Origin of the sequence: Frischella japonica (assembly GCF_014489845.1) — a bacterium.
GTDB lineage: Bacteria > Pseudomonadota > Gammaproteobacteria > Enterobacterales > Orbaceae > Frischella > Frischella japonica.
On sequence record NZ_JABURY010000010.1, the window covers coordinates 1 to 57,671 of the forward strand.

The 57,671-nt window shown below is 34.5% G+C and carries 42 protein-coding genes (1 of these 42 running past the window's edge); 23 read left to right on the forward strand and 19 right to left on the reverse strand.

Annotated elements, in window-relative coordinates:
- On the forward strand, positions 1-1,138 hold a 1,138-nt coding region (locus tag FcAc13_RS04100; protein WP_187754938.1), incomplete at its 5' end, for a hypothetical protein.
- 629 nt (positions 1,139-1,767) lie between these two features.
- The gene (locus FcAc13_RS04105; protein ID WP_255562861.1) at positions 1,768-2,292 is read left to right on the forward strand and encodes an endonuclease V; all 525 of its coding nucleotides are present in this window, start codon (positions 1,768-1,770) and stop codon (positions 2,290-2,292) included.
- A gap of 894 nt (positions 2,293-3,186) precedes the next feature.
- On the opposite strand, the gene fsa is transcribed toward FcAc13_RS04105, so the two are convergent.
- The 5 genes from fsa to FcAc13_RS04130 all read right to left on the reverse strand — a co-directional run bounded on the left by fsa (position 3,187) and on the right by FcAc13_RS04130 (position 7,433).
- Complete coding sequence (fsa, locus tag FcAc13_RS04110) at positions 3,187-3,849, reverse strand: fructose-6-phosphate aldolase (protein ID WP_187754940.1); 663 nt, start codon at positions 3,847-3,849, stop codon at positions 3,187-3,189.
- 411 nt (positions 3,850-4,260) lie between these two features.
- A complete protein-coding gene (locus tag FcAc13_RS04115) occupies positions 4,261-5,592 on the reverse strand; it encodes a PTS sugar transporter subunit IIC (protein ID WP_187754941.1) in 1,332 nt (443 codons plus the stop codon).
- The gene (locus FcAc13_RS04120) at positions 5,593-5,913 is read right to left on the reverse strand and encodes a PTS sugar transporter subunit IIB (protein WP_187754942.1); all 321 of its coding nucleotides are present in this window, start codon (positions 5,911-5,913) and stop codon (positions 5,593-5,595) included. It abuts the gene before it with no gap.
- Positions 5,914-5,940: 27 nt separating this feature from the next.
- A complete protein-coding gene (locus FcAc13_RS04125; RefSeq protein ID WP_187754943.1) occupies positions 5,941-6,267 on the reverse strand; it encodes a PTS lactose/cellobiose transporter subunit IIA in 327 nt (108 codons plus the stop codon).
- Between the two features lie 422 nt (positions 6,268-6,689).
- Entirely contained in the window at positions 6,690-7,433 is a 744-nt protein-coding gene (locus tag FcAc13_RS04130; protein ID WP_187754944.1) for a DeoR/GlpR family DNA-binding transcription regulator, read from the reverse strand.
- A 248-nt stretch (positions 7,434-7,681) separates the two neighbouring features.
- Here FcAc13_RS04130 and FcAc13_RS04135 point away from each other — a divergent pair, with 248 nt between their 5' ends.
- From FcAc13_RS04135 to FcAc13_RS04145, 3 genes are all read left to right on the forward strand, one after another.
- Positions 7,682-8,581: a glycyl-radical enzyme activating protein gene (locus FcAc13_RS04135; RefSeq protein WP_187754945.1), complete on the forward strand. Its 900-nt coding sequence runs from the start codon at positions 7,682-7,684 to the stop codon at positions 8,579-8,581.
- Positions 8,582-8,611: 30 nt separating this feature from the next.
- On the forward strand, positions 8,612-11,044 hold the full coding sequence (locus FcAc13_RS04140; RefSeq protein WP_187754946.1) for a formate C-acetyltransferase/glycerol dehydratase family glycyl radical enzyme: 2,433 nt from the start codon (positions 8,612-8,614) through the stop codon (positions 11,042-11,044).
- A gap of 379 nt (positions 11,045-11,423) precedes the next feature.
- Complete coding sequence (locus FcAc13_RS04145) at positions 11,424-12,170, forward strand: DeoR family transcriptional regulator (RefSeq protein WP_187755088.1); 747 nt, start codon at positions 11,424-11,426, stop codon at positions 12,168-12,170.
- Positions 12,171-12,381: 211 nt separating this feature from the next.
- Here the strand turns inward: FcAc13_RS04145 and arsC are convergent, their stop codons facing one another.
- Entirely contained in the window at positions 12,382-12,735 is a 354-nt protein-coding gene (arsC, locus tag FcAc13_RS04150; protein ID WP_187754947.1) for an arsenate reductase (glutaredoxin), read from the reverse strand.
- Positions 12,736-12,859: 124 nt separating this feature from the next.
- On the opposite strand from arsC, the gene FcAc13_RS04155 reads away from it, so the two are divergent.
- A complete protein-coding gene (locus FcAc13_RS04155; RefSeq protein ID WP_187754948.1) occupies positions 12,860-14,794 on the forward strand; it encodes a peptidase U32 family protein in 1,935 nt (644 codons plus the stop codon).
- A 290-nt stretch (positions 14,795-15,084) separates the two neighbouring features.
- Here FcAc13_RS04155 and htpG read toward each other — a convergent pair whose 3' ends face one another.
- Positions 15,085-16,959: a molecular chaperone HtpG gene (gene htpG / locus FcAc13_RS04160; protein ID WP_187754949.1), complete on the reverse strand. Its 1,875-nt coding sequence runs from the start codon at positions 16,957-16,959 to the stop codon at positions 15,085-15,087.
- Between the two features lie 932 nt (positions 16,960-17,891).
- The gene (gapA, locus tag FcAc13_RS04165) at positions 17,892-18,887 is read right to left on the reverse strand and encodes a glyceraldehyde-3-phosphate dehydrogenase (protein WP_187754950.1); all 996 of its coding nucleotides are present in this window, start codon (positions 18,885-18,887) and stop codon (positions 17,892-17,894) included.
- Positions 18,888-19,263: 376 nt separating this feature from the next.
- On the opposite strand from gapA, the gene rep reads away from it, so the two are divergent.
- Complete coding sequence (gene rep, locus FcAc13_RS04170; protein ID WP_187754951.1) at positions 19,264-21,291, forward strand: DNA helicase Rep; 2,028 nt, start codon at positions 19,264-19,266, stop codon at positions 21,289-21,291.
- A 144-nt stretch (positions 21,292-21,435) separates the two neighbouring features.
- Here the strand turns inward: rep and FcAc13_RS04175 are convergent, their stop codons facing one another.
- Positions 21,436-24,645 (reverse strand): efflux RND transporter permease subunit, encoded by a 3,210-nt coding sequence (locus FcAc13_RS04175; RefSeq protein WP_187754952.1) that lies wholly within the window; start codon positions 24,643-24,645, stop codon positions 21,436-21,438.
- Between the two features lie 20 nt (positions 24,646-24,665).
- On the reverse strand, positions 24,666-25,916 hold the full coding sequence (locus tag FcAc13_RS04180; RefSeq protein ID WP_187754953.1) for an efflux RND transporter periplasmic adaptor subunit: 1,251 nt from the start codon (positions 25,914-25,916) through the stop codon (positions 24,666-24,668).
- Positions 25,917-26,335: 419 nt separating this feature from the next.
- Between FcAc13_RS04180 and zipA the strand changes: the two genes are divergently transcribed.
- The 4 genes from zipA to FcAc13_RS04200 all read left to right on the forward strand — a co-directional run bounded on the left by zipA (position 26,336) and on the right by FcAc13_RS04200 (position 30,155).
- Entirely contained in the window at positions 26,336-27,304 is a 969-nt protein-coding gene (gene zipA / locus FcAc13_RS04185) for a cell division protein ZipA (RefSeq protein ID WP_187754954.1), read from the forward strand.
- A gap of 76 nt (positions 27,305-27,380) precedes the next feature.
- Positions 27,381-29,420 carry an NAD-dependent DNA ligase LigA gene (gene ligA, locus FcAc13_RS04190; protein ID WP_187754955.1) on the forward strand — a complete coding sequence of 680 codons (2,040 nt, stop codon included), beginning with the start codon at positions 27,381-27,383 and terminating at the stop codon, positions 29,418-29,420.
- A 13-nt stretch (positions 29,421-29,433) separates the two neighbouring features.
- Positions 29,434-29,955, forward strand: coding sequence for an S-ribosylhomocysteine lyase (luxS, locus tag FcAc13_RS04195; RefSeq protein ID WP_187754956.1), 522 nt, complete (start codon positions 29,434-29,436; stop codon positions 29,953-29,955).
- A gap of 11 nt (positions 29,956-29,966) precedes the next feature.
- A complete protein-coding gene (locus tag FcAc13_RS04200; protein WP_187754957.1) occupies positions 29,967-30,155 on the forward strand; it encodes a 2-hydroxymuconate tautomerase in 189 nt (62 codons plus the stop codon).
- Between the two features lie 86 nt (positions 30,156-30,241).
- Here FcAc13_RS04200 and FcAc13_RS04205 read toward each other — a convergent pair whose 3' ends face one another.
- From FcAc13_RS04205 to pntA, 5 genes are all read right to left on the reverse strand, one after another.
- On the reverse strand, positions 30,242-30,577 hold the full coding sequence (locus tag FcAc13_RS04205; RefSeq protein ID WP_187754958.1) for a YggL family protein: 336 nt from the start codon (positions 30,575-30,577) through the stop codon (positions 30,242-30,244).
- 183 nt (positions 30,578-30,760) lie between these two features.
- Complete coding sequence (locus FcAc13_RS04210; RefSeq protein WP_187754959.1) at positions 30,761-31,984, reverse strand: DEAD/DEAH box helicase; 1,224 nt, start codon at positions 31,982-31,984, stop codon at positions 30,761-30,763.
- A gap of 233 nt (positions 31,985-32,217) precedes the next feature.
- Positions 32,218-33,141 carry an L-lactate dehydrogenase gene (locus FcAc13_RS04215; RefSeq protein WP_187754960.1) on the reverse strand — a complete coding sequence of 308 codons (924 nt, stop codon included), beginning with the start codon at positions 33,139-33,141 and terminating at the stop codon, positions 32,218-32,220.
- A gap of 357 nt (positions 33,142-33,498) precedes the next feature.
- Positions 33,499-34,923 carry a Re/Si-specific NAD(P)(+) transhydrogenase subunit beta gene (gene pntB, locus FcAc13_RS04220; RefSeq protein WP_187754961.1) on the reverse strand — a complete coding sequence of 475 codons (1,425 nt, stop codon included), beginning with the start codon at positions 34,921-34,923 and terminating at the stop codon, positions 33,499-33,501.
- A gap of 2 nt (positions 34,924-34,925) precedes the next feature.
- Positions 34,926-36,482, reverse strand: a complete 1,557-nt coding sequence (pntA, locus tag FcAc13_RS04225; RefSeq protein WP_187754962.1) for a Re/Si-specific NAD(P)(+) transhydrogenase subunit alpha — start codon at positions 36,480-36,482, stop codon at positions 34,926-34,928.
- Positions 36,483-36,916: 434 nt separating this feature from the next.
- Here pntA and FcAc13_RS04230 point away from each other — a divergent pair, with 434 nt between their 5' ends.
- The 7 genes from FcAc13_RS04230 (at position 36,917) to cysZ (ending at position 43,691) form a co-directional block, all read left to right on the forward strand.
- Positions 36,917-37,666: a Nif3-like dinuclear metal center hexameric protein gene (locus tag FcAc13_RS04230; protein WP_187754963.1), complete on the forward strand. Its 750-nt coding sequence runs from the start codon at positions 36,917-36,919 to the stop codon at positions 37,664-37,666.
- Positions 37,667-37,876: 210 nt separating this feature from the next.
- A complete protein-coding gene (gene dapA, locus FcAc13_RS04235) occupies positions 37,877-38,755 on the forward strand; it encodes a 4-hydroxy-tetrahydrodipicolinate synthase (RefSeq protein ID WP_187754964.1) in 879 nt (292 codons plus the stop codon).
- A 28-nt stretch (positions 38,756-38,783) separates the two neighbouring features.
- Entirely contained in the window at positions 38,784-39,425 is a 642-nt protein-coding gene (gene bamC, locus FcAc13_RS04240) for an outer membrane protein assembly factor BamC (RefSeq protein WP_187754965.1), read from the forward strand.
- Positions 39,426-39,594: 169 nt separating this feature from the next.
- A complete protein-coding gene (gene purC, locus FcAc13_RS04245) occupies positions 39,595-40,305 on the forward strand; it encodes a phosphoribosylaminoimidazolesuccinocarboxamide synthase (protein WP_187754966.1) in 711 nt (236 codons plus the stop codon).
- A gap of 181 nt (positions 40,306-40,486) precedes the next feature.
- Positions 40,487-40,939, forward strand: coding sequence for a DUF441 family protein (locus FcAc13_RS04250; protein WP_187755089.1), 453 nt, complete (start codon positions 40,487-40,489; stop codon positions 40,937-40,939).
- A 9-nt stretch (positions 40,940-40,948) separates the two neighbouring features.
- Complete coding sequence (locus FcAc13_RS04255; protein ID WP_187754967.1) at positions 40,949-42,967, forward strand: tRNA(Met) cytidine acetyltransferase TmcA domain-containing protein; 2,019 nt, start codon at positions 40,949-40,951, stop codon at positions 42,965-42,967.
- On the forward strand, positions 42,960-43,691 hold the full coding sequence (cysZ, locus tag FcAc13_RS04260) for a sulfate transporter CysZ (protein ID WP_187754968.1): 732 nt from the start codon (positions 42,960-42,962) through the stop codon (positions 43,689-43,691). Before FcAc13_RS04255 ends, cysZ begins: the two co-directional genes overlap by 8 nt.
- A 306-nt stretch (positions 43,692-43,997) precedes the next feature.
- Here the strand turns inward: cysZ and mmuM are convergent, their stop codons facing one another.
- Positions 43,998-44,933, reverse strand: coding sequence for a homocysteine S-methyltransferase (mmuM, locus tag FcAc13_RS04265; protein WP_187754969.1), 936 nt, complete (start codon positions 44,931-44,933; stop codon positions 43,998-44,000).
- Complete coding sequence (gene mmuP, locus FcAc13_RS04270; protein WP_187754970.1) at positions 44,920-46,350, reverse strand: S-methylmethionine permease; 1,431 nt, start codon at positions 46,348-46,350, stop codon at positions 44,920-44,922. Before mmuP ends, mmuM begins: the two co-directional genes overlap by 14 nt.
- Positions 46,351-46,560: 210 nt before the next feature.
- On the opposite strand from mmuP, the gene FcAc13_RS04275 reads away from it, so the two are divergent.
- The 3 genes from FcAc13_RS04275 (at position 46,561) to FcAc13_RS04285 (ending at position 52,165) form a co-directional block, all read left to right on the forward strand.
- Positions 46,561-47,475 (forward strand): metallophosphoesterase, encoded by a 915-nt coding sequence (locus FcAc13_RS04275; protein ID WP_187754971.1) that lies wholly within the window; start codon positions 46,561-46,563, stop codon positions 47,473-47,475.
- Positions 47,476-47,692: 217 nt separating this feature from the next.
- Positions 47,693-51,145, forward strand: a complete 3,453-nt coding sequence (locus tag FcAc13_RS04280) for a pyruvate carboxylase (protein ID WP_187754972.1) — start codon at positions 47,693-47,695, stop codon at positions 51,143-51,145.
- 423 nt (positions 51,146-51,568) lie between these two features.
- Entirely contained in the window at positions 51,569-52,165 is a 597-nt protein-coding gene (locus tag FcAc13_RS04285; protein ID WP_187754973.1) for a cell division protein ZapC, read from the forward strand.
- Positions 52,166-52,241: 76 nt separating this feature from the next.
- Here FcAc13_RS04285 and FcAc13_RS04290 read toward each other — a convergent pair whose 3' ends face one another.
- Entirely contained in the window at positions 52,242-53,375 is a 1,134-nt protein-coding gene (locus FcAc13_RS04290) for a YcbX family protein (protein ID WP_187754974.1), read from the reverse strand.
- A gap of 284 nt (positions 53,376-53,659) precedes the next feature.
- Here FcAc13_RS04290 and FcAc13_RS04295 point away from each other — a divergent pair, with 284 nt between their 5' ends.
- Complete coding sequence (locus tag FcAc13_RS04295) at positions 53,660-56,107, forward strand: autotransporter family protein (RefSeq protein WP_187754975.1); 2,448 nt, start codon at positions 53,660-53,662, stop codon at positions 56,105-56,107.
- A gap of 105 nt (positions 56,108-56,212) precedes the next feature.
- On the opposite strand, the gene ygfZ is transcribed toward FcAc13_RS04295, so the two are convergent.
- The gene (gene ygfZ, locus FcAc13_RS04300; protein WP_187754976.1) at positions 56,213-57,142 is read right to left on the reverse strand and encodes a tRNA-modifying protein YgfZ; all 930 of its coding nucleotides are present in this window, start codon (positions 57,140-57,142) and stop codon (positions 56,213-56,215) included.
- 237 nt (positions 57,143-57,379) lie between these two features.
- Between ygfZ and FcAc13_RS12500 the strand changes: the two genes are divergently transcribed.
- Positions 57,380-57,671, forward strand: the 5' portion of a protein-coding gene (locus tag FcAc13_RS12500) for a protein YgfX (protein WP_187754977.1). It continues 113 nt past the right edge of the window; the window shows 292 of its 405 coding nt (coding positions 1-292); its start codon is at positions 57,380-57,382; its stop codon lies beyond the right edge, outside the window.

Sequence of the window (57,671 nt, forward strand, 5' to 3'; positions counted from 1 at the left end):
TGAAAAATATTGGGGTATTACGCCCGAAACTGCGGTTGCGATTGCTCTATTGCAATTAACTCAAGGTCAACATATGTATGAGTTATCCAGTCAATTTTATAAAATTCCGCAAAATTTAGCTAGTTTGACCGATTATTACAGTATGAACGAGCCAAAAAATCCATATTGTAAATTGAGTTATTTAGTAAAATATCTTTTTGGTGAACCTGGTGATAGTCTTAAAAAGTTAAAAAAATTATTTAATAATGCAACGGATCCGCAAGAAAAGTTGATATATGCAGATTTTCATGATTTAGTTTTAGAAGCTCTTAAGGATGAAGATGAAGTTAGCGGTCAACCAATTATTTATAACATCTCACCTAAGCCAGAAAGCGATTCCGAACCGTTAATCATCGATGAGCAAGATTTTATCGAAAATCCACCTTGTGTCATTACGCCATTGCAAGCTAAAAAGCGGGGGGTTGATCTCGATGAATTATATACTTATGACTCCTCATGGAGAGCAGTTATTTTTGCGCCATTAACGATAACTAATCCCTACATTTTCGACGCTATTATCCAATTTTATAAAGTGCAAAATAAAATAAATCCCAACTCCACTATTATTTGGGGTGGAGAACAGGCGTATTGCTTTGGAAAAAAAATAGTGATTGATTTCAGTGGCACCCCTTATCAAGTGGGTATGGGAATTTATGGTAAAAACCAAGCTCAACTAATTTATGGAGTAATGGATTTTGCCAAGATTGCTGTTGCAATGAATAGACAAGCCCCCGATACGGAAAAATTATTCGCACTGCGAAAACAACACTATTACTTCGATAGTCCCAAAGGAAGCCCAAACATTGATAAATCCAAGCCCGGTATAATGTATTTGGATGAAGCTTTAGTCGCCGGAATTTTTAATGATAATAATTATCGGGCAATCAAACAGCTTGAAAAAATCACACCGGATATGGGCGAAGTCTATGATGCCTCACTGCTGTTTATGGCATATATGCAGCAGAAAAAACTAGATTATGCCATGGAGAAACTACAAAGAAAACTCGATACTACTGAACTAAAACAGGTGTACCAAAGAGCACAAAAACGCCTGCCACAATATCAAGAATACTGGCAGGAAAAGTTAGCAAAATTATAAAAAGGGGCTAATGCCCCAAAACAATAGGATAAATTCAAAATAATCGATAAGTTTGCTTTTTTATCAACAAGCCTATCTGATTTTGGTAAGTTTTATAACATAAAATAGTCATACTTTGGTACTGACTAGTCAGTTCTTTTAAGTGATATCTAAGCTTGTTATCTAACTTTGCTTTGGGTTTGAGGCATTATATGCTTCGATTTACATTAGACAAATAGCACACTCTATGTTCGGTTAATTTTACATATAAATTAATAGGAATGTGCGAATTAAATCGTCATATGTAAAGAAAATATTATTTATTTCGCGTTATGATGATCTAAAACTAACCAATAACCGAGTAAATATTTGCTAATTTGAGTTAATATTATGGGGCATTGTTTTATCAGCAATTCATCTATTACTATCAATTATTGAGATTTAATATTATTGATTATTTAAATAAAAAAAGAGTGAGAGTATCTTTATCAATTTTAATGTTAATATTAAAATTGCCTTTTATTTAGCAAAACGACTCATAGCAGATTAAATGCTAAAGCAAAATGACCGTTTCAATATGAAGGGACTAGCGGATATCCGTTACTCACAATAAAAAAATCACTTTAATAATAAAAAAATGTTATCGAAGGTTGTTAAAAATGATTATTGCCATAGATGTATATTATATTGCCAATCGTGCCAAAACAGTGGGGATAACCTTTGAGCGTTGGACTGATAGCAAGAATGATATTATTGCTTTAGTTAGTGATTATCAAAACGATGTCGCACCTTACCAATCGGGGCAATTTTATCAACGTGAGTTACCTTGCATAATCTCATTGTTAACTAAGATTGATTTATCTAAAATCACCATGATTGTCATTGATGGTTATGTACATTTAGATCATGGTAAATTTGGTTTAGGCGGTCATCTATATAATGCATTAAATCAAACCATACCTATAATAGGTGTTGCTAAAAAGCCTTTTTTAGGTAATCGTGAGTATTTAATAGAAGTCATACGGGGTAAAAGTGCACATCCTTTATATGTGACAGCAATTGGCATTGCATTAGAAGATGCAGCTGAGAGCATTAAATCAATGGCTGGAAAATATCGAATGCCCGATCTGCTCAGTTATTTAGATCAACAAACAAAATTATTTAAATTTGAATGAATACCAAATATGTTTGGTATTATTAATCGTAATTTTGAGGAATTTTATTTAAAATTCCAATAATAATAACGGACTCATAATACAAAAATAATAAATTTTTAAAATTTTTCTTCCAAAAAATTTGGCAACAAGTGTTTAACTTTACGATCAGTATTAATTGTGCATTAAAACGAAATTTTTTCGATATTTCTACAAATTAGTAACTCAGCGATAACAAACTAAGTGCAGTAACAAAATTAACTTTGAATGGCTATGGGATAAATGGTAAAGATAATCCTAAAATATTAGTTGGTTTCTATTACCTTTCAGTAAGCGGTGGTTATTTTTCTAATATGGTAAATAGGCAATTATAAATAAACCCGTTATTTATTTTTTTATGTTAATTGACAGAATAAACTGCGATTTATGGCGATAGTATTTTTACCGAATCACTGAATGTAAGAAATATTTATCACCGATAAATTATACACAGCAAAACATCTAGTATTATCAACGTTCAATAATAAGATAATTTAATTATTAGTTGATAAAAAATGATGGTTTAAATGTGCCATTCACATCATTATTTTTGAAATGGTTTTGTCACAATTGAAAACATACCTCATTATCTGCTAAAGATATCAGTTTTGCCGCATAAACATCATGTTTATCTCCATGCTTTAATAAAAATAATAGGAATTTGCAATAAACGTATTGGTTCTGTTTAAATGATAGATAAGATTATAATTTTTAAAGGTGACAATTCATGCTTGACATAGTTTTTTAAAGGTAAGTTAATATTTATATAGATTATTTTGTCATCACAATAAGTAGAAACCTAAGTTCAAATTCCCACTTAGGTTTTTATAAAAATAACCATTAACTAAAATATGTAAGATTTGCAATTGTTAATCATTATAGCTTTAGATCGCCGAAAGCATTTATCCAATCATTATCAAACTGTTTAATCGCAGCGTCTACTGCAGGGTCAGCAATGAATAATTCCGCAATATCTGTTGGAATAGTAATTGATTTACAACCAGCTAATAAGCAATCAAGGACTTGTCGTGGTGTCCGAAAACTTGCCGCTAAAATCATTGATGAGGGGCAATGCATCTCAAGTAATGTTTGTAATTCAGCAACGACTTCAATTCCGCTACCACCTTGAGCATCGATACGATTAACATAAGGCGCGACATATTTAGCACCAGCTAAAGCTGAGAGAAATCCTTGTCCTGCACCATAAACGGCCGTACCTAGTGTAGTTATTTCTTGGGCTGACAACTCTTTAATTGCGATTAATCCTTCGCTAGTGACAGGAACTTTGATTACAATGGTTGGAAAATACAGTCTTAATTTTTCTGCCTCTTTAATCATATCTTTAGCATTATTTGCGATAACTTGTGCAAATAATTGACTTTTAGCACCAACTGCTGCTTGTAATTCATTCAATACATCAAAAATAGGTTTTTTCTCTTTTGCCACAATACTTGGATTAGTTGTTACCCCTTGTATCGGTAATATTTTTGCTAATCTTTTAACCGATTTTACATCAGCAGTATCTAAATAAAGTTCCATATTCATCCTTTTAGTAGTTAAATTTACGTTCGAAAGTAATTTTAATGCAAAAAGAAAGTTGAATCTTTTATTTATTTAAAAATTTGTGAGTTACATCACATAAATTTTTGTTAAAAAACTATTGAGGTATTGAGCTACTTTTTATTATATTGATGAGATACCATTGTCGCAACATATTAAAATAATTAATATTTAATGTGATTTTGATGTTTAATAACGAGCAAAATTATGCAACATAACACATTAATATTTATGCAGCTGTGGCTATAGATATTATTTTCATCGTATTATCGCCAAAATTTAATATGATACGAACAATACGATTTAAAAATTGGCAATAATAAACATTACATTATTCACAAATGAGTCCTAACCATCATGCTGAATAATAACATGATGGTTTGAATTTTATTAATGAGATTGTAGCATCGTAGTCGATTGCTCTTGTTGTTCTTTGGCGTAGGCAATAGCATCCATTTTTCTAAAGAAGGGATAATAGCCAATGACTGAGATAATGAGAATAACTAATTGAATCAGTGCGCCTTGCCAACCGGCTACCAAAAATCCTGATAAAATGCCAGGTGTACTCCAAGGCAACATGACACCCGAAAATGGAGCCATAAATCCTATTGCAATAGAGGTATAAACTAAAATTCCACTTATAATAGGCACCAAAATAAATGGGATAAACATAATTGGATTAAGAACTATGCCGAAACCAAATGTAATTGGTTCATTAATATTAAATAAAGTTGGAAATATAGTTGCTTTACCTAAAAATTTATATTGTTTTGATTTTGCTGAGAAAATCATAGCAAACACAATTCCAAATGTAATTCCTGAACCAGTAAATAAAATAAAAGTATCCAAAAACTGTTGTGTTACAATATGAGCGCCATCACCAATATTTAAAGAGCCATTTTGAGCAAGCAAACGTGTATTATCGATGGCATTAGCTGTTAATATCGATGTTACGATACCATTTACGATTGATTGACCGTGTACACCAAACCACCATAAAAATGATATAAAAAATGCGATGGCAATAACACCACCAAATGAATCGGTTAAACCTTGTAAAGGCACTTGAATTAAACTATAAATTGCTTCTAATAGTGTGGTTTTACCATAGGTTTTAAACATGGCATAGGTTATTAATGAAAGTAAAAATATACAGCATGCAGGGATGAAGGCAGTAAATTGTACAGCAACAGTTTTTGGGACTGCTTTAGGCATTTTGATAACAATATTACGCCGTAAAAAAAGCGTATAAATAAAACCAACGGTAAGTCCAATGATAATCGCAGAAATCATGCCTTGACCACCAATCCATGCCTTGGCGACGGTATTATTCACTACTTCACCAGAAATAGGTGCCACAACATAAGAATTCGATGTTATAAAAAAAGCGGAAACCGCTAACACGCCAGCGGGCAATGGCTCAAAACCTTCATTTTTCACATATGCATAAGCAATCGCAAAACAAGAAATTAGCCCCATTATTGCAAAGGTTCCACCATAAACCTGCATAAATGGCTCAGTCCAATCATTACCTAAAATACTGGCAATCCAATCATTTACCGTTTTAGATGGTATTTGCCCGACAACTAAAAAAAAACTACCTACAACGGTTAATGGCAAAATACTTAGCATTCCATCTTTTACCGCAGTAATTCCTTTAGAGTTAACAAATGTTAAAACTTTCGGAAGAATTTTAGTATTAATATATTCAACGATACTCATCTATTGTTCCGCCTTAGTTTGATATAGATTTAATGCAAAATTTAATACGTTTTCCCCGTTCATTGTGCCATAGTCAATCATTGGTATCACTTCAATTGGCACATTAGCTGGGGCACAAACTTCTTTCGCTTTTTTTAAAGCATATCCCACTTGCGGTCCTAATAAAGCCACGTCCATATCATTAACATAATCTCTAAGTTTGGCATGTGAATGAGCTTGAATATCTACATCAATACCTTGTTGTTGAGCGGTTTCTAACATTTTTTCAACTAACATACTCGTTGAGAATCCAGCAGCACAGAATAATTTAATCTTAATCATGATATTTTCCTTATTTTTATAAATTGCTTATTGTTTTTCGATTAACGTGTTTAAGATTTTGCGTAATTCGATAATTTGTTCAATTAATGTGATTTCAGATATCGCATTCATCAAATGATCTTGAGCGTGTACAAAAAGAGCATTTACATTTAATGATTCTCCATTCGCTTCCAATGTTAGTAATGTAGTCTGTTCGTTATGCGCTAATAACAAATATTCATTCGCTTGTTTAAAATTTTCTTCTGCTAAACTATAGTTTTTTTCATTTACGTTTGATAACGCATTATAAGCATAGGATTTCGCTGCTCCAGAATTAACAATTAAGTTCATGATCGCTTGTTCAATATTGTCCATTACTTGTTCCTTATATTAATTTCCAATAATTTGTAAAAAGATTAGCTTAAAAAAAAGAAAAATAAATTTTTTTACTTCGAAAGTATGATTTAAATCACAATAAAAGAAAAATATCAGCTTTCTATAGAAAGTTTAAAAAGAAAATAAAAAAGTGATAAATATCAAATAACGGTTTTTTATTATTGAAAATATCGATTAACTAGGTGCTATTGCAAATAGATTTGCCGATGTTAGATTAATTATAATTTTTGATTAAAAGAAAATTCAATTTTGTTAGTAATGATAAAAAGAGGAAATAGTTAATTGGCTATTTAAGTGGCTATCTACTCAATCAGAAAGACCACTAGCGTAATATATAGTAGTCTTGACTAATCTTTAATGGGATTTAAAAGTGTTTGTTGGCGTGTGAATGGGTAAAACGATTAAGGTAATTTATAAACATTTATAGACTTTTTCATTATGTCGTTTTCAAAATTTATATCAAGATTATTGTCAGTAATGATGTGTTTAATTTTATCGATCGCTATTGTATAGGCAAACACCGAACCAAATTTAGAAGAATCAGTAATAACATAGTTTTGAGCACCTTTATCAAGCACACAATTAATGACTTCTGCTCGCATCATATCCCGCCCAGTAAATCCCATTTCAGGATGATAACCATCGATACCCAAAAAGGCTTTATTAAAATGAGTTTGTGTTATGCACATACGAGTTAATGGTCCTATTACACTGTCGCTTTTGGCTTGCAGTAATCCACCTAATAAAATCACATCAAATTTTGCTTCTTTTAACAGCTGAGCAATATAAGTACAAACTGTAATAACAACAATTTCACCTTCAAAATTTAGTAATTCTCGAGCGAGTAAGGCATTAGTACTACCACCTTCTATAAAGATTGAATCCCCGTCTTCAATGAAGTTTAATGCATATTTAGCCAATCGCTGTTTTAGTGAAAAGTTTAGTTGAATGCGCTCACTCATTACATCCCGGTCCAAAATTTCAGCAAAGCCATGTGTTCGTTTGATAAAATTTTGTTCTTCAAGGTAGGATAAATCATTGCGAATAGTCACTACGGATACATTAGTTAGTTTGGACAATTCATTAACACTAATTTTTTGCCGGTTATTGATTAATTCCAATATTTTCTGGTGTCTTTTGTGCATGCCAATCACTATAAAATGCTAATTATTTAGTTGCTCATTATCATACACAAATTTTGTTAAAAATTAAAATAACCCGTTGCTATCAGGTAGTTTTTAATTTTATTCAGTGCGGTAAATACTAGATAAGTCGTCATTTATTTTTCTTAATTTGATTGATGGAAAAATTTTTTTTAATCGTAAAAATGTGATTTATATCACGGACACTTTCTTTCGAAAGATGCTCTAATATTGCAAAAAGGAGCATGGTTATGATTTTCAATCTACAACGCTATTCAACTCATGATGGTCCAGGAATAAGAACCGTTATTTTTTTTAAAGGTTGTTCATTGAGCTGTTTTTGGTGTCAAAACCCAGAAAGTCAATCACTTAAATCTGAAATTTTATATGACAAACGCTTATGTATACATGATTGTCAATTGTGTGTAAAAAAAATTCCGCAAATTTTTAATAAAGAGTGTGAAGAATTGACCATTGACCGTGCTCACTTTAATGAACAATTGATTGAAAATGTAAAGTTTGTTTGTCCTAGTTTGGCAATTAGTGTTTGCGGGGAACCTCAAACTGTCGATGAAATTATGGTGGTTGTTAATAAAGATGCGCCATTTTACTTACGCACAAACGGTGGTGTAACTATATCGGGAGGTGAGCCATTCATGCAACCGGATTTAATTCAGCAAATTTTACAACGTTGTAAAGAAAAAAATTATCATACAGCCGTTGAAACTTGTTTACATGTACCCTGGAAATATGTCGAACCGTCCTTACCTTATCTTGATCTCTTCTTAGCTGATTTAAAACATACTGATGAAAAAAAATTCAAAGAATGGACAAACGGTTCGGTGAAACGCATTTTGGATAATTTTCGACAATTATCCATTACCGGTAAAGCAATTACCGTAAGAGTACCAATAATCCAAGGCTTTAATGCTGATAAATCATCAATGCGCTCAATTATTGATTTTGCAGCTAATGAAATAACCACTCATGAAATTCACTTTTTACCCTATCACACATTGGGTATTAATAAATACAAAATGTTAGATATGCCATATTACGCACCAACTGAACCGCTAAATGACAATGAGTTAGTTGACTATGCAATGCATTATGCTGCGGAAAAAAAATTAACAGCTGTTTTAAGAGGATAAATGCTATCAAAATAGCCAAAGGAGACAACGATGACAAAACTAAATTTAACAGAGATTACCCCCAGAATTCAAGCACATAAAGATGCTTTAATTCATATTATTAAACCCCATATTTGCGTTGAACGTGCTGAACACTATACTGAATCATATAAAAAACATTTCGCACAACCAATTGTTATCCGTCGCGCATATGCTTTGGTTAATCATTTGGCAAAAAAAACAATTTGGATAAAACATGATGAATTAATTGTTGGTAACCAAGCTAGTCATCCTCGAGCGGCACCCATATTTCCAGAATATACCGTCGGCTGGATTGAGAAAGAAATCGATGAACTAGGCGATAGACCTGGTGCTGGTTTTGAAGTCAGTGAACGTGATAAAGCAGTGTTGCATGATATCTGTCCGTGGTGGCATGGTCAAACAGTATTAGATCGCTGCTATGCACTTTTTACTGATGAACAGAAATCGTTACTTGATACGGTAATGATTAAAGCAGAAGGAAATATGAATGCTGGAGATGCTCATTTAGCAATTAATTTTCCACTGATTCTAGAAAATGGCATTGATGGCATTATTGCTAAAATTAGAGAACGTCGTGAGCGCTTAGATTTAACTAACTTAGATGATTTTTATAAAAGTCATTTTCTAAAAGCTTCCGATATGTCAATGGTGGCAATGAGTGAATATATTGAACGTTATGCTAAGTTAGCCAATAAAATGGCAGAAACCGAAACACGCGACTGGCGTAAAAAAGAGTTACAGGGAATCGCTGATAACTGCCATTTAATTGCGCATCAACCGCCAAAAACTTATTGGCAAGCATTACAACTATGCTATTTTGTGATGTTAATATTACAAATAGAGTCAAATGGTCATTCCGTTTCCTTTGGGCGTTTGGATCAATATCTTTACCCATTTTATCAAAAAGATGTTGAACAAAATAAACTAATAACTCGAGAAAATGCTATAGAATTATTACATAGTTGTTGGTTAAAACTTTTAGAAATTAATAAAATTCGTTCTGGTTCTCACTCAAAAGCCTCTGCAGGAAGTCCAATGTACCAAAATGTTACTATTGGTGGGCAAAAACTTGTAAATGGTAAACCAATTGATGCGGTAAATAGTTTATCGTTGGCGATATTAGAATCCTGTGGTCGTTTAAAATCAACACAACCCAATCTTAGTGTGCGTTATCATGCAGGATTAAGTAATGAATTTTTAGATGCATGTGTGCAAGTTATTCGTTGTGGCTTTGGTATGCCAGCGTTCAATAATGATGAAATTGTAATCCCTGAATTTATTAAACTGGGCGTTGAACCACAGGATGCCTATGATTATTCTGCAATTGGTTGTATCGAAACGGCGGTTCCAGGTAAATGGGGATATCGTTGTACAGGTATGAGTTTTATTAACTTTACACGTGTTGTACTGGCAGCACTTGAGGGAGGTAAAGATGCAACGAGCGGAGCCGTTTTCTTAGCACAAGAAAAAGCATTGAGTAAAGGTAATTTTACGAACTTCAATGAAGTGATGCAATCTTGGGATAAACAAATTCGTTATTACACCCGTAAATCTATTGAAATCGAGTATGTCATAGATACCATGTTAGAAGAAAATGCTCACGATATTATTTGCTCTGTTTTAGTCGATGATTGTATCGAACGTGGTAAAACACTCAAACAAGGCGGGGCTAAATATGATTGGGTTTCAGGTTTACAGGTCGGATTAGCCAATACAGCCAACAGTCTTGAAGCAGTTAAAAAATTGGTATTTGAACAAGGTATGATTAGTCAACAAGAGCTAGCTGAATCTTTAGCGTCAAATTTTGACGGTTTAAACGGTGAACAATTACGTCAACGTTTATTAAATGGTGCACCTAAATACGGTAATGATAATGATGAAGTTGACCAGTTATTAGTTGATGCCTATCACAGTTATATAGATGAACTCAAAAACTATAAGAATCCACGTTATGGTCGTGGCCCAATAGGTGGGACTTATTATGCAGGTACCTCCTCAATTTCTGCCAATGTTCCATTTGGTGCACAAACGGCAGCGACGCCAGATGGACGTAAAGCTTGGACTCCTTTAGCAGAAGGCGCGAGTCCTTCATCAGGTACCGATACATTAGGTCCTACAGCGGTATTCAATTCCATCGGTAAATTACCAACCGATAAAATTTTGGGTGGGGTATTACTTAATCAAAAACTTAATCCATCTACGCTCGATCATATCCAAGATAGGCAAAAGCTAATGCTTATGTTACGAACCTTTTTTGAAGTGCACAAGGGGTGGCATGTACAATACAACGTGGTTTCACGTGAAACATTATTGGCAGCAAAAACAAATCCCGATCAGTATCGAGATTTAGTGGTTCGTGTTGCTGGTTACTCTGCATTCTTTACCGCATTATCACCAGAAGCACAAGATGATATCATTGCCCGAACTGAGCATGTTATTTGATTACATTTTTATACTTTATCTAACTAAAATAAGCCATCATTTGATGGCTTAATTATTTATTTTCATTATTCAATAATATTAGCCTTCATTTACAACTTTATTAACAATCAATAAAGGGTGGTTTTATCATTAAAATATTACTTGAAAGATAAATAATCACTCAAGTAGTATTTCAATCGGTTAAACATTTAATGATTGTTGTCAAAGAGTTGTGTAAGATAGTCGCCAGTTACTCTAAAAACAGTATAGATGATATAAAAACTATAATTAAAACAACTGTTAAATCTATTACACATCACATATGTAATGACGCGACGGAATGATTCTCCTGATTAATTAAATTGTTGGAATAAAAGGCTAGCTATAAATGTTTTATTTAATGAATGAACGTCAAAAAGAAATTATTTACCGAGTCAATGAATTAGGACAAGTTAAAGTCGCTGATTTAGCCCAGTATCTGGCTGTTTCGGTTGTTACCATTCGGCATGATCTTAATTTCTTAGAAGAAAAAGGTTACTTAAAACGTGAACATGGTTATGCCGTGACAATGGATAGCGATAATTTAGATGCGCGAATGAAAATTAAATTTCCGCTAAAACAAAAAATTGCTGAATATGCTGCTTCATTAGTCAATAATAATGAAGTTATCTTTATCGAAGGGGGAAGTACTAACGCTTTACTTGCTCGTCATTTAGCCTTTACTCGTCGAATAACGTTAATTACTTCAAGTTATTATATTGCTCAAATACTTAAAACCACTGATATTAAAGTAATTGTGATTGGTGGCGAATATCAAAAGAAGAGTGATAGTGTTGTTGGCGAACTTGCATGTTTAGCCATTGCGCATATTTCTTTCGATAAAGCGTTTATTGGTGTTGATGGATTTACTGAACAAACGGGTTTTACTGGGCGCGATAATATGCGCACAGAATTAGTCAATACAATTTTAGATAAACCTAGTGAAAATATCATTATTACTGATTCATCAAAATTCGGTCAACAACAGAAATATTTATTTCAACCGCTTAGTGCCATTAATCGAGTAATTACCGATTCTAATATAGATAGTAAAAATGAACGTTACTTACATGATAATGCAATTATTGTTGATAAGGTTAAATATTAATTGCGGTTTATATTTGTGGACATTTTTATTGTGAGTAATCATACTTAATAGGCGAAAAACTTGATTTGCGCCATTCGCAATGTACATAACCATAAAAAATTGTTTGTTATGTACATGGCAGTCTATCTAATTCTTTTCGGTAATTAAACCGCTTAATTTTTATTGTATATGAAATATTTATATTTTCTTAAATCGTCAATTATCCGTTTTATCAGAATATTTCCCATATCTTTTCAGGTGGGCGACCAATTATAGCGCGATGATTATTTACCACGATGGGGCGTTCAATCAATATCGGGTATCGATGCATCGCATTAAATAATTGTTGTTCAGTAATATTTTCACCATCTAGATATAATTCTTGATAAAGCTGTTCTTTCGTTCGCATAATTTGCCGTGCTGAGTTAAAACCAAGTTGGTTAACTAAGGTTTGTAACTGTTCGATTGATGGCGGATTATCTAAATATAATACAATGTTTGGTTTAATACCTTTATCAATGAGTAACGCGAGTGTTGTTCGGCTTTTAGAGCATTTAGGGTTATGGTATAAGGTAATAGTTGTCATTTTGATTGAAGATTATTATTGGAACGTCATACTTTATCGTTATTTTTTAAATCTGCAATAAATAAAGAGAAATAAATCAAAAAACAGGTATAATTTCGGCGTCTTTTTTCGTTGTGGATTTATCATGCTATCATTATCAACACATCATCTCGAATTACTTAGCCCAGCTAAAGATATTGAAATTGCTAAACATGCTATCTTGCATGGCGCGGATGCCGTTTATATTGGCGGCCCTCAATTTGGTGCTCGGCATAATGCCGGTAATTCGGTTAGTGACATTGCTAAATTAGTCACTTTTGCTCATCTCTATTATGCTAAAGTTTTTGTAACTTTAAATACAATTTTACATGATAATGAATTGGAACCAGCTAGACAATTAATTCATCAACTTTACAACGCAGGTGTCGATGCATTAATTATTCAAGATATGGGGATTTTAGCTTTGGATATTCCACCAATTGATTTACATGCCAGTACGCAAATGGATATTCGAACCCCTGAAAAAGCTAAATTCTTGGCTGATGTCGGTTTTTCACAAATTGTGTTAGCAAGAGAGTTAAATTTAGCTGAAATTAATGCCATTCATCAACAGAGTCCAGCTACCATTGAATACTTTGTGCATGGTGCGTTATGTGTCGCATTTTCCGGGCAATGTTATATTTCTCATGCACAAACTGGGCGAAGTGCCAATCGTGGTGATTGTTCACAAGCCTGTCGCTTACCCTATACTTTGAAAGATGATCAAAACCGGGTGGTCGCTTATGAGAAGCATTTGTTATCAATGAAAGACAATAATCAATCAAATAATTTATTAGCCTTAATTGATGCGGGTGTCCGTTCTTTTAAAATTGAAGGGCGGTATAAAGATTTAAGTTACGTAAAAAATATAACAGCTTTTTATCGGCAACATTTAGATAATATTTTAACAAAGCGTCCGGATTTATGTCGTGCTTCAAGTGGTAAAACAGAACACTTTTTTATACCAGATCCAGATCGTACTTTTCATCGTGGTAATACCGATTATTTTGTACATGGTCGTCAGGCGAATATCGGGGCATTTGATTCACCTAAATTTATTGGTATAAATGTCGGTGAACTGATAAAAATTTCCGCTAATACGTTAGATATTCGGGCAAAATCTCCTTTGGTCAATGGTGACGGTCTTAATGTATTAGTTAAGCGTGAGATAGTTGGTTTTCGTGCTGATAAAGTAGAAAAATTATCGGCTGATGTATATCGCGTTTACCCAAATGTATTACCGAAATCATTAATGTCATTGCAATTACCTTGCCAGATTAATCGTAATTTTGATCATGTGTGGCAACAAAACTTATTAAAACAATCCAGCCAACGGCGAATAGGGGTTTCATTTGCTTTAACAGATTGTCAGGGTGGCATTGAGCTCTTTGTAAAAAGCGAGGAGGGGATTACTGTTAGTAAAAGGTTAATAGCTAATTTTAATATTGCACAACAAATTGATAAAACGCGCCAGAATTTACAAGAAAGTTTAGCAAAATTGGGACAAACTATTTACTATGCTATAACCATCGACATTGACTTGCGTACCCTTTACTTTATTCCAAGTAGTCAATTCAATCAATTAAGACGTGATGTGATTGATATGCTAACCCAAACGCGGATTGAGCGTTATTGTCGTAAAAAACGCCGCTCGGAGTTATCTCCCATACCTGTATATCCAGAAACCCATTTAACTTTTTTAGCTAATGTTTATAACGACAAAGCACGTGAATTTTATCAACGACATGGAGTGGAATTGGTTGAAAGTGCTTATGAAGCGCATCAAATAACAGATGATGCGCCTCTTATGATTACCAAACATTGTTTACGTTATGCTTTTAATTTATGTCCTAAACAAGCCAAAGGTGTGCAAGGTGTTAGAACCAAAGTGACACCAATGAAACTTATCCATAATAAGGAAGAGTTGACTTTGAAATTCAATTGTAAGGCTTGTGAAATGCAGGTTTGGGGAAAAATTAAGCCACATATTCTTAAAATGCCGTTACTTGGCAGTGAGGTCATTTTTTTAGATAAAAAGTAGGTGAAAATAAAACGTTTTATTGATTCTTGCTACAATGGCATGGGTAAATAGCAAATTATTTACATTCCCGATAAATTCATGCTTGATAGTCAGTTGTAATTTATTTAAATATCTGATGTTATTTAAGATATTGAAGAAAATAAATATGAAACATCATCGCAATAAATATGTGTTCACAGTTCATCGCCTAGTTTTTTCAACTAATTCTGGCTACTAGTCATCTAATATAATTATAAAAAAACCGATATAATCTAAATTATATCGGTTTATTTTAGGAGGCTATTAATAAGTTATTTCATGAGTAATTTATTTACATTTTTAATAAATTTACTCGGATCATTTAAAGCGCCTTTTTCGGCTAACAAAGCTTGATCAAGTAATAATTCTACCCAATCTTTAAAATCAACATCATCTTGCGTATCAGCAGCTTTTTTAACTAACGGATGCACAGGATTAAGTTCGAAAGTATATTTTACTTCTGGTGCTTTTTGGCCTGCTGCCGCAAACAGTTTAGCCATTTGCGTTGTCATTTCACCTTCTTTTGTTGTCACTATTGCCGGAGTATCTGTTAAACGATGTGTTAATTTAACATCTTTAACTTTATCCCCTAAAACAGTTTTTACTCGGCTAACAAATGGTTCAAGTTCTTTTTCTGCTTGCTTTTGTTCGTCAGTTTCTTGATCTGCTAGTTTTTCAATAGATTCATCAGATTTACTCACTGATTGGAAGGCTTTCCCAGAAAATTCAGTTAAGTTACTCATCATCCATTCGTCAATGCGATCTGAAAGCAGTAGCACTTCTATACCTTTTTTACGGAACAATTCAAGGTGTGGGCTATATTTTGCTGCTTGATAACTATCAGCGGTAATGTAATAAATCTTCTCTTGACCTTCTGACATACGATTAATATATTCTTCCAAAGCCACTGTTTGCGCATCACTATCGTTATGGGTTGAAGCAAAACGGAGCAATTTGGCGATAATCTCTTTATTTGCAAAATCTTCACCGGTACCTTCTTTAAGTACTAAGCCAAATTCAGTCCAGAATTGTTGGTATTTTTCTTTATCTTCTTTAGCTAATTTTTCTAACATCTGTAAAACACGTTTACTACAGGCGTTACGTAAATTTTGTGTTACTTTGCTATCCTGTAAAATTTCACGTGAAACGTTTAAAGGAAGATCATTAGAGTCGATTAAACCTTTTACAAAACGCAAGTAATTAGGCATAAATTGTTCGGCATCGTCCATGATAAAGACACGTTGTACATAAAGTTTCAAACCGTGTTTATGATCACGATTCCACATATCCCATGGTGCTTTTGACGGAATATAGAGTAGGCTAGTATATTCCTGTTTACCTTCAACACGGTTATGGCTCCAAATCAGTGGTTCGTTATAATCATGGGACAAATGTTCATAAAATGCTTTATATTCATCATCAGAAATATCTGCTTTACTACGGGTCCAAAGTGCTTGGGCTTTATTGACTTTTTCCCACTTAATTTCTTTACTTTCTTCTTCAATGGTTTGAATTTCAACCGGTAAAGAAATATGATCAGAATATTTACTGATGATTGAACGCAGACGCCAGTCATCTAAAAACTCTTTTTCATCGTCTTTCAGGTGAAGTGTAATTTCCGTACCGCGACTTGATTTATGGGCATCAGAAATAGTGTATTCACCTTCCCCAGCGGATTGCCACATGACCGCTTCATCTTCTTTAGCAGTTGCAGCACGGGTTACCACGGTAACGTTATCGGCTACAATAAATGCCGAATAGAAGCCAACACCAAATTGACCTATTAGTTGACTATCTTTAGCTTGATCGCTGCCGATTGACTCTAAAAAAGCTTTAGTCCCTGATTTAGCAATGGTACCTAAATTTTCAATGACTTCATCACGAGTCATACCAATACCATTATCAGCAATAGTAAGTGTACTTGCATCTTTGTTAACCCAAATTTTAACACCTAATTCACCATCTCCAGCATATAGGTTAGGGTTTTCTAATGCTTTAAAGCGAAGTTTATCTGCAGCATCAGACGCATTTGAGATAAGTTCTCTTAAGAATATTTCTTTATTAGAATAAAGTGAGTGAATCATTAAGTGAAGAAGTTGTTTCACTTCTGATTGAAATCCACGAGTTTCGGTTCCTTGGTTACTCATTGATTAATACCTCTAAATTTATTATTAAGACATCTATCTATATAGGCATAAAAATTAATATTTCAAGTCTGAAAAAAGATATCGCCTAAATTAAAATTTATAGAAGCAATAATTAAAACAATATTTACTATAATGATAGGCTAAAAAGAGGAACTGCTGATAATCGAGGAGATTTTCTAAATCTCCAAAAGCTTAATAATTGTAGAAAAAATAATAATAAAAGTAGATATAAGTCTTACTATTATTATCGATTATTCAAGAGTTAATCTAATTATCAATGCTTGTAGACATGCCATTTAATTTGCCATTTTTATTAACACATTGATAATTGGCATTAAGTATAGATATATCAAATATCCATGCTCCATTCAATAATGACATTAATATTATCTATAGCATATTAAGTCTCCATATCGGTTAATTATTTAGCGTCGTAGGCATATTTAAAGATACTGTTATAAAGTTAGTATGAATAGTTTTTCGAACTTTTTGGACCATTTTGAATACCATATTGTCATAACATTCATAAATAATTCAATAAATGAATTTAAATCAGTAATCGTTTTTTTTATTTATGGTGTGATTGCCAGCTTATAATCGATAATAGTCGAGAAAGATCTCAGCGTTAAATCTGCAATAGTTGCACATGGAGATAGGAGTATTAAACAGAGTAATTTATCATTTATGTAATCTTACTTTTTGCAAATATTCATATTTATCATTTTTTTCAATGGCTTTCCATCTGTTTGTATCGTTTGGATTAGTAAAATGATATTAATAAATTAATTTTATGGAGTGTTGTATCTAATTATTGGTAATTAATAAAAAATTAAAATGTTAGATATTGAATAGTAAGAAAATTTGCCTAAATAAAACAATAAAAAAAGCTAAAACTTTAGTGTTTTAGCTTTTTTAGATAGTTTGAATGACTATTATTTAGCAACAACTGCTATTAAGTCTAATACTTTGTTTGAATAGCCAACTTCATTGTCGTACCATGCAACTAATTTAACAAATGTATCACTGATTTGGATACCTGCTTTCGCATCAAATACAGAAGTGCAAACTTCACCCAAGAAATCAGTAGAAACTACAGCATCTTCAGTGTAACCAAGAACGCCTTTCATTGGACCTTCTGCAGCAGCTTTAATTACTTTACAGATGTCTTCGTATTTAGCAGGTTTAGCTAAACGGGCAGTTAAATCAACAACAGAAACATCTGGAGTTGGAACACGGAAAGCCATACCAGTTAATTTACCATTTAGTTCAGGGATAACTTTACCCACAGCTTTAGCGGCACCAGTTGAAGATGGGATGATGTTTTGAGCAGCACCACGACCACCACGCCAATCTTTGTGAGAAGGACCATCAACAGTTTTTTGAGTTGCTGTAGTTGCGTGAACAGTTGTCATTAGACCTTCAACGATACCAAAGTTGTCATTGATAACTTTAGCTAAAGGTGCTAAACAGTTAGTTGTACATGAAGCATTAGAAACGATATCTTGACCTGCATAATCTTTATCGTTAACACCCATTACGAACATAGGTGTGCTATCTTTAGAAGGGCCAGTTAAAACAACTTTTTTAGCACCAGCTTGGATATGTTTACGAGCAGTGGCATCATCTAAGAATAAACCAGTCGCTTCAGCAACAACATCAACACCTACTTCGTTCCATTTTAAATTTGCAGGATCTCTTTCAGCAGTAACACGAATTGCTTTACCGTTAACGACTAATTTGCCATCTTTAACTTCAACTGTACCATCAAAACGACCGTGAGTTGAATCATATTTTAGCATATAAGCCATGTAATCAACGTCTAATAAATCATTAATAGCAACGATTTCGATGTCAGAACGTTGTTGTGCTGCACGGAAAACAATACGGCCGATACGACCAAAACCATTAATACCTACTTTGATTGTCATAACAATTACCTTTTTGTTAAATGTGAATAATATGGATTGGCAATAAACTATCAAATTTAAGTGTGTTATTCAAGCTGAATATAGTAAATAAGCAGGAATTGTTACAATAAGATATTTATAGATTTAACAAGGTTTAGTCGGAAAAATATAACTTATTAATTTTGCTATATAATAGATTTTTAATAGCCAATAATCGTTTTATATATTGTTATTGATCAACTAATTAGCCATTTATTTTTCATCTAATCAACGGGAGCTATTTTATTTAAAAAGTTTTGCCATTTTTGAATAAAAAATAACGCATAATTATACTAATATTAGGTTTTTAAAGAGTGATTGAGTATACTAGTCACATTTTTTATAGATGGTTACCGTTGTGCGTTTAAATTTAAGTCAACAGCAAGCCGTTGAGTTTGTATCTGGTCCATGTTTGGTTCTAGCTGGTGCAGGATCGGGTAAAACGCGGGTTATTATTAATAAAATTGCTTATTTGATTAAAGTTAAAGAATACCAACCAAAACATATTTTTGCGGTTACATTTACTAATAAAGCTGCTAGAGAAATGAAAGAACGAATTACTCACTCACTTGGTCGCCAAGAAACGAGAGGGTTAAAAATTTCAACTTTCCATACATTGGGGCTAGATATAATTCGCAAAGAGTATAAACAGGTCGGTATTAAAAGTAATTTTTCTTTATTCGATGATCATGATCAGTTTGCATTACTTAAAGAGTTGACCGAACAGTGGTTTGATGGTGATAAAGAACTCATCAACCAATTGCGTAGTTGCATTTCAAATTGGAAAAATGATCTTGTTGATAGCACGTTAGCCATGGCTAAAGCGCAAGGTAAAAAAGAACAATTATTTGCACATTGTTACAAATTGTATGAACAGCAACAAAAGTCATGTGGTATTTTGGACTTTGATGATTTGATCTTATTACCGACATTATTATTAAAAAATAATGAAACTGTCCGCGAAAAATGGCAAAACCGAGTACGTTATCTGCTCGTTGATGAATATCAAGATACCAATACTAGTCAATATGAATTAATTAAATTATTAGTTGGTCATCGTGCGAAGTTTACCGTCGTAGGTGACGATGATCAATCGATTTATTCTTGGCGTGGTGCCCGACCGCAAAATTTAGTATTACTCAACCAGGATTTCCCGAATCTTAATGTTATCAAATTGGAACAAAATTACCGCTCGTCGGGGAGAATCCTTAAAGCAGCTAATATTTTAATTGAAAATAATCCCCATTTATTTAGTAAAACTCTCCATTCTGAATTAGGTTATGGTGAATATATTAATGTATTATCAGCAAATAATGAGGAAGATGAAGCAGAAAAAGTCGTGAATCACCTTATAGGTCATCGTTTTGCTAATAATGCTCGTTATGGTGATTATGCAATTTTATATCGTGGTAATCATCAGTCGCGTTTAATTGAAAAAATGCTTATGCAAGGCCGTATTCCTTATAAAATTTCAGGGGGAACCTCGTTTTTTTCGCGAATTGAAATTAAAGATATCATGGCTTATTTGCGACTATTAGTAAATTTAGATGATGATAATGCGTTTATTCGGGTTATTAATACACCTAAACGAGAAATTGGCCCTGCCACCTTACAAAAATTAGGTGAATTAGCAGGAACACGTTCATTGAGTTTATTCAAAACAGCTTTTGATGGTGAGTTAACCGAAATATTATCTGCTAAACGATTAACATCATTGCAAGGATTTGTTGAATGGTTTAATCAATTATCACAACAAGCACAACATGATCCAATGTCTGCAGTTTACGAATTATTGCAAGGAATTGATTATGAAAGTTGGATGTATGAAACATCGTCTTCACCAACCGCTGCTCAGATGCGTATGAAAAATGTTGAACAACTTATCACTTGGCTGGATGATATGCTAAAAGGTAATGATATTGATGAACCATATACTTTGGAAGATGCCGTAGCGCGCTTTACTTTGCGTGACATGCTCGAACGCAATGAAAATGAAGATGAACAAGATGAAGTGCAATTAATGACGTTACATGCTTCGAAAGGTTTAGAATTTCCTTATGTTTATTTAATTGGCATGGCAGAAGGACTATTACCGCACCAAACCAGTATTGATGAAGAAAACATTGAAGAAGAAAGACGATTGGCCTATGTTGGTATTACGCGAGCACAGCGAGTTCTGACGCTTTCATACAGCAGAGAACGTAAGCAATTTGGTGAGAGTAGTCAATTAGAGCCAAGTCGTTTTCTTTTTGAATTGCCACAAGATGATCTTAATTGGAGTAATGGTCGACAACAACCGACAGCGGAACAGCGCTTTGAGCACGGTAAGAGTCGACTTGCCCTAATCAAAGCTCAATTGGCTAAAGCCAGAAACAAAAGTGATTAATAAAATTAATAGATTTATTGTGAATAAGATAATTAAATAACTTTCGGCAAAATTTATAATAAGCAATGTTAAGGTTTTTAAGTTTTGGTTTTGTCAAAAATTAAAAAAATGCGCCAATTGGCGCATTTTTAATTTATCTAAACGTTATTTTGTTGGTATAGAAATATCTTTATCTTGATTATTCTTTTTACGATCAAATTTATCGACAAATTTAGTTAAATATAAAAAGAATAATGGTATATAGAATATAGCGATAAATGTAGCGGTAATCATACCACCGATAACACCAGTACCAACTGAATTTTGACTGGCTGACCCTGCGCCACTATTAATCGCAAGTGGTAAAACACCCAGAATAAAGGCAAAAGAGGTCATTAAAATCGGTCGTAATCGTAAACGGCATGCTTCCAATGTAGCATCAAAAATGCTTTTACCTTCTTTTTCAATAGCATCTTTAGCAAACTCTACAATTAGAATCGCATTTTTAGCAGTTAATCCTAAGGTTGTTAATAATCCAACAAAGAAATAGATATCATTTTCAAGTTTGAATAATGAGGTTGCTAAAACCGTACCAAATACGCCAACAGGTATTGTTAAAAGTACCGAAATTGGAATAGTCCAGCTTTCATAAAGAGCTGCTAATGAAAGAAATACAACGATAAGAGAGATAAACATCAGCATCATTTTTTGAGAACCGGTTTCCCGTTCTTGATAAGATAATCCTGTCCAATCATAAGTAAACCCTCGAGGTAACTGTTGAGAAATATTTTCCATGATTGCCATTGCTGAGCCCGAACTTTCTCCAGGAATTGCCACACCACTGATTTCCATGGCTGAAACACCATTGTAACGAACCAATGAAGGTGATCCGAAGGTTTTAGATGTTTTAGCAAAAGCATCATAAGGAACCATATCGCCATTATTATTTTTAACATGCCAAATACTAAAATCATCAGGTAACATACGATATTTGGCATCTGATTGGACATAGACTTTTTTTACACGATTGTTATAAACAAAATCATCAATATACGCTGATCCTAAGGCGGTTGATAACACACTATTAACGTTGCTAACTGACACACCTAATGCTTGTGCTGTTTCAAAATCGACATCAATTTTATATTGCGGAACATCGAGCATCCCACCTGGTCTGACTTGGGTTAGTAGTGGATTACGCATTGCGGCAGATAAGGTTTGATAAAATGCTCCCATCAACGCATTATGACCTTGACCTGCACTGTCCATTAAAACGTAAGAGAAACCATTAGACATACCTAAAGAAGGAACAGCTGGCACATTGAGTGCAAAACTGCGCGCCTCAGTAATGGTTCTTAAGAAGCCATTTGTACGCTGAAGAATTGCACCAATTTTTTGATCACTACTTTTTCTTAAATCCCAATCTTTAAGTTTAATAAATCCTAAACCGACATTTTGTCCACGCCCGGCTAGACTAAAGCCAGCAACAGTGAATGTTTCTTTTACGGAGTCGGCTTCTTTGGTTCTAAAGTAATTGGTTGCTTTACCAAGTACAGCTTCAGTCTGATCAAGGGTTGAACCTGGTGGCAACTCAACCATCATAATAATTACCCCCTGATCTTCATCAGGTAAGAAAGAAGTAGGCAGTTTCAAGTAACCAACGATGAAAACTAAAAGAATGATAATATAACCTAAAAGACTAATTATTGGTTTATTTAATGTTTTAATAACGCCTTTTTCATAGACGTGCTGGCTTTTGGTAAAAGCAAAATTAAAATAATAAAAAATCTTATTTGTCGCTAATGATATCCAATTAAATGGCGGAATATTTAAGATTTTTTGGAAAATCGATTTTTTTTCTGTTCCGTGTTTTGATGGAGCTTTAAGGATTTGTACACATAATGCTGGTGTTAAAATAATAGCCATTATTACGGATAAAGCCATGGAGGTAACAATCGTTATTGAGAATTGACGATAAATTCCACCGGCCGCACCGCCAAAAAAAGCCATGGGAATAAATACTGCAGAAAGTACCACGGCAATACCGATCAGTGCGGAAGTGATTTGCTCCATCGATTTTACAGTAGCATCATAAGGTGATAACCCCTCATCATGCATAATACGTTCCACGTTTTCAATAACTACGATTGCATCATCCACTAATAAACCAATGGCAAGAATCATCGCAAACATGGATAAGGTATTGATAGTAAAGCCTGTGATATATAAAACCGCAAATGTACCTAATAAAACGACCGGAACAGTAATCGTTGGAATAATGGTTGAACGGAGATTTTGTAAGAATAAAAACATCACCAAAACAACTAATACGATCGCATCAATTAATGTTTCAATCACATTATCAATTGATAATTTTACAAATGGCGTAGTGTCATAAGGAAAATCATACTTAATGTCATCTGGAAAAATCTTAGCTAACTCGGCTAACTTGGCATCTACAGCATCGGAAGTATCCAGTTGGTTAGCACCGGTTGCCAAATAAATGGCTAAACCACTTGATATCTGTCCATTATAACGTGATATAAAGTTATAATCTGCAGCACCTAACTCCACTTTAGCTATATCTTTTAATAGTAAATTAGAACCATCGGTATTGACTCGAACTAAAATATTTTGGAACTGTTTTGGCGTTTTGAGTCGAGATTGAGCAGTAATAGTGGCATTTAATTCTTGACCTTCTTTAATCGGATAAGCACCTAACTGACCTGCTGTAACTTGTGCATTTTGTGCTTGAATAGCCGCAATCACTTCTTGAGTAGATAATTTAAAATAGTTCATTTTATTTGGATCGAGCCAAATACGCATCGCATATTCTGAACCAAATAAAGTGGTATCACCAACGCCTTGTACTCGGCGTAGTGGATCTTGAACTGTGGAGTAGATAAAGTCAGCAATATCAGCTTGTTTTTTTTCAGGATTGGTTGAATAAAAACCAATGACTTTTAAGAAGTTAGTGTTATTTTTTGCTACCGATACACCATTTTTCTGGACACTATCAGGTAGACGTGATTTAACACTTTCCACTTTATTTAACACTTGAACCTGAGCGAAATCGGGATCTGTGCCTGGTGCAAAAGTTAAAGTAGTTTGAACGATTCCTTGAGCACTACTGGTTGATTTCATATAAAGTAAGTTGTCAATACCAGTAAGATTTTGCTCAATTAATTGGGTGACTGTATTTTCGATAGTCTGAGCATCTGCACCTGGATAACTTGCTGTTACTGTTACTGCAGGGGGAGCAATATCAGGATATTGTTCAATTGCAAGTAATTTGATGCAAAGAGCTCCTCCCAACATCATCATAATTGCAATTACCCAAGCAAAAACTGGGCGATCAATAAAAAACTTAGCCATTATTAAAAACTCCGATTTTTCTACTTGAGATTATTTTCAATGATTGTATCTAACTGTTTTTGACTGAGCATATCTGGTTCTTTTATATTTATAATATTTACGATAGTCTTATTTTTAGGGTCATTAAGATTTCTTCCTGCCAAATTCAATAATCCCGAAATTACTACTTTTTCGCCAGCATTAATACCACTAGTCACAATCCAATATCCTGGTATACCAGAATAAACTTTAACATTGTTACGTTGTTCTAAATAATATGTTTGCTGCTCATTGCCGCCGGCGGTGTTATTCATTGGAATAGCAATGATTGCCGTATAATTACCAAGTTGGTTACTAGTGATACCTTTTTGCGGAACCAGAATCGCATTTTCAATATTACCAAGGGTATAGTGAGGTTTTACGAACATACCAGGTAAGATCTTAGAATTAGGATTAGCAAATTCAGCTCGTAAAGTTACCGTTCCAGTTGTTTCATTAACTGTTTTATCTGAAAACTTTACACTTCCGTTATATTCATATTTAGAACCATCATTAAAGAATAATTCTACCTTTTCGGCAGGTTTATAAAGTGTGTCACGATCTTTCTCATTGCGTTCAAAAATGGTAGCCGCTTGAGTCATATCGACATAGATCGGATCAAGTTTCTGCACTAATGCCATAGGTGTTTGTTGCCCAGCATTGACTAATGCACCTTCAGTAACATTTGATTTACCAATGTACCCCTGAATTGGTGAGTAAACTTTGGTATAGTCAAGATTGACTTTTGCCGTGTGTAAATTTGCTTTGGCAACCAGAACTGCTGCATCGGCTTGTTGGGAGTCAGCTTGCGCTTTATCATAATCTTGTTGACTGATAGACTTGGTTTTCAATAATCCTTCATAACGTTTTAAGGTTAAATGAGCAATATTCGCATTAGCTTCGGCGCTAGCAACACTCGCTACTGCACTATCATAAGTGGCTTGATAAATTGCCGGGTCGATTTGATAAAGTGATTGTCCTTCAGTAACGTTACTACTTTCATCAAACTCACGTTTAAGAATAATGCCACTGACTTGTGGTCTAATTTCAGCAATCTGTGATGCGACAACACGCGCAGGTAATACTGTTTTGATGGTATAATTAAGCGGTTGAGTTTGAAATATTTTAACTGCTACCGGCGGTATTTTATTGTTATCAGCATTAGATTTATTTTCACCACAACTTGTCAGTAAGATGCTTCCCCCTATCATCAAGGCAAGGGTAGCTGGATGTAATGCTTTTTTTAATCTCATATTAAAATAACCTCGGTAAAAAATTAGAATGTTAGTATGTAAAAAAGTAGATCATAAATTGTAAAGGAAGTTGATTCTACAGAATTTCAGATTTGAATGTAAGCTACTATTCTCATGATAGCACAGAGAACTAAAAATTTATATATTTAAGGTAATGGGATGTTAAGAAAACTTATGATTAATCAAGATTATTATTTGCTAGGTGACCTAATTGAGATTTACTTTTTCTGAATTCAAGATTTTATGGTGAAAAATGATATATTTTGTTTTTTTTGATAAATTTATGATAATAAAATTCATATCTCTTTGTAATCTAACACAATAAATATTAAAATTAAACGGATAAAGTTTTTAAGAAGCTTGAGTATCACTAATCAAATACAGTAATATAGCAACACAAAATTAATATAGAGATAGGTATGATGGATAATTTACGAATTGTACTAATTGTTATTGCCTCGTTGGTAATCATTGCATTACTGATTCATGGATTTTGGATTAATAAAAAAGAGCGTTCACATCTTTTTGAATCTAAAAGACAATCAAGAAATAAACTAGACTCTAATGACCTATCTTGGCAAGATTCTCGTTCTTTTGAAGAAGATTTTAATGATAATTTTACCGATGATTTACATTCACGAGATATCATCGCGAAGAGAAGCGATGAAAGCGTTTCCAATTCCTCTCCAACGTTTTTTGATAACTCAGCGAAAGATTTTATAATCGAATCACAACCGTCTATACCTATCCAACGGGATTTATTTGCTGAAGAGGACCCTTTATATGCTAAAAATTCTAATCAACATCAGCCAAATAACACTTTTGATAGTCATATTGATGAGCGACCAGAGGTGGAAAGTATTAAACCATCACCTATAAAAGATAATCCAATTACGTTCATGCCGGAAAAAGAGCTGTCTGAAAGTCTTGAACAAGAAAATAAACAAACAGAACAAACAGAACAAAAAGATAGCCAAAATGATGTGTTAGTATTACATGTAACGGGTCTAAATGGTGAAAATATCCGCGGTGATTTATTATTAAGTAGTATTATTCAATCAGGTTTTCAATTTGGTGAAATGCAAATTTTTCATCGACATTTAGATCCTGCTGGAAATGGACCGGTACTTTTCAGCTTGGCTAACATGGTAAAACCTGGAACGTTAGATCCTGAAACAATGCATGAGTTTTCGACACCTGGTGTATCGATTTTTATGATGATACCATCTTATGGTAATACTTCACAAAATTTTAAATTAATGTTGCAATCTGTTCAACGGATTGCTGATGATGTCAATGGCGTTGTTTTAGATCATCAACATCACATGCTTACTCCGCAAGAAATTGATAGCTATAAAAAACGAATAAAAGCGATATGTAATGGATAAACAGCTTTATTAAAATGATATCTATTTTTTAACAACTTTAATTATAAACGATAAGACGAGCTGTGAGTAAGCACCCATGAATATTAAACAACAAGTTGAACAATTGCGTAATATAATTCGTCAACATGAATATCAATACTATGTATTAGACGATCCTAAAATTCCTGATGTTGAATATGATAAATTGATGCAACAATTACGCGATTTTGAGCTAAAATATCCTGCACTAATCACGCCAGAATCCCCTACGCAGCGAGTTGGTGGGATGGCATTAAATCAGTTTACAACGATTCGACATGAAATGCCGATGTTATCCTTAGATAATATTTTTGCTGATGATGGATTAATCGCATTCGATAAGCGCGTTCGTGAACGAATTGATAGCTCGTCAGCCAATTTGCAATATTGCTGCGAATTGAAATTGGATGGTTTAGCTGTCAGCATCCTCTATGAAAATGGCAACTTTGCACGTGCTGCAACCCGTGGTGATGGAAATATGGGGGAAGATATCAGTGAAAATGTCAAAACGATAAAATCGATTCCACTTAAACTCATTGGTGAAAATATTCCTTCACGTTTAGAAGTGCGAGGCGAAGTTTTTATGACGCATCAAGCGTTTGATAAATTAAATCATGATGCAGAAAAAAACCATGAAAAAGTATTTGCTAATCCACGCAATGCAGCAGCTGGTTCGTTACGGCAGTTAGATCCAAGAATCACTGCAAAACGCTCACTTTCATTCTATTGTTATGGCGTCGGTATATTTGAAGGAGCAACATTGCCTGATACCCATTACGGTAGATTAATGCAATTTAAACAATGGGGTATTCCGGTTAGTGACTATGTCAAAATTGTTAATGGTGCGTCAGAAGTATTGGATTATTTCCATAATGTCGAAAATGAGCGTATGACATTAGGTTTCGACATTGATGGCGTGGTAATAAAAGTTAATCAAATTGACTTACAACAACAACTTGGTTTTGTAGCTCGCGCTCCACGTTGGGCTATTGCGTTTAAATTTCCAGCTCAGGAACAAGTTACACAGCTATTAAAAGTCGATTTTCAAGTTGGACGAACGGGGGCTATTACGCCTGTTGCTAGACTGGAGCCTGTAGCCGTTGCGGGTGTTGTGGTCAGTAATGCAACACTACATAATAGTGATGAAATTGATCGTTTAGGTATTCGTGAAGGGGATTTTGTAATCATTCGTCGTGCTGGGGATGTTATCCCTAAAGTGGTCGCTGTGATGTTAGATAAACGTCCTGAAAATACTCGAACTATTGAATTTCCAACGCATTGTCCAGTATGCGGATCGTTGATTGTTCGTGACGAAGGGGAAGCCATATCTCGCTGTTCTGGTGGGTTATTTTGTGCTGCGCAACGTAAAGAATCTTTAAAACACTTTGTTTCACGCAGAGCAATGGATATTACCGGTTTTGGGGATCGTATTATCGAACAACTTGTTGATAAACAATATATTAAAACGCCGGTTGATCTCTACTATTTAACATTACCACAATTGTGTTCATTGGATAAAGTTGGTGAAAAATTAGCGACTAATTTACGTAATGCTCTAGATAAATCAAAACGTACAACTTTAGGGCGATTTATTTTTGCGTTAGGTATTCCACATGTTGGTGAAGTTACCGCTGAAAGTTTGGCTAATGAATTTGGTTCATTAGAAGCTATTCGCAATTGTGATGTAGAGCAACTACAAAAGGTCAATGATATTGGTGAAGTAATAGCAAAAAGTATTGTTAATTTTCTTGAAGAAGAACATAACCGTAATATAATTGATGCCTTAATCAGCGATAAAATCGGGATTAACTGGCAACCCGTTACGGTAAAAGCACCAAATATTGTTAACAATATTTTTAAGGATAAAGTGATTGTTTTAACCGGCACTTTATCATCTATGCCACGTGATGAAGCAAAAGAAAAACTTAAGCAATTAGGTGCTAAAATCACCGGAAGTGTGTCTAAAAATACCGATATAGTTATTGCTGGCGAGTCTGCAGGTTCTAAATTGACCAAAGCAGAAGAATTATCTATTCAGATTATGGATGAACAAACGATGTTAGATCATTTTAAGCAATCTGATATCTCAAATAATTAAATGGAGAGGAATTATGCCACTACTTGATAGCTTTAAAGTCGATCATACTAAAATGAAAGCACCTTTTGTTAGAGTTGCTAAAATTATGCAAACGCCAAAAGGTGATACGATAACTGTCTTTGATTTACGCTTTACTACACCTAATAAAGCACTACTTTCCGAAAAAGGAATTCATACACTTGAACATCTGTTTGCTGGTTTTATGCGAGATCACCTCAATAGCGAACAGGTGGAAATTATCGATATTTCTCCTATGGGGTGCCGTACTGGATTTTATATGAGTCTAATCGGTCAACCATCTGAAAAAAAAGTTGCTGATAGTTGGTTAGCCGCGATGCAAGATATAATGCAAGTAAACTCACAAAAAGATATTCCTGAACTAAATGAATATCAGTGTGGTACTTATAAAATGCATTCGCTTGACGACGCAAAACTAATTGCTAATATGATTATTCAATCGGGAATATCCATTTGTCAAAATAGTGATATTATGTTGACTGATGCCCAGATTGAACAGATAAATCGTTTGAACTAAAAGGAAAGGATATGCCAAATGTTGTGATAGATTTTTTGGAAGGTAGAACCATCGAACAAAAACGAGAGATGGCGAAACGAGTTACTCAGGCAATCGTTGAAACATTGAATTGTAAACCAGAAGCAGTACAAATTATCATTCATGAAATTTCGAAAGATCAGCTCGCTAATGGTGGTGTATTACGGTGTGATAGGGACTAATTTGCCAAGGGACATTATAAAATTGAAAGGTTACCTGAGTAACCTTTAGCGATAATAAATACCCGTTGAAAAGATGTGTGGGTTGCTTAAAAATCTAACTCATCCCACCATATATCAATTAGCTGGCCTGTTTTAACCCTATTAAGTCCATGATTAACTAACCAATCGCTAACGATCTTACGATGTTCTTCAGTGCAATTACCAATTTTTTGCATACATATTAAACCTTGCCAATTTAGATCACCACTTCCTTCATAAGCTAGACCATTTGGTTTAATAGCTTCGTTAATAAATAGATCAACAACGCTATCCAAAGTTTTAGCATCAGTACCTTCTGCAAATGACCAACTAACGGTAAAACCTAATTCCTTGAATTCTTCAATATGTAATTTTTTTTTCAAACGACGACTGCGATTAGTCATGAAATAGTTCCTTATTAATAGAATAAAAAAGTACCTGGTCAGAGTTTTCATCATTAGCAATTGACTTTATCTGATTTAAATATTGTATGCAACATTGTTTTGCTATTAATTTGTCTACATTCCGATAAAATCAATATTCGCGTATATTTGATGAAAATAAAAAGTGTAATATTAATAATTGTTTTATTTAAGTTTCTTGGCATTTTTATGAATACCATTTTTCTTTACTGAAGTCGGTTTAATATTAGGATTGACGGCAAATCCTTCAGTAGTTAATTTTGGAATATTAACTTGGATCAATTTTTCAATTGATTTTAATTGTGGCAGTTCATCAACACAGACCAGCGAAATAGCTTGACCACTATTTTGAGCTCGTCCAGTACGACCGATACGATGTACATAATCTTCGGCAATCTGTGGTAGATCATAATTCACGACATAAGGCAAGTGTTCAATATCAAGTCCTCTCGCAGCAATATCAGTAGCAACGAGAGCTGTAATTTTCCCATGTTTAAAATCGGCTAGTGCTTTCGTTCGAGCGCCTTGACTTTTATTGCCGTGAATTGCCGAAGCTTTAATACCATCTTTATTAAGCTGATCAGCTAAATGATTTGCACCGTATTTGGTACGCGTGAAAATAAGAACTTGTGACCATTGTTGTCTACCTATTAAATAGGATAATAGTTCACGTTTACGGCTTTTATCAACATGGTGTACATACTGGGTGATTTGCTTAGAAGTACTATTAGTCGTAGCTACAGCTAAGGTTTCTGGAGAATTTAAAAGCGTGTGTGCCAGTTGCGTTACAGCATTAGAAAACGTAGCTGAAAACATTAAATTTTGGCGTTTTTTGGGTAATTTAGTAATCACTCGGCGAATATCGTGAATAAATCCCATATCTAACATGCGATCAGCTTCATCAAGCACCAGAACTTTTACTGTTTTTAGGTCGACAGCATTTTTTTGGACTAAATCTAATAATCGTCCTGGCGTTGCCACTAGGATATCAACACCGCCACGCAATTTCATCATTTGTGGATTAATACTTACACCACCAAAGACAACTAAAGAGCGAATTGGTAAAAAACGACTATAATCACGAATATTATCACCTATTTGTGCAGCCAGTTCACGAGTTGGCGCTAAAATTAAAGCATATATTGGTCGCCTACCTTTTTTCGGTTCTATCACATCATTTTTAAGGTTAGATTTAACAAGCCACTTCTGTAATATAGGTAAGACAAAACTAGCCGTTTTACCGGTACCGGTTTGTGCACTGCCCATAATATCTTTACCGGCTAGAATTTTTGGGATTGCTTGTTGTTGAATTTCGGTGGGTTGGGAAAATCGTAGGGCATTAACAGCTTCCACTATCTTGGTGTCCAAACCAAGTGAATTAAATGACATAAAGATCCTTGATAAATTATAACGCTAATAACAATTTGTCATTATAGCTTAAATGATCATATTTTATTAGGTGTTATTCAGAGCTTATAGAAATTAACATTTATTAAAACTAATCATCGTTAGTCTTATTTTAAGCGGTTTTTTATCTATTTGGTGGAAAAAACGTGCATTTTATTATTGCACGTTAAATCTTTTTTCATTAATGCGGAATACATTATAACCAATTTTTGTCGTTATTTTGGTAGATGCGTAATATAATTTTTTATGATATTAATACTGTTGTCGAACAGTTTTTGTTCCTGACTATTGAAATCAAGTGTAATAATTTTTTTTATCCCATGTTGATCTAGTATTGCCGGTACACCGATTGCCACATCATGATAACCATATTCACCATCAAGGATACAAGATAAAGCAAGCGCTCGGTGACTATTGGTCATGATATGTTGGCAAATTTCAGCAATCGTACTGCCAATACCATATTCGGTACAATGTTTACAGTTAACAATTTCAAACCCCATTTTACGTGCTTTATCGCCAATTAATTCAAAATTGAGTTGTGTTTTATTCAGTTGATTAAGTTGAATACCATAAAGTGAGGAATGAGACCAAACCGGAAATTGAGAATCGCCATGTTCACCGACAATAAACGCGTCAATGCTTTGTGGGCCGATATCCATTGATTCTCCTAGTAAACGGCGTAATCGTACAGTATCTAGCCATACCCCTGTACCTAAAATGCGATGTTTAGGTAACCCAGATAATTTCCAAACATAGTATGTAATCGCATCACATGGATTAGTCGCAATAAGAAAAATGCCTTTAAAACCATTTTTCATCATTCCGGGAACTATATTGGCAACAATCTTAGATGTGCCAATAAGCTCTTCGGCACGACTTTTTTGAGCGAGACCAGAAGTAACACATATAATAGCAATATCAATATCAGCACAATCATTGGCTTCGCGAAGCGAAATTTTCACCATATTTTGTCGATATGCGGCTGCATCTAATAAGTCTTGTTGATGCCCATATACCAATTCTTTATTAAGATCTACGAGTGCTATTTCTTCACAAAAACCACGATTAACCAATGTATAAGCGGTGGTGGAACCAACATTGCCAACGCCAATAATCATAATTTTACGTAATTTCATTTCATCTCCCATATCTATTTGAAATATAATGATATTATATTAATGCTATTTTTTTATTTAAGGTAGAACAATTTTTTTGGGCACTTTGTGATTAATTTTCTTATTACTTGAGTTATAAAAAGGGCTGAATAATGAGAAAAAATTAAGTGTTTCGCTTTTAGTTAATTTATTTTTAAATGGATAGATTTATTGGATCGAGCTGCAAAATGCTAGTATTAGCTGACTGTGACATGCGCCAGATAACATAACTTGACAAACTATATTAACCGGTTTTTTGTTGTTCAACGGTAGTTTATTTAAGTCTGATAAATAAAAAACTCGCCATTTGGCGAGTTTTACGTATTTTAACAGTGATACTTAGATGTCTTGTAATACTTTCTCAACACTTGCCTTAGCATCGCCAAATAACATGTAACTATTTTCTTTAAAAAATAATGGGTTTTGCACGCCGGCATAACCAGTATTCATGGAACGTTTAGATATAATTACTGTTTTCGCTTTCCAAACTTCAAGTACTGGCATTCCAGCAATCGGACTGCTAGGATCTTCAGAGGCTGCTGGGTTAACGGTATCATTAGCACCAATAACCCAAACGACGTCGGTATCAGGGAAATCGTCATTGATTTCATCCATTTCTAAAACGATATCATAAGGTACTTTAGCTTCAGCGAGTAATACATTCATATGACCAGGTAACCGACCAGCTACAGGGTGAATACCAAATCGAACTTCAATCCCCATGCCACGTAATTTTTCAGTAATACTACTTACAGCACTCTGTGCTTGTGCAACAGCCATTCCATATCCAGGAACAATGATAACTGAACGCGCTTCTTTTAGCGCTTGAGCAACATCAATCGGTTGCATTTCACGATATTCGCCCATTTCTTCTTCAGTGCTTGCTGCTTTACCATCAGATCCAAAACCACCCGCTATGACGCTGATAAATGAACGATTCATTGCTTTACACATAATGTAAGAGAGAATTGCTCCTGATGAACCGACTAATGCACCTGTAACAATTAATAAATCATTATCAAGCATAAAGCCGGCTGCAGCAGCGGCCCAACCTGAATATGAATTTAGCATTGAAATCACGACAGGCATATCAGCGCCACCGATTGAAGCAACTAAATGAACACCAAAAGCTAAAGCGATTAATGTCATAATGATTAAACAAAACGATGCAAAGGCTGTATTATCATGAAAATTTAGGAACATAGTCATTAAAAGAACTGAGAACAGTATTGCACCTAAATTTAAATAATGCTTATAAGGTAATGACAACGGTTTAGAACTGATGCGACCATTAAGTTTGCCGAAAGCGATAATTGAGCCAGAAAATGTTACTGCACCAATAAATACACCAACAAAAATTTCTATTAAATGAACCATGAGCTCATTATTAGTATTAGTCTCAACTAGATTTTTTAATAGTTCATGCGATGAAAATTGTTCACTGTCAAGGTAACTGTTAAAACCGACTAATACCGCAGCCATACCAACAAAACTATGAAGTAATGCAACGAGTTCTGGCATTTGAGTCATTTCCACTTTTTTGGCTAAAATGATGCCAATTGCACCGCCGATTATTATGGCTATGATTACCCATCCGATACCACTATTTAAACTTCCTATCGTCGCAATTAAGGCAATGCTCATACCGATTATGCCGTAAATATTGCCAGATCTAGCTGTTTCTTGTTTAGATAAGCCACTTAAACTAAAAATAAATAGTAGTGCTGCAATAACGTAAGCGGCTTGAATAATTCCTGAATTCATGTTTATTCTCCTTTAGCTTTGCTATTGTTACCGCCACGTTGAAACATTTTTAGCATACGGTGGGTGACAAAAAATCCGCCAAAAATATTGATACTAGCAATCAAGATGGCAATTGTAGCAAGGAAAATGATAAACCCATTACTAGCTGTGACTTGTAATATTGCACCGACCATAATAATACCTGAGATGGCATTAGTTACTGACATTAATGGAGTATGTAGTGAATGTGTCACATTCCATACTACGTAATAGCCAACAACACACGATAAAGCAAATACGGTGAAATGCGATAAGAAACTTTTCGGTACTGCTGAAGCAATCCAAAAGAATAACAATATCGCAAATGCTAAAATACTAAAACGTAATGCAGGCGACATAGGTTTCGCTTCAGGCTTGACAACCGGTTTAGCCGCTGGTTTTTGCGGTTGCGCTGATACCTGAATCGGCGGTGCCGGCCAAGTAATTTCTTGGTCTTTCACTACAGTAACACCACGAATGACGACATCTTCAAAGTTAATATCGATCTCACCGTTTTTTTCTTTGGCAAGTAATTTCAATAAATTAACAATGTTTGTACCGTATAATTGTGACGCTTGTGCCGGCATGCGGTTAGCCAAATCAGTGTAACCGATAATTTTGACTTTATTTTCGGTTTCATAAACTTCGCCTGGGTGAGTTAGCTCGCAGTTACCACCGGTTAAAGCAGCTAAATCAACAATAACACTTCCTGGCTTCATTGATGCAACCATTTCTTTAGAGATCAATTTTGGCGCTGGTTTTCCAGGAATTAAAGCGGTTGTAATAATAATATCTACATCTTTCGCTTGAGCAGCAAAAAGCGCCATTTCTGCTTCAATAAATGCCGCTGACATTTGTTTGGCATAGCCATCGCCACTGCCAGCTTCTTCTTGGAAATCAAGTTCTAAAAATTCCGCACCCATACTTTGGATTTGTTCGGCTACTTCAGGACGAGTATCAAATGCGCGGACAATGGCACCAAGACTAACTGCGGCTCCAATTGCAGCCAGACCAGCAACACCGGCTCCAATGACTAATATTTTAGCTGGTGGAACTTTACCTGCAGCCGTGACTTGGCCAGTGAAAAAACGACCAAATTGATTAGCTGCTTCGATGACAGCACGATATCCAGAAATATTGGACATAGAACTTAATGCATCAAGTGATTGGGCGCGTGAAATCCGTGGTACACAATCCATCGCCATAACCGTAATATTTTTCGCGGCTAGTTTTTCTAGGAGTTCTTTATGTTGTGCGGGATAGATATAGCTGATTAACGTTGCTCCTTCTTTAATAAGGGCAATTTCCTCATCAGTAGGCGCATGTAATTTAAGTATTAAGTCATTTTGCCAAATATCATGCGTAGTTTGGATCGAAGCTCCAGCATCAATAAAGGCTTCATCTGCAAAGTTAGCGATTTGACCAGCACCTTGTTCTACCGAAACGGTAAAGCCAAGTTTTAGCAATTGACCTACAGTTTGAGGTGTAGCTGCTAATCGACCTTCGTTCGGTAACCGCTCTTTGGGGATACCTATATGCATTGTATAGTCCTTATGGTTATGTGAAGTTAGTAATGTTTATTAAGGGAATATAACATTACGATGTTCAGTAAAAAGATTTTGCCGATAAATTTAACACGTTAGTCAATTAAAATCTATTTATCAGTCTGAGTAAAATCCTAATTATGAATCAGATTGATTAATTTACAAACATTTATAAATAACAATTATTTCTCAACCTGAGACATAATTTTAAATTGTGAATTGTTATTTAATGGCCTGATTATAAAAATAAATTATTAAATTTTTATAGTGTTTGTTATTAATCTAGAAGAGTTAAAAAGTCGTTTTAATATGTTATAAATAGCAAAAAATTAAGTTATAAATTATCTTTAATTAAAGATGAGTTAATTCGTGAAAACATCTATAATCCGTCGTAAATAATGTACATCTAATTAATTATTATTGGAGTAAGCATGCTTAATTATACTTTAGAACAGAATCTTAATGATTTTTTACAAACTTCTATCTATCGAGATTTTGCTCCAAATGGATTACAAGTAGAAGGTCGAGCCCAAATTAAAAAGATAGTGACAGGGGTAACGGCTTGTCAACGTTTATTGGATGCTGCTGTTGAACTAGATGCTGATGCGGTTTTAGTGCATCATGGTTTTTTTTGGAAAAATGAACCCGTTACAATTACCGGAATGAAATATCGTCGTCTTAGGACATTATTACAACATAATATTAATTTATTTGGTTACCATCTTCCTTTAGATGGTCATCCTTTACTTGGTAATAATGTTTTACTTGGTCATTTATTAGGTATTGATATAGAAGAACGAATATCAATTACTGATTTATTATTTAAAGGTCAGTTGCTCAAACCACAAACTGCTTTAGCGTTTAAAGATACCATTGCAAGCAAATTAGAACATTCAGTATTGCATTGCGGTGATAATGCCCCAGAAATTATAAACCGGGTTGCTTGGTGTTGTGGTGGCGGACAAGATTTTATTGAACAGGCTGCTTTGCAAGGTTGTGATGCTTTTATTACAGGTGAGGTTTCTGAACGAACAATTCATATTGCTCGTGAATATGGGATTAATTTTTATGCTGCAGGCCATCATGCAACAGAACGTTACGGGATTAAAGCATTAGGTCAATGGTTGGCGGAGGAATATGGATTTGAATCTACATTTATTGATATTGATAACCCAGCATAAATAATTAACCGTATATCATATTTAAAAGTAAATAAGGTAGAAATTTTGGACAGTCAAATAATAAATAAAAATAATATGATTTATAAAATTGTTACAATTAATTATTTCCTATATAAAGCACGGCGGTTAAGTTGAATTTCGTTGGAAAATGCCCCATACTGTGGCAAAAATTTTCCTATCATCAAATATAATTACAATCGAGGTTATGTTATGTTTACAGGCAGTATTGTAGCGCTAGTTACGCCAATGGATGTTAAAGGCAATGTAGACAAAGTAAGCCTAAATAAATTAGTTGAATACCATATACAAAATGGCACCTCCGCAATTGTTTCAGTCGGAACCACCGGCGAATCTGCGACTTTAGATCATAAAGAACATATTGATGTGATTAAACAAACCATTGAATTTGCAAATGGACGGATTAAGGTTATTGCTGGTACAGGCTCAAATGCCACGGCAGAGGCCATTTCACTGACTAGACAAGTTGAAACACTCGGGGTTGCTGGTTGCCTTACTGTTACGCCTTACTATAATAAACCGACTCAAGAAGGTTTATACCAACATTTCAAGGCTATTGCGGAAAATACCGGATTACCGCAAATTCTTTATAATGTTCCAGGTCGTACAGGTTGTGATCTAAAACCCGAGACAGTGGCAAGATTAGCTAAAATAAATAATATTGTCGCGTTGAAGGATGCAACTGGCGATTTAAGTCGTGTATATACGACACGTAAATTAGTTGGCGAAGACTTTAAATTACTTAGTGGTGATGATAATACCTTTGTGGACTTTATGTTGTTGGGGGGAGACGGTGTTATCTCAGTGACGGCCAATATCGCAGCTAAAGAAATTGCCAATATTTGCCAGCTAGTGAAAAAAGGGCATGTTCAAGAAGCTAGAGAAATTAATGAAAATTTAGTGAAACTACATTCCACATTATTTATTGAATCTAATCCTATTCCCATTAAATGGGCTTGTGAAAAATTAGGACTTATTCAAAATGCCACGATGCGTTTACCTTTAACACCACTAAGTAATAATGCTATACCAGAGCTTGAAAAAGCGTTAAAATTAGCCAAATTAGTTTAAAATCATTTTGGAATTAAAGTTGAAAAATATGTTTAAACAATCATTAGTATTATCAGCAATCTTATCCTTATTAATTGTTGGTTGTAGTTCCGATGATCGATTTCAACGTGAAGTTGATGGAAATGAAGATTATCTGAGTACCCCTGAAATAAGGCCTTTAATTGTTCCAAATGGAATGAAAGTTCCTCAGCCAATCCCTGATTTTTTTATTAATAAGTCCGCTTCAGAAGGTATGGTTGGTCACAACGTTGATATACGTCCACCTGTTTTGCCATTAGCTATTGTGCCAGATAGTTCTGCGACTTACCAAACAGGTGAGGTTTTAGTTGATTTGCCTGAATATGTTGGCTTTTGGGCTCAGATTCCGGCAATGTTGACTCATCATAATATTGCGATTGAACAGAATGATAATCAAACTATTAAAACAGGCTCACGGTTTATAACACAGGGTGATAAAACTGGATCGATTGAAGCAAGGTATTTATTACAACGTCATGTTACTTTTGGTAGAGAATATATCAAGATTCAACTCATTTCATTAAAGCAAAACGGGCAGGATATTTCTGCTGATGTTTTAGAAAGTCAACGTTACACCGTTGATTTTTATAACATGTTAGTAAATGATTTACCATCTTCTACTATGACTTCTAAAACAGAAGCAGAAAATTAAAATAAGGAGCAGCAATGCTCCTTAATTATATCTAGAGCAGTTTGCTTATTTTGGCTTTAACTCCGGGCATTTTAATAAATTACTTTGAAATGCAGGACATAATTAATAAATAACAAAATGTTTTGTTAATGACACGATTCTTTTAATCGATTAAATACTGGATTTGAAAATGAAAAAAATAACAGAGCTTTATCGCGGAAAGGCAAAAACTGTCTATACTACTGAAAATCCTGATTTTCTGATTCTTGAATTTAGGAATGATACGTCAGCTTTTGATGGTCAACGTATTGAACAGTTTGATCGTAAAGGAATGATCAATAATAAGTTTAATTATTTTATTATGACCCAATTAGCGCAAGCTGGCATTCCAACACAAGTTGAAAAGTTAGTTTCTGATACTGAAATTTTGGTTAAGAAATTAACGATGATTCCGGTTGAATGTGTAGTTCGTAACCGTGCTGCTGGTTCTTTAGTTAGGCGTTTAGGTGTTAAAGAGGGTGAAATTTTGAATCCACCAACCTTTGAATTATTTTTAAAAAATGACGCCTTACATGATCCAATGGTTAATGAGTATCACTGTCGAGCTTTTGGTTGGGCGACGGAACAACAATTAAATCGAATGAAGGAACTTAGTTTCAAAATTAATACCATCTTGACTGATTTATTTGCTAAATCAGGTTTGATTCTTGTCGATTATAAATTAGAGTTTGGTTTATTTAATGGGGAAATTGTGCTTGGCGATGAATTTTCGCCGGATGGTTGTCGACTCTGGGAAAATGATACCATGAAAAAAATGGATAAAGACCGTTTTCGTCAAGGTTTAGGTGGAGTGATTGAGGCCTATGAAGAAGTTGCTCATCGTATTGGTGTGCCTCTTTAGTTTTGTAATAAATTAATAAAAATCCATTCATTAATAGTGCAGTAAGAACTGCACTAAGTTAAAATAACCCTCATTAATTGTATATAATTATTCACGCTTACTAAAAATAATCTAAATTATATCCGTGTGTTAATTTTATTTTTTATTGTTTAGTTCACTTTAGGTAAATCTTGCTGCGATGATGACTCAATTTGATATCACATTTTTTATTCTATTAGCATTAGCTGGTCTTTGTTATGTAACACATAATAACACTGTTACTTTTGCTGTTTTATTGTTACTCCTTTTTAAATTAACACCTTTATCGGCTTATTTTCCAATTTTAAATCAGTATGGTTTAACAGTTGGCATAATTATGCTGACTGCTGCCATGATGGTACCTTTAGCTGATGGCTCAATTGGTATTAAAGAGATTTTAAAATCATTCGTTACTTGGCAATCCTTGTTAGCCATTGTGGTTGGAATTTTGGTGTCATGGCTTGGCTCTCGAGGAATTACATTGATGAAACTTGATCCGACTATTGTTAATGGTCTAATTGTTGGCACATTAATCGGCGTAGCCTTTTTTAAAGGAGTACCTGTAGGGCCGTTGATCGCGGCAGGTGTACTCTCGTTGATGTTAGGAAAAGGGTAGATTGATATTATGAAGGATAATTTTCGTCATTTAATTGTGATACAAGGTGATGAAAATCGAATACAACAACAGTTAATGACGATTTGTCAAAAAATTGTCGATGATTGGGTTATTATCACGGAACACCCCGAACTTGCCAAACTATCTTTTAATAGCCTGCATCCGAAAGAGGCAAAACAACTTTTGGGTAGAGAGTTCACTCATGCTATTTTTGATGCCCGACAAATGTTTAATTTAGATGCTTTTGCTGTTTTAAGTGGCACATTAACTGCTGGCAGCATTTTGCTGTTATTATTACCCCATCATTGGTATCATTGGTTGGATCAAGATAGTTTACGCTGGAATGATGATGTGAAACCAAAATCAGTACCGCATTTTGTAAGTCATTTATTGCACTCAATTAGTTATCATCATCAAAGCTATCCAAGTCATTGTCATTTGTTGACAGATAAGCAGTTACAAAGCCCACAAGGATTAATCGGTATAATTAAAGCTAATCAGTTCAAGCATAATGTTTTGGGGGAATTTGCTAATAATACTGAACAAAGCGACATACTACATCAACTATTAAGTAATGCTGACGATATAGCATTATTAACCGCTAAAAGAGGTCGTGGTAAATCGGCGTTAGCTGGTATGTTCTGTCATCATCGTCGATGTTGGGTTACTGCACCTAATAAAAACGCTGTAACAACATTGCTGAAATTCGCGCCAGATGAGACGATCTTTTTTGCACCAGATGAACTTATTTTACATCTTAATTATTCAACTGATCGCCCAGACTGGCTAGTCATTGATGAGGCAGCAATGATTCCGTTACCGCTGCTATATCAATTATTAAATCAGTCTTATCGCATTTTGTTAACCTCTACGATTGATGGTTATGAAGGTACTGGACAAGGGCTATTATTAAAGTTATTTAAACAAATAAGTAAAACTAAACTTACTCATCATTATCGGTTGTATAACCCCATAAGATGGGCTCATAATGATCCTTTAGAAATCTTTACTGATCAGCTTATTGTCGCGGATCAATATAAAGCCAGTCATACTGTCACGAATGATGAAGTAATGATAAAACCATTACCACAAGCTCAGTTAGTAAGTTCATCTGAGTTATTGGCGCAATATTTTGGTTTACTTAAGAGTGCGCATTACCGTACAACGTTGCTTGACTTACGTCGCATTCTTGATGCCAATCATCTTCATTTATATGTTGCGATGTTAGCTCACAATATTATTGGTGCATTAGTAGTGATAGAAGAGGGAGGATTAACTGATGTATTAGTAGAAGATATTATTCGAGGTTTTCGCCGACCACGAGGTAATTTGGTGGCGCAGTCGTTAGTTGCCCACGCAGGTGAACGACAGGCCGCGGTATGCAAGTCTTTGCGGATTAATCGCATTGCCTTAGCGGAAAATCATCGTCAGCAGGGGATTGGAACACAAATGATAAAGCATCTTATTCAAGATCCCCAAACAAATTCTTATGATTACTTGTCAGTTAGTTTTGCTTATGCGTCAGATGTTGCTAATTTTTGGTTAAAATTAGGTTTTAGCATAGTTCATATCGGTACTCATAAGGAAGCCAGTAGTGGTAGTTATGCTGTTATGGCGATGTATCCTATCACTGACAGAGCAAAACAACTCCAGAAAAGAATGTGTCAGCGTTTAGCGCGTAATTGGTATTGGCTAAAAAATCGCATTAATCAGCCAATCTCAATTATGATAAATCATGCTCAACAATTGACACGGGACGATAAACTTGAATTAACATTATTTGCCACAACATTATACGCTTATTCGGCAAGCTTTGCGGTATTATCGCGTTTAGCTAATCAGATTAAATCTCATAATAATATTAAAATCAGACAGTCGGCACCAATATTATTAGCATTGTATTCTTCGGCATTTAATGAACAAAGTGTCGGCAAACAATATAGTATTTCTGGTAAACGTGAATTAATTAAATTACTGCGACAAGAAGTTCAAGCGCTATTAAATTTTCAGGAACTATTTAATGACTAATAAACATTGTTTTCACTATTTTTTACAGGGCTATTCACTCATTCAGATGCCAGGTATTCGTCGCTATGTTATCTTACCCATGTTAGCCAACATAATTATTATGTCCCTGATGTTCTATTGGTTTTTTGCTAAAATATCTTCTTGGATAGATTTTGGTTTCGCTTTTTTACCTGATTGGTTGCACTGGTTAAGCTATATCATGACCCTAGTTGTAGTTGTGACAATGGCTGTCTTTTTTTGTTATTTCTTTAGTACAGTTACTAATTTTATTGCCGCGCCTTTTAATGGATTATTAGCAGAACATGTCGAAGCAATATTGACTGGTTTACCAGCACCAGAAACGACTTTTTGGGATATTATTAAAGATATTCCCCGTATTATGAAACGGGAAATACAAAAATTAATCTATTATTTAATATGGGCTATTCCATTACTTTTAACCTATTTTATTCCCCTATTTGGTCAAACTATTACGCCGATTATTTGGTTTATTTTTACCGCATGGATGGTTAATATTCAATATGCTGATTATGCTTTTGATAATCATAAGATAAGTTTTAATCAAATGAAGGTGCTGCTCAGTCAAGACAAACTCGATAATGTGGCATTTGGTTCATTAATTAGCTTTTTCACTATGATTCCGTTATTAAATTTAGTTATCATGCCGATTGCTGTGTGCGGTTCCACTGCTATGTGGGTTGATCGTTATCGAGATCAAATTTGAATCACTTTAACGCATTTTTTGATTTTTATCAGCTTAATTATTTTATTGATTAAAAAAGTGTTAATAAATCGGTTACTGGAAATTTGATGATTATGATAGCCTAAAATTATCTAAAGAGGCTGAGTTTTGATAATGGAAAATAGTTCGATAATTTGTTTATATCTATCGCAGATATTACGCCATATTTTAATTGAATTTACGATCAATATATTTCCTGAGATGTTGATATGACGCACAAACTGAATTATGAAATGGACATTATAATAATTTGATAAAACATAATTCAGTGTTGCTGAAATTTTTTTATTATCGATTTAGTTCCTCGACTAACCGGCGAATATCTTCAGGTGTCGTGCGGCAGCATCCACCAATCAACTTAGCCCCATTTTCTTGCCATTCTCTTACTTGGTTACTTAACGTAAGATGATGATCGTTAACTGACCAAGTTTTGGTATTAGCATCATATAGCTCGCCAGAGTTAGGATAAACAACTAATGGTTTAGCAGTGAACTGATTAAATGTTTTTAATGCACTCGTAACTTTGTCTAAAGCGATACAGTTTACTCCCATGAAAATGACTTGATCGATAGTGTTTAACCACTCGATGACGTGTTTTAATGGCGTGCCATCGCTTAAATGTTGACTATCTTTCAAAGTAAATGAAACCCAGCAAGGCATCGTTGGGTATTGTTTAATAATGTCAATTAACACTTTGATTTCTGTGAAAGATGGCATTGTTTCACAAGCCAAAATATCAACGCCAGCTTCAATTAAAGTGTTGATTCGATCAATATGAAAAAGGGTCATTTCTTGATCACTTAACGCATAGTTACCGGTATATTCGGAACCGTCAGCTAAATAAGCGCCATATGGTCCGACCGAACCAGCAATGACTAATGGTCTTGATGTAGCGTGTTGTTGTAAATAAATTGTTTTAGCGCGTTGCGCTAAAATTACACTTCTTTTGATTAATTCGATCGCCTCTAATGGTGATAGACCACGTTTTGCAAATCCCAAAGGTGTTGCTTGATAACTTGCCGTTATTGCGCAATCGGCACCAGCGTTAAAGTAATCATAATGAACAGCACTTATTAGGTGAGGTTGCTCAATTAATATTTTAGCTGACCAGAGTGCATCATTAAGATCACATCCGCGATTTTGCAATTCAGTGGCAAGAGCGCCATCGATGACGGCATAGCCCTTATGATCGATTTGCCATTGAAAAGGATTAATCATCTGCATTAGTTTTTTCCTTCGATTTTTTATAGTTATTCGTAATTTGGTAAGCAATATAACAGGCAATTACAAAAGGGATGCCACAATAAAGTGCAATGCGTTGCTCGGGATCAAATGCCAGTCCAATACATGCAATTAAGCACATTATAGCGCCGAGAATAGGTACATAAGGATAAAAAGGCGCTTTGTATTTTAAAGCGGATAATGGTTTACCTGAACGAATATAGTCACGCCTAAAAAAGAAATGTGAGGCACAGATACTCAACCATACGGCTACAACAGCAAATCCAGAAATAGCATTCAATGCGACAAATACTGTGTTAGGTGCGACAAAGCTGGTAAATAATGCAAACAATCCGCCAATCATACTTATACTTAGAGCGATAATTGGTACACCATTTTTTGATAGTTTAGTAAAATAGCTGGGTAAAATACCTTGATTCGATAATGACCATAACATTCTTCCTGACGCATATAGACCAGAATTGGCTGCCGACAAAATTGCCGTTAGAATGACAAAGTTCAAAATATCAGCAGCATAGGGTAGGCCGATATTATCAAAAACTTGCACAAAAGGGCTCTCTATGACACCGGCCTGGTTCATCGGTAATAACGCAGATAAAACGATCACCGTACCGATAAAAAAAATGATTAATCGTATAATTGTGGTTTTTATTGCTAAAGGAATGGTTTTTTCAGGATTAACCGTTTCACCGGCAGCAATACCGATTAATTCAGTACCAGAGAAAGAAAAATTAACGGCAACCATGGTCATGATAATCGGAATAATACCATTTGGAAACCAACCAGAACTGGTTAGATTAGTGAAGAAGGGGGCGGATGAACCGTCTTTCATCGGTATAAAGCCAAAAATGGTTGCCGTCCCTGCAACAATAAATATAATAATTGTTAAGACTTTGATCAATGAAAACCAGAATTCACTTTCCGCAAAAAAGCGAGTGGTAATGATATTTAAAGTAAAAATCACACAGCAAAAAAATAGGCACCATATCCAATCTTCAATACCGGGAAACCAATGCCGCATACACATAGCAGCCCCAGTAAAACTAGAACCTAATGCCACAGTCCAGGTTAACCAATATAACCACGCTACAGTATAACCCGTGGCAGGACTAATATAACGGCTGGCATAAGTATGAAATGCCCCAGTTTCAGGCATAGAAACTGCCAATTCACCAAGACATAACATAACTAAGTATACCACTAAGGCACCAATTAAATAAGCGAGAACAGTGCCAGCTGGACCAGCTTCGCTAATAATATAGCCGGTATTGAAAAACAGACCAGTACCAATCACACCGCCCAGTGATAACATCACTAAATGGCGTGTTTTCATGGTGCGCTGAAAATGGTTCTGTGATTGCTTTTGATCGGGGGTTTGTGATTTTTGATAGTTTTCCATTATGATACCCACACAACTAAAATGTTTATTATATTAACAACATCCACTAATAAAACAAAATGAATTTAACGAGTTATAATAAGTCCTGAACTGAAATGTAAGCAGTAGTTGTATTTTGTCCTAAATCACGTTAATTTGTTCTATGTTTACTCAATAAACACCGATCGAATGATTTTAAATGCTTAATTTATTGAATTAGAGGAATCTAGAATGGTATTTGATATTGTTAGTGATATTCATGGACAGGTCAAAAAATTACAATATTTATTAGCAAAATTAGGTTATTGTCAATCTGATCAAGGTTATTGCCATACTGAATATAAAATGATTTTCGTTGGTGATCTTATTGATCGAGGTGACTACCAATTAGAAACCTTAAATTTAGTTAAGGATATGGTTGATAATCAAAATGCCTATGTCATTATGGGTAACCATGAGTTTAATGCCATTGGATGGGTAACACCTGATCAACAACAACCAGGTGATTTTTTACGAGAACATAATGTAACACATCGTAAACAACACCAAATATTTCTCAAACAATTACAGGAAAATAGCCATCAGCATATCTATTGGATTAACTGGTTTAAATCACTACCACTATTTTTGGACTTAGAACAGATACGGGTAATTCATGCATGTTGGGATAATTATATTATTGACCAAATCAAACCTTATCTTAATGAAAAAAATTGTTTGTTAGCTTCTGTTTTTCAAAATGCATTTAATAAACAGCATCCTTTATATGATTATTGTGAAATCTTATTAAAAGGCAAAGAAATTACCTTACCTGATGGTGTATATTACTCAGATAAAGAAGGTACGAGACGACATAAATCACGTATCAAATGGTGGTTGGAAACAGCGCAAACGTTGCAACAACTTTGTTTGCTTCCAGATGATGAAAAAATTGCTGAATTGGGATTGAAAATTAATTTTCAATCAGAAGGTTATCATGATACTAAACCAGTTTTTTTTGGGCATTATTGGTTAAGCGGAAAACCGATTGTCCAGACTCCTAAATTGGCATGTGTTGATTATTCTGCAGCGTTACCGAATGGTAAATTAGTCGCTTATCGTTGGCAAGGCGAATCTAGCTTAATTAGTGAGCATTTTATCTATTAAAATTTATTCTCTTCTTATAGCTCAATAACCTTAACAACAATAACCGTTTTTTATGTTATTGAGTACATTTATTACTTTGAGTAATACCTTTATAGAACTGATTGTCTAATAAACGTGCATTACGTATACTCTAAAATATTGTTTAAATTTATCGCAAGTTATGCATTTGCTTGTGTTACCCTTCTAATCATTTATCGAAAATAACAATAGAGGTCATATGAAAGAGATTCGCAGTATTTTAGTCGCTAATCGCAGTGAAATTGCGATCCGTATTTTTCGAGCTGCTTATGAATTAGGTATTCGTACCGTAGGTATTTTTTCGTTTGAAGATCGGCTGGCATTGCATCGTTTAAAAGCTGATGAATCTTATTTGGTTGGTAAAGGTAAAAAACCAATCGAAGCTTATTTAGATATTGACGATATTATTCGTATTGCTAAGGAAGCTAACGTTGATGCTATTCATCCTGGCTATGGGTTTTTGTCAGAAAATCCCGATTTTGCTGATGCCTGTGAAAAAGCGGGCATTGCTTTTATTGGACCGAAAGGCGATGTAATGCGTAATCTTGGTAATAAAATTGCTGCTCGCCATATGGCTGAAGTGGCTAATGTTCCTGTGGTACCAGCCACAGGGGCATTACCAGAAGATATTGATCAAGTCAAAAAAATGGCCAATGCCATTGGTTATCCATTTATGCTTAAAGCAAGTTGGGGCGGTGGTGGTCGAGGGATGCGTATTGTCGAAAATGAATCAGAACTTGAACCGGCTATCAATGTTGCTCGTCGAGAAGCCAAAGCAGCATTTGGCAATGATGAGGTATTTTTAGAAAAATTAGTTCGCCGAGCACGTCATGTTGAAGTACAAGTTTTGGCAGATACTCACGGTAATACCGTTCATCTGTTTGAACGTGATTGTACGGTACAAAGACGAAATCAGAAGGTCGTCGAAAGAGCTCCAGCACCCTATTTTAATGCCGAACAACGTGAAGCATTATGTCAGGCAGCATTACGATTAGTGAAAGCCGCGAATTATACCCATGCGGGGACTGTTGAGTTTTTATATGATGTTGATGAAGCTAAATTTTATTTTATCGAAGTCAATCCACGTATTCAGGTTGAACATACCGTTACGGAAGAAGTTACGGGTATTGATATTGTGAAAGCGCAAATTCGCATTACTGAAGGTTACCAAATTGGTGATGAAAAAAGTTATGTTCCTAAGCAAGAGAATATTCAACTGCATGGGCATGCCTTACAGTGTCGAGTGACCACTGAGAATCCGGAAAATCATTTCACGCCTGATTATGGGCGGATTTCAGTATATCGCAGTGCTTCGGGTAACGGCATCCGCTTGGATGCGGGAACTGCCTACACCGGTGCTGTGATTTCACCTTATTATGATTCACTATTAGTTAAAGTGACAGCTAAAGGGCGAAGTGTTGAAGAAGCTACCTCAACGATGGCAAGAGCCCTACGTGAGTTTCGGATTCGAGGTTTGGCAAGTAATTTACTCTTTTTACAAAATGTTATTTTGCACCCTTCATTTAATAAGGGGGATTACACAACCCGCTTTATTGATTCAACACCGGAATTATTTAAATTTAACAAGCCTCAAGATCGTGCATCAAAGTTATTGGCATTCTTTGGAGAAGTTGCTGTTAATGGTAATCCGGAAATGAAAGGTCGTACGCTACCAAAACTACCTTTAGGTTTGCCAACATTACCACACGTCAAATTAGATTATAACATCCCAAAAGGTTCACGGGATCGCTTACAAATGCTAGGAATTAATGGCTTTATTGATTGGATTAAAAGTAATCCCAAGGCTCTAATTACAGATACTTCGATGCGTGATGCTCATCAGTCTTTATTTGCAACACGTATGCGTAGCTATGATATGTTAGCTATTGCTCCCTATTATGCGCGCATGCTACCAGAATTATTTTCCATAGAGTGTTGGGGGGGAGCAACGTTTGATACTGCTATGCGATTTTTAAAAGAAGATCCTTGGGAACGTTTAGTTCAATTACGTAAGGCAATACCTAATACGCTATTACAAATGTTATTACGTTCATCAAATGCTGTAGGCTATACTAATTATGCCGATAATGTAGTGACATTTTTTGTTAAGCAAGCGGCTGAAAATGGAATTGATCTTTTCCGTGTATTCGATTCGTTGAATTGGGTTGACAATATGCGTGTTGCTATCGATGCGGTACTAGATTCTGGCAAACTATGTGAAGGGACTATTTGTTATACTGGTGATATATTTGATCCAAATAGAGCGAAATATAATTTAAATTATTATGTAAAATTGGCAAAGCAATTAGAGCAAGCCGGTGTGCATATGTTAGGTATCAAAGATATGTCAGGAGTATGTCGCCCTGAAGCTGCAAAAACGCTTGTAAAAACCTTAAAAGAAGAAGTTGCCATGCCAATACATTTTCATACACATGATACAAGTGGAATTGCCGCTTCATCAGTTTTCTCAGCGTTGGAAGCCGGTTGCGATATTGTTGATGCTGCAATGGATGCTTTAAGTGGCATGACATCACAACCAAATTTAGGTTCAATTGTTGCTGCATTGGAACATACCCAACGTGATACTGGATTAAATCGTGAGTCATTATTAGAAATCTCCAACTATTGGGAAGGTGTGCGCGCATTATATAAACCGTTCGATGTAAATATTGCCGGAACTTCGGATGTTTATAATCATGAAATGCCAGGGGGACAATATACCAACCTACGAGAACAAGCTCGAGCAATGGGGCTTGCAGAACGTTGGCCTGAAGTTGCCAAAGCTTATCGTGATGTCAATACTTTGTTTGGCGATATTGTTAAGGTAACACCAACCTCTAAAGTTGTTGGTGATTTGGCAATTTATATGGTTGTTAATAATCTTACAAGTGCTGATGTTGCTAATTCTGAACATGAAATTGATTTTCCTGCTTCTGTCGTATCGATGATGAGAGGTGAGTTAGGTTTTCCACCAGATGGTTTTCCAACAGCAATCCAAAATCGTATATTAAAAGGTGAAAAACCAATTAATGGTCGAATTGGCGCCTTTTTACCTGCAGTCGATTTAGAAAAGGTTCGGTTAGAATTAGCCAATTTATTAGATAAACCAGTAATAGAAATTGATGATAAACAATTAGCTGCTTATTTGATGTACCCGAAAGTTTATTTAGATTATCAAGCTTATATTCGTTGTTATGGCGATGTATCAAAGATTCCAACCAACCACTTTTTCTATGGTTTACAAAATCAAGAAGAAGTCGATATCGAAATTGAAAAAGGTAAAGTGATTGTTATTCGTCGCATTGGTAAGGCTGAAAGTGATGAGTCAGATAAAGTAAAAGTATTATTTGAAATGAATGGTCAGCCTAGAACTGTTTCAGTTCCATTAGCTGGTCGCCAACAGCAAGCAAATACCAGACTTAAAGCAGAAATCGGTAATATCAGCCATGTGGCTGCACCAATGCCAGGTATGATCGCATTATTGATGGTGAAATCTGGACAAAAAGTCCTGAAAGGCGAAGCGTTATTATCGATTGAAGCAATGAAAATGGAAACGACAATTACTGCAGAGTGTGATGGGGTGGTTAAAAATGTTTATATAAAACCAGGTAGTGTGATTGAGACTAATGATTTATTAATTGAAATTGCCTAGCTGAAAACAATAATACAAGCTTAATAGCCGTTCGTAACCGATCGGCTGTTTTTTTACTGATCAATTAATTTAAATCAACACGTTAAACATTTCGATCATTATTAAATTCCCATAGTGGGTTAAGATTTATTCATGTTAAAAAACGTACTAAACGCTGATTTATTAATTTTACTACGTCTTGCCATTATAAATATGTGTGATAATTCTATTTCTTAAAAAAATTGAAATCCATACTACATGATGGCTGTAGTTAGCTGATACTTTTTAGATTTTTATGTTTACCAAATTTATAAACAAATTTTTGCGAAAACAATATTAATTGTTTAAAATTATATAGTTAGAAAAAAATGTTTTAGTTTTTAGTTTATTTTTTGTTAGTTTTTTGTTATATTGCCAATGGCAGAATATATCATTGGATATCATATGACAAATAAATTTATAGTAAGACCTGGCGATAACTGGCGCTGGTATTTCGATAAAAAATACGATTGTTTAATGTTAGAAATATCACATGATATGGTATTTCGTTCGCGTTTTTCATCGAAGACTTTGGCTCCGGATGCGTTTAAAACTACTCGTTTTTCAGTTAATGATACGAGTGCTTATTATCATTTTTATGAAAGTTGTATGGGATTAAATTTAAGCGAACCACAAAAAGTCGAATTAATCCTTAATGCCATAGTAGCACGTAATTTTTTAAAACCTCAAATGCCTAAAAGTTGGTATTTTGTGCAACAACCTATGCAATTTACACCACGCTTTGCCGAATTAATTGAAGCACAAGTTCAAGATAGTGGTCAACGTATTAATCTCTTGGTTGTTGAGATAGGGGAATATGCATCATTATGTTTAATTGCTGAAACGAGTGTTTGTATGGCCGGTAAGCAATTTAATATGGCTGATGCAGTTAAGGTAATGAATGATCGCCTATGTAGTAAAAATCCTGTTGTTGATAATTCTCAAGATCCAGAGGATGAAGAACAAACTATCCGCGATTTGCTTTATCAGTTTTGTTCTTAAATAAGTATTTTTTATTTTAGTGATTAGCTCTTGATAATTATCACATTCTTTATCAAATAATGTTCAATGGATTGAATTAAGTTTTTTTTGTTATCAATTTAATTTTTATAGATTCACTTTTAGGAATGCAACTACAGGCTAAAATGTGGTTTTCTGCTTGTATTGCAGATTTCGTCATAGCGGTAATACTACCGTCTTCAAGAATAACTCGGCATCTACCGCAGACTCCTGATCGACAAGAATAAGGAATGCTTATACCTTGCTGCTCTAATTGTTCCAATAGTGGTTGCTGGCAATTACCATTAATGATTTGTTTAGCGATAGTGATTTTACAAGTTTTGACAATGTTTTTAGGATTTTTAGAAACTGATTTTATATACGTTTTAGCTGGTTGACGGGTTAATATTTCAACAGGATCATTAATTGAAATTTTTCCACTATTGCGAGCTATCATTTTCATACCAAAATCAATGTCACCTTTTTCATCTGAACGGAATGAACATAATGTTGCCATTGGTTCTTTATTTGGTAGCCATTGCAGTGTAGATAAATTGATTTGTGTTAATACGCAACGACTACACGGTTTAACTAAATCAAAAATAATTTCGCCAATTTTAATCGTTCGCCAACCATCTTCAGCAAATGGTAGACTACCATCGATAATAATATTCCCGCGAAACTGTTCAATAGAAAGTATTTCAGGGCATCGCTGCTGTAAATAATCAAAAGAAGCTTGATTTAACAATAAAAAAGGATGCCCATCGGCAAATCCTAAAGGAATACTTGGAAAATGTTTTACCCGCCGATCAGAGAAATGACCAATCCAACGTAATTGCACATCAAGCTGTAAAAATTCACTTAAAAATTGATTGACGGTAATAGGAGCAATATGTGATGAAAAATAGTTATTCCAAACTTGGGTTTTTTCGAGTGTTGGCGAAAAATCAGTAAATTTAACTCGAATCCGATTAATACTGTGTAGCGACTTAGCAATAGGTTGATAGTAGATCTCAAGTTCCTGTTTACTAATGGCAGTTTTTAGCTGTAATAATTGAGGTTTTTCCCTAGCGGTAATAAATTTTCCATTTGGTTCAGTGACCATGAATAACCGATCATTTTCTAATCCACCTGGTAATACGAAAGAGGTTTGCAATGCTATTCCTTGCATCGATTTTACTGGATAAGTGGCAAGTTGTTTAACCTTTATCATATTATATTTAATTTGTTAAAATTGCTTAGCATTATACAGCTCATTAACTTGAGAGGATAGTGGATGTACCTAATTGTCCTTTGTGACTAGTGCAAAAATTAATAACTTATTTTATCGTTAAGCTAAGTTAGCTATTGATTACATTTAGCCAGCAAAAGTAAATCTATTATGAAATCATCATGAGTGATGGGGTCATTCTGATAACATAATTTTCTAATCAATATTGATTGCTATTCGCAATCATGTATTATTTAATCTTGAATAAATCTACAGAAAGGAAAAAAATGAAACTCAAATCAATTGCTCTCCTAGTAACAGGGGCTATGAGTATTGGTAACGCACATACAAAAAATTATGATCTGGCAACCAGTAATGTTTTGCCTTCAAATCAAATCAATGAACGTTATTTTGTTACTAATAGCAGTAATACAACAGCAAATATCACTATTAATGATGACTTTATTGTTAACAGTGAGGGCTCTTTCCATCTTGGTTTTGCCGGTAAAATTGACCAGCAAGCCGGTTCTGTTGCGGCCGGCGATATTAATATGATTGTTAATGGTAATATGCAAGTTTATAACGATACTTGGATTGGTAAATTTGATACTAGATTTTTTACACAATATTTAGGTTTGCACAAAGATTTTCCTTATAGCCCTATTGAAAAAAATATTGATTTGCACGTTACAGGCGATATAAATGTCGAATTAGGGGCGGATAAAGAACGTGGTGGTTTGATGATTTTAGCCGGTAATGTAATGGGTACAGGAGTGAATACTACTGGTCAAACCACGGTTAGAGTAGATGGTAATACCAATATCCGGAGTGGCGATAATCATTTAGCAGGGACAGCTTCGGCACCCGCAAGATTAATTACCAAGAGTTTTAATTTGACTGGGGGGGATATTGAAATTATCGGCGTTAATACGGTATTGGAAACGACCAATACTAATAACGATCAATCATCAGTTTTAGTTGGCAAAACTGGGAAAATGATTGTTATGCGAGGTGGTACGGTAGATGTAAGTCGGGGTGGTGATTTTAATGTAGTTGACGAAGGTATTTTGACTGCTAGTCGTGGTAATGGTTTTGTCAAACTTTCTTCTAATGGACAGTTAAATATTGGTGAGCACGCTCGAATTGAATCATCAAAAGGATCGCTTTCGATAAGTGATCAAACTGCGCAAACTTCAAAATTAAATATAGCTGGTATCATTCATTTTGGTGTGGCAGATAATCGTCAAATCAATAAAATTTCTGGTGATAATGTCGATGTTAAATCATCGGCTAAATTTTCTGCTACTAATGATTTTATTAAAGAGGCTTTAAATTTCAGTTCTGGTCAAGCAAATATTGTGGTATTAGCAGGTAATCAATCATTGAAAATTGCTGATATGCAAGAAGGTGAAACGCGTTCTTTGATCAAAAATATTTATGGTGATTTCAATTTCAAATTAGTGGGTAATGAATTAAATTTTGTAAATGCTAGTAACATCACTAATTTAAATGATGATCAGCAGTCAGAAGCCGCTGCTAAACGTCAACTTAATCGTTATTATCGACAAGCAGGAATGAACTCAAAAAATATCGCCAAAGGTTTTACCGCTAATTTAGTTAAAATTGCTGATAAAAGTTTAAATAATGTCCGAAATGCCGCGAATGTTGTTTCTGATAGAACTACTGCTGGCGATCTAAATTGGGAAGTATTCAAAGCTATTGCAAACGGTAATACGACTATCGAAAGCGGAAAAATGGTTACACATTTCACTCAGTCATTAGCTGGATTATATAATAACAACCGTGGATTACACCTTACTGAAATTGCTCTCAATTCATTTAATTATACCAAACTTATTATTGATAATCGCCTGCAAGAATTCAATAATTACACAACATACGATAATGACAATATATGGATTAATTTAACGCATCAGTACGAAAATACTGATAGTGCTAACGGAATTTCTGGTTATAAATTTTCAGCAAATGGATTTATGTTAGGTTTTGATAAAGCAATCATGGATAACTGGGTATTAGGTTCGGCTGTAGGTTATAGTGATGGTAATTATAAAGACAAGTCGGCAGTTTCTAATGATTCTGATCTTAAAAATTATCAAATTCAATTGTATACTCGTTATAATCTACCAAATGCTATTTTCACAAAGGCTTATTTGGGTTATGTATATGGTCAAAATAAACTTAAGCAGGATGATGGCTCTTATTTAGCTAAAGAAAAATTTCATAGCAAAACGTGGCAAATTGGTACTGCTGTAGGTTATGATTGGCAAATATTACAACCATTAATTTTCACACCAACATTTGGTTTAGCATATGTTTATACTGAAAATAGTAGACATAACGTCAAATATAACCAAATTGATCTGATTAAATATGGTAAAGCATCTAATTCTGCGATAATCATTCCTGTTGATTTGTCTGCCAAATATACTTTATTACAAAACAACGAAGATCAATTAACTATCAAAGCAAAGGCGGGTTATACTTTTAATCTTAGTGATGATGAGTTTGATGGTGATATCACGGTTAATGGTATTAATGGTTTAACTAAAATGAAAACACATACTTCCGATCGGACTAAAAATCAGTTTAACCTAGGTACCGGCATGACATTTAAACATAAATCTTTTGCAATTGATGTCGATTATCACTATTTTGGTGAGAGTCAACGTGATGCACACTATTTAACATTCACGACAAAGTATCATTTCTAATTATTTGTTAATGAATTTTCGCGATGTCACTTCTTCTAGCCGAAGAAGTGACAGAGAGACTCTTTAAATTTCTTAGGTAATAATATAAAAAATGAATTATTAAGACTATTTTTTATAAACAGATAAGGATTGTTGACTATTTTTTAGTCTGAAGATCATTTCATCTTGCGAAAGATCGTTATTTAAGATCGCCTGTACCCAAATTGTGTTATCTTGTAATTTCAAGGATGTGAGTATAAATCCAGTTTCACGCCAATTGTCTCCTATTTTTTGTTCAAGCGTTTCACCGACAGCTGGTAATATTCCTTCTTTGCCAGTTAGCAAATAAAGAGCTCGCTTATTAATACCTCGATATTGCGCTCGTGCAACCATTTCTTGACCGCAATAGCAACCTTTTGTAAAACTAATGGCATCAAAAAGTTGAAGATTAAACGCTTGTGGTAAAAATTGTTCACTTGCTTTAAGGTCAATAATAGGATAATTAGCTTGCATATCCAGTAATGTCCATTGTTGAGATGAAGAGTGGGGTAAATGAGTTAAAACAGATAAGGATGCCATATCTTGGGAAGGTCCTATAACGATATAACGTGGTTCAGGATAATCAATTTTTATATAAGTAAGATTTTTGATGGTGGCACAATTATTTGTTTTGGTTAATTTAGTTAATTCTTCAATTTGCACAGATGTGATGTTTCTACCTACCAATCCCATCATGGTCAGTGAAAAATCTGCTGCTATGGTGACTTTAGAAAATATGGCAAATTTTTTGAGAGCATCTATTTGCCGATCGAGAACGCTTTTACGAACAATATAGTAAATATTATCGGCACGTTTAAATAATAATAAATTACTCAATGTCTTACCTTTCGGATCACAATGTACACTAAGTAACCAATGACTTTCATTTAATTGATTAATATCGGCAGTAAGTTGCCCTTGTAAGAATTTGCTGTTATCAGCACCAGAGACCTTGACTAATTGCCAGTCATCAAGCGTTAAAGTTGATAATGGTAAATTTTGCGCGGGATATAGCATAGTTGAGCACCTAAAAACGTATTTTGTTGTAATATATCATACCTCTTCAAAGTAATTAAGCTCATGAACTACCTAAAAGGGATTAAACTCATCTATAAAATTTAATGACTAATTTGATTAAATCAATCATTTAATTTGCCAGATGGGTTGCAAAAAGACTTCAGATTTAATAAAAATTAGTTAAAAAAGTTAAGAATAACCGTTCAACAATTTTAATTTAATTTCCCTAATTAATTTATGTGGCGAACTGAACTTAAGTTATCTTTAAAACAATATTTGATATTTTCTGGATTCTATCTGGTATTCATTATTTTATTAATGGCATCATTTTATCAAACTAGTCTAGATGATTTCACATCGATAGCGATAGTGTTGCTAATCATCGAATGGTGGCGAGCGTGTTGTTATAGTAGCAAGATGTGCGGTGAATTGGCATTATTTTATCACATAGGGCAGATATATTGGTCTCGCCAACGTTGGAATGTGATAAAAAAACCGTTATTCTTGCACTACTTCGTCATAATCAATT

Bases quoted from the DNA above. Each gene is read 5' to 3' on its own strand.
- fsa (WP_187754940.1), bottom strand. From the start codon at position 3,849: ATGGAACTTTATTTAGATACTGCTGATGTAAAATCGGTTAAAAGATTA.
- FcAc13_RS04115 (WP_187754941.1), bottom strand. From the start codon at position 5,592: ATGAGTATCGTTGAATATATTAATACTAAAATTCTTCCGAAAGTTTTA.
- FcAc13_RS04120 (WP_187754942.1), bottom strand. From the start codon at position 5,913: ATGATTAAGATTAAATTATTCTGTGCTGCTGGATTCTCAACGAGTATG.
- FcAc13_RS04125 (WP_187754943.1), bottom strand. From the start codon at position 6,267: ATGGACAATATTGAACAAGCGATCATGAACTTAATTGTTAATTCTGGA.
- FcAc13_RS04130 (WP_187754944.1), bottom strand. From the start codon at position 7,433: ATGCACAAAAGACACCAGAAAATATTGGAATTAATCAATAACCGGCAA.
- FcAc13_RS04135 (WP_187754945.1), top strand. From the start codon at position 7,682: ATGATTTTCAATCTACAACGCTATTCAACTCATGATGGTCCAGGAATA.
- FcAc13_RS04140 (WP_187754946.1), top strand. From the start codon at position 8,612: ATGACAAAACTAAATTTAACAGAGATTACCCCCAGAATTCAAGCACAT.
- FcAc13_RS04145 (WP_187755088.1), top strand. From the start codon at position 11,424: ATGAATGAACGTCAAAAAGAAATTATTTACCGAGTCAATGAATTAGGA.
- arsC (WP_187754947.1), bottom strand. From the start codon at position 12,735: ATGACAACTATTACCTTATACCATAACCCTAAATGCTCTAAAAGCCGA.
- FcAc13_RS04155 (WP_187754948.1), top strand. From the start codon at position 12,860: ATGCTATCATTATCAACACATCATCTCGAATTACTTAGCCCAGCTAAA.
- htpG (WP_187754949.1), bottom strand. From the start codon at position 16,959: ATGAGTAACCAAGGAACCGAAACTCGTGGATTTCAATCAGAAGTGAAA.
- gapA (WP_187754950.1), bottom strand. From the start codon at position 18,887: ATGACAATCAAAGTAGGTATTAATGGTTTTGGTCGTATCGGCCGTATT.
- FcAc13_RS04175 (WP_187754952.1), bottom strand. From the start codon at position 24,645: ATGGCTAAGTTTTTTATTGATCGCCCAGTTTTTGCTTGGGTAATTGCA.
- FcAc13_RS04180 (WP_187754953.1), bottom strand. From the start codon at position 25,916: ATGAGATTAAAAAAAGCATTACATCCAGCTACCCTTGCCTTGATGATA.
- zipA (WP_187754954.1), top strand. From the start codon at position 26,336: ATGATGGATAATTTACGAATTGTACTAATTGTTATTGCCTCGTTGGTA.
- ligA (WP_187754955.1), top strand. From the start codon at position 27,381: ATGAATATTAAACAACAAGTTGAACAATTGCGTAATATAATTCGTCAA.
- luxS (WP_187754956.1), top strand. From the start codon at position 29,434: ATGCCACTACTTGATAGCTTTAAAGTCGATCATACTAAAATGAAAGCA.
- FcAc13_RS04200 (WP_187754957.1), top strand. From the start codon at position 29,967: ATGCCAAATGTTGTGATAGATTTTTTGGAAGGTAGAACCATCGAACAA.
- FcAc13_RS04205 (WP_187754958.1), bottom strand. From the start codon at position 30,577: ATGACTAATCGCAGTCGTCGTTTGAAAAAAAAATTACATATTGAAGAA.
- FcAc13_RS04210 (WP_187754959.1), bottom strand. From the start codon at position 31,984: ATGTCATTTAATTCACTTGGTTTGGACACCAAGATAGTGGAAGCTGTT.
- FcAc13_RS04215 (WP_187754960.1), bottom strand. From the start codon at position 33,141: ATGAAATTACGTAAAATTATGATTATTGGCGTTGGCAATGTTGGTTCC.
- pntB (WP_187754961.1), bottom strand. From the start codon at position 34,923: ATGAATTCAGGAATTATTCAAGCCGCTTACGTTATTGCAGCACTACTA.
- pntA (WP_187754962.1), bottom strand. From the start codon at position 36,482: ATGCATATAGGTATCCCCAAAGAGCGGTTACCGAACGAAGGTCGATTA.
- FcAc13_RS04230 (WP_187754963.1), top strand. From the start codon at position 36,917: ATGCTTAATTATACTTTAGAACAGAATCTTAATGATTTTTTACAAACT.
- dapA (WP_187754964.1), top strand. From the start codon at position 37,877: ATGTTTACAGGCAGTATTGTAGCGCTAGTTACGCCAATGGATGTTAAA.
- bamC (WP_187754965.1), top strand. From the start codon at position 38,784: ATGTTTAAACAATCATTAGTATTATCAGCAATCTTATCCTTATTAATT.
- purC (WP_187754966.1), top strand. From the start codon at position 39,595: ATGAAAAAAATAACAGAGCTTTATCGCGGAAAGGCAAAAACTGTCTAT.
- FcAc13_RS04250 (WP_187755089.1), top strand. From the start codon at position 40,487: ATGACTCAATTTGATATCACATTTTTTATTCTATTAGCATTAGCTGGT.
- FcAc13_RS04255 (WP_187754967.1), top strand. From the start codon at position 40,949: ATGAAGGATAATTTTCGTCATTTAATTGTGATACAAGGTGATGAAAAT.
- cysZ (WP_187754968.1), top strand. From the start codon at position 42,960: ATGACTAATAAACATTGTTTTCACTATTTTTTACAGGGCTATTCACTC.
- mmuM (WP_187754969.1), bottom strand. From the start codon at position 44,933: ATGCAGATGATTAATCCTTTTCAATGGCAAATCGATCATAAGGGCTAT.
- mmuP (WP_187754970.1), bottom strand. From the start codon at position 46,350: ATGGAAAACTATCAAAAATCACAAACCCCCGATCAAAAGCAATCACAG.
- FcAc13_RS04275 (WP_187754971.1), top strand. From the start codon at position 46,561: ATGGTATTTGATATTGTTAGTGATATTCATGGACAGGTCAAAAAATTA.
- FcAc13_RS04280 (WP_187754972.1), top strand. From the start codon at position 47,693: ATGAAAGAGATTCGCAGTATTTTAGTCGCTAATCGCAGTGAAATTGCG.
- FcAc13_RS04285 (WP_187754973.1), top strand. From the start codon at position 51,569: ATGACAAATAAATTTATAGTAAGACCTGGCGATAACTGGCGCTGGTAT.
- FcAc13_RS04290 (WP_187754974.1), bottom strand. From the start codon at position 53,375: ATGATAAAGGTTAAACAACTTGCCACTTATCCAGTAAAATCGATGCAA.
- FcAc13_RS04295 (WP_187754975.1), top strand. From the start codon at position 53,660: ATGAAACTCAAATCAATTGCTCTCCTAGTAACAGGGGCTATGAGTATT.
- ygfZ (WP_187754976.1), bottom strand. From the start codon at position 57,142: ATGCTATATCCCGCGCAAAATTTACCATTATCAACTTTAACGCTTGAT.